This window comes from Castellaniella hirudinis (assembly GCF_042651965.1).
Lineage (GTDB): Bacteria > Pseudomonadota > Gammaproteobacteria > Burkholderiales > Burkholderiaceae_B > Castellaniella > Castellaniella hirudinis.
Genome location: NZ_JBHSDY010000001.1, coordinates 221427 through 278161 on the forward strand (window position 1 = coordinate 221427; position 56735 = coordinate 278161).

A 56735-nucleotide genomic window follows, 5' to 3' on the forward strand; every position below is an offset into this window, starting at 1 on the left:
TCCCGGTCTACCCGATGAAGGGTTATTCCATCACCGTGGACATCGCCGACCAGGAACGGGCGCCCGTGTCCACTCTGCTGGACGAGACCTACAAGATCGCCCTGACGCGCTTTGACCAGCGCATCCGCGTGGGCGGCATGGCCGAGGTCGTGGGCTACGACACCGCGCTGGACCCGCGCCGCCAACGGACCCTGGAAATGGTGCTGAACGACTTGTTCCCGGGCAGCTACACCCCCGGCAACGTGAATTTCTGGACAGGGCTGCGCCCCAAGACCCCGGACAGCACCCCGATCGTCGGCCCCACCCGCCTGAGCAACCTGTACCTGAACACCGGCCATGGCACGCTGGGCTGGACCATGGCCTGCGGCAGCGGCCGGCTGATTGCGGACATCGTGTCCAACAAGCCCACCGACATCCGCCACGACGACCTGGGCGTCCAGCGCTACCACTGAGCGCTGGACGGCGGCCGGCTCAGATTTCCCAGACGTAGCCGTAGCCGCGCAGGGATTCGACCGGCGGCTCCATGCCGGCCTGCAGTCCCCGCCAGCGCAGGCGGCTGATGATGCCGCGCGGCTTGGGGTCATGCGGCCGGCGCCCATAGGCATGCTGCCAGCCCTGGGACAGGGCTTCGTTCAGCATGGCATGGCTGGCGAGGTGGCCGGGCGACTCGAACAGGCAGACCAGGATCGAGCGTTCGGAGACCGTCAGGCGCAGCGAAGACCCATCATGATGCTGCAAGCGCCAACCCTGGTCTTCCAGGGTCCAGGGCCCGATCCGGTGCTCTGATTCTGTCACCAGGTCCGCTGCGGCAGTATGACGCCGCAGGCGCAAGGCGCGCAGGACAGCCGCCAACAGGGCCGGCGGGTCGTCCTGCCGCATCACCCAATCCACTCCGACCTGCAACAGCGCCGTCAGTTCCCCCTGCCGCGTGGGCCCCATGACGGCCACCAGATCCAAGGGCAGACGCATGTCACGCGCCAGCCGCGCCACGCGGCAGTTGGCGGCCGCGTCCGCCATCAGCAGCACGGCATCGCAGGCCAGCATGTCGCGCTGGATCGTGTGACGATCGACGGCGTCGATGGAATCGCAACGCCGCACCCGGCACCCCTCCGTCCGCAAATACTGCAATTCGACATTGTCATCCGGCGCCAATGCCCACACCTGGTGGCCTTGCATACATTCCCCCTTTGCCCATCCCTTAAATATTACAAATGTATTATCTTACAAACACCAATGTGTTTGTCCTTTTTAGTCCAATGGGCGGGTGGAAACCTTTGCAGAACGGCTTCGCCATGCCCGGCTCCAGCGCAATATGTCGCAGGAGACCTTGGCACGCGCCTGCGGCCTGTCACAAAGCGCGATTTCCAGCTACGAGAACGGCACCCGTCAATCGCCGAAGAAACTGCTGAATCTGGCTCAGATCCTGGAAGTGGACATCTACTGGCTGAGCCGGGGCCAGGGCGAGATGACGCCGCCTCCCGGCATCGCCGGTTCCCTGGGTGAAGGCGCCTGGCCCTTCTCCTCGATCGATCCCAAGCAGTTCTGGGCCCTGACCCGCAAGGACCGGCTGGTGGTGGAACACGCCGTCAGCGCCCTGATCGACAGCCTGCTGATTTCGGGGAAAGAGGGGTAAAGGCCCCCCACGCTGCGCAGCCTGCGGCCGCTTTGGATTGCGGCCTCCCCACCTCGCCGCTTGCAAGCGGCTCGGATTCGTCAGGCATGGGATAGTCCGCAAGGGACTACCCCATGCCCTGTCTCATCCCGGCGACGAAAAGGCCGTATACTTCCTCTCACGCAGGGGTACTCGCCGGCCTGGCCGGCGTGTTGAGAGAAACCCTTCGTACCAGTACGGATAATGCCGATGCTGGGAGCGTGCGCGGTTTCCACCCTGGTTGCAGTCCATTCCCGGAACCATTCCCCCGGAACGCGCTTCCCCCTCCCCGACTCGGCTCCATTTCCGAAATTTTTCGAACCTGGAGCTACCTCTTGAACGCCAATCCGCAATTCCTGGCCGCCCGCGCCACCGTCGACCTGGCCGCGATCGAACCGCTGCCGCAATCCCGCAAGATCTACGAAACCGGATCCCGGCCCGACATCCGCGTGCCTTTTCGCGAAATCAGCCAGGACGACACGCCCACCCTGTTCGGCGGCGAGCCCAACCCGCCTCTGACGGTCTACGACACCAGCGGCCCCTACACCGATCCCGACGCGGTCATCGACATCCGCAAAGGCCTGCCCACTCCGCGCCTGCCCTGGATTCTGGAGCGCGGCGACACCGAAGTCCTGTCCGGCCTGACCAGCCAGTACGGCCGCGCCCGGCTGGCGGACCCGGAACTGGACGCGCTGCGCTTTGACCTGAAGCGCCCGCCGCGCCGCGCCCGCGCCGGCGCGAACGTGTCCCAGATGCACTACGCCCGCCGTGGCATCGTCACACCCGAAATGGAGTTCGTCGCGATCCGCGAGAACCTGCGCCGCGAACAGTACGTCGAGTCCCTGCGCGGCAGCGGCCCGGACGGCGCCCGCCTGGCCGAACGCCTGACCCGCCAGCATCCGGGCCAGTCCTTCGGCGCCGCCATTCCGGCCAGTATCACGCCCGAATTCGTGCGCGAAGAAGTGGCGCGCGGCCGCGCCATCATCCCGGCCAACATCAATCACCCCGAGGTCGAGCCCATGGCCATCGGGCGCAACTTCCTGGTCAAGGTCAACGCCAACATCGGCAATTCCGCGATCCGCTCGGACATCAGCGAGGAAGTCGAAAAGATGACCTGGGCGATCCGCTGGGGCGGCGACACCGTGATGGACCTGTCCACCGGCAAGCACATCCACGAAACGCGCGAATGGATCATCCGCAATTCGCCGGTGCCCATCGGCACGGTGCCGATCTACCAGGCGCTGGAAAAAGTCGGCGGCATCGCCGAGGAGCTAAACTGGGAGATCTTCCGCGACACGCTGATCGAGCAGGCCGAACAGGGCGTGGATTATTTCACCATCCACGCTGGCGTGCGCCTGCCCTTCGTGCCCATGACGGCCAGCCGCATGACGGGCATCGTGTCGCGCGGCGGCTCGATCATGGCCAAGTGGTGCCTGGCGCACCACAAGGAGAGCTTCCTCTACGAACGCTTCGAGGACATCTGCGAGATCATGAAGGCCTACGACGTCAGCTTCTCGCTGGGCGACGGCCTGCGTCCGGGATCGGGCTACGACGCCAATGACGAAGCCCAGTTCGCGGAACTGCGCACGCTGGGCGAGCTGACCCAGGTCGCCTGGAAGCACGACGTGCAGGTGATGATCGAAGGCCCGGGCCACGTGCCCATGCAGATGATCCGCGAGAACATGGACCTGCAACTGAAGCACTGTCACGAGGCGCCGTTCTACACCCTGGGGCCGCTGACCACGGACATCGCGCCGGGCTACGACCACATCACCTCGGGCATCGGCGCCGCGCTGATCGGCTGGTACGGCACGGCCATGCTGTGCTACGTCACGCCCAAGGAGCACCTGGGCCTGCCCAACAAAAAGGACGTGAAGGACGGCATCATCACCTACAAGATCGCCGCCCACGCCGCCGATCTGGCCAAGGGCCATCCGGGCGCGGCAATCCGCGACAACGCCCTGTCCAAGGCGCGCTTCGAGTTCCGCTGGGAAGACCAGTTCAACCTGGGCCTGGATCCGGACACGGCGCGCGCCTTCCACGACGAGACCCTGCCCAAGGACTCGATGAAGGTGGCGCACTTCTGCTCCATGTGCGGACCCAAGTTCTGCAGCATGAAAATCTCGCAGGACGTACGCGACTACGCCAGGGAAAACGGCCTGGACGAGGCCGCCGCCCTGGCCCAGGGCATGGCGGCGAAGTCAGCCGAGTTCATCAGCCAGGGGGCGGAGATCTACAGCAAGGCGTAACCGCGGGGCGACCGCCCGGTCACAGCGATGCCCGGACAGGCCGGGCATCGCTGTCATAGGTCGGGGTGGCATACTCAGGGAAAGGTTGAAGAAAGACATGAACCATGAAACACCTGATAGCCATCCTGGCGGCCATGGCCGTTTTGTCGCCCGCATGGGCGGCGCTCAAACCGGGTGATACCGCCCCCGTGTTCAAGACACAGGCCGCGGTGGCGGGTCAGCCCTTCGAGTTCAACATGGCGCAAGCCCTGAAAAAAGGGCCGGTCGTGCTTTACTTTTTCCCCAAGGCATTCACGCAGGGATGCACGGTCGAAGCCAATGCCTTCGCCGAGGCCACGCCGCAATTCGCCGCCCTTGGCGCGACTGTCATCGGTGTCTCGCACGACGACATCGAGACGCTCAAAAAATTCTCACGCGAAGAATGCCGCGACAAATTCGCCGTCGGCTCCGATCCGCAGGGCCGCACCATCCGGGCCTACGATGCCGGCGGACTGGCGCCCAATCGGGCGAATCGTATTTCCTATGTGGTGAGCACGGATGGCAAGATCGTCTTCGTCCATGAGGGCAGCGATCCGCTCAAGCACGTCGAGGAAACGATGCAGGCCGTGCAGCGTTTGAAGGCTGCTGGCAAATCTTGAGCCGCCGAGCCGCCACCTCGCGGCCTGCATGCCGCTCGGATTCGCCAGGCGCCGTGCAGTCCGCAGGGACTGTACGGCGTCCGGGCTCATCCTACTTCACCGCATACAGAAACAGCTCCACACGGCGGTTCAGGGCGCGGCCCTCGGGGGTGGCGTTGTCGCCCACCGGGTTCGCCGCACCATGGCCTTCGGTCATCAGCCGGTCGGCGGCCACGCCCTGCGCGGCCAGGCGCTGCGTCACTGCGGCGGCGCGGCGCTGGGACAGCGGCACGTTGATGGCGTCAGACCCCGTCGAATCGGTGTAGCCGATCGTCTTGGCGCGCAGTTCGGGATGCTCGTTGAGCGCGCGCGCGACGCTGTCCAGCACGGGCAGCAGCTCGGGCTTGAGCACGGCCTTGTTGGTGTCGAACGAAACGTTGCTGGGAATATTGACCTTCAGGGTGCCGTCGGGCATTTCGATGACGGCGATTCCCAGGCCGGACGCGCCGGATTTCTCCACGTCCTGCTTGACCCCCTTCCAGTTGTAGCCGACGACGCTGCCGACCACGGAGCCGATGCCGGCGCCGATCAGCGCGGCCTTGCTGCTGTCGCCGATCAACACGCCCAGCCCGGCGCCCAGCGCGGCGCCCGCCCCGGCGCCCACGGCCGTGTTCTGGCCCTGGGGCGACATATTGGCGCAAGCCGTCAAGAACACCAGGCTGCCGATCACCGCCGTGCGGGCGACCCGTTCCGTTGCTGTACGCATTGCATTCTCCTTGTTGTACGAACGAGGACAGCGTAGCAAGAAGTCCGGCAGGCGGTGTAAGTCGATGGACTCAAATATTGTCAAACGTATCCAGCCTGCATCCGGGCGCCGAAACGGCGGCGCCATGCAGACGGGCGCGGCAAGCCGCGCCCGTCTGGGTCACAAACCAGTCAAAGAATCAATGCAGGATCTGGCTGAGGAAAAGCTTGGTGCGCTCGTTCTGCGGATTGTCGAAGAAGGCGTCCGGCGCGTTCTGCTCGATGATTTCGCCGTGATCCATGAAGATCACCCGGTCGGCGACCTTGCGCGCGAAACCCATTTCGTGGGTCACGCACAGCATCGTCATGCCGGTTTCCCTGGCCAGCTCGACCATGACGTCCAGCACTTCCTTGACCATTTCCGGGTCCAGCGCGGAAGTCGGCTCGTCGAACAGCATGATCTTGGGGTTCATGCACAGCGACCGGGCAATGGCCACGCGCTGCTGCTGGCCGCCGGACAACTGCCCCGGGAATTTGTTCGCCTGGTCGGGAATGCGCACCCGTTCCAGGTATTTCATGGCCGTCGCCTCGGCTTCGGCCTTGGGGCGCTTGAGCACCCACACCGGCCCCAGCGTCAGGTTTTCCAGCACGGTCATGTGGGGGAACAGATTGAAGTGCTGGAACACCATGCCGACGTCGCGGCGGATGGTTTCGATCTGCTTGAGGTCGTTGGTCAGTTCGGTGCCGTCGACGACGATCTGGCCTTCCTGATGTTCTTCCAGGCGGTTGATGCAGCGGATCATGGTCGATTTACCCGACCCGGAGGGCCCGCAGATCACGATGCGCTCGCTGGGCGCGACTTCCAGGTTCAGGTCCTTCAGGACGTGGAACTGGCCGTACCACTTGTTGACGTTCTGCAGGCGGATGATGGGTTCCGACATGGGCGGAGGCTCCTGCGGCGGGACCACGGTCCCGCCGATGCGAAGTTTAACGATGCTGCCCTTGATCCAGCTTGCGTTCCAGCGACAGGCTGTAGCGCGAGATCGAGTAGCAGAAGATGAAATAAATGACCGAGATGAACAGATAGGATTCCGTGCTGAAGCCGCGCCAGACGGCGTCGGACACGGCCGCCTTGGCCGCCTGCGTCAGGTCGAAGATGCCGATGATCACCACCAGGGACGTGTCCTTGAACAGCGAGATGAAGATCCCCACCAGCGGCGGGATGACGATCTTCAGCGCCTGGGGCAGGATGATCTTGCGCATCTGCTGCCAGTAGCCCAGGCCCAGGGAATCGGCGCCCTCGTACTGGCCCTTGGGGATGGCCTGCAGGCCGCCGCGCACGGTCTCGGCCACATAGGCCGCCGCGAACAGGATGATGGCGATCTGGGCGCGCAGCAGCTTGTCGATTGAGAAGCCTTCCGGCAGGAACAGCGGCAGCATCACCGAGGACATGAACAGCAGGCTGACCAGCGGCACGCCGCGGATCAGTTCGATGTAGACCACGCACACGGCCTTGACGCCCGGCATGTGCGATCGCCGCCCCAGCGCCAGCAGCAGGCCGAAGGGAAAGGCGAAGGCAATGCCGAAGGTCGACAGGATCAGGGTCAGCGGCAGGCCGCCCCATTTGGCGTTTTCGACATAGGTCAGGCCCAGAACGCCGCCCCACATCAGCACGCCGACGGCCACCAGGGCGACGACCCACATCAGCCCCAGGAAGGGTTTCCAGAACCAGCGGATGCAACTGCAGACGATCACCCCCACCAGAATCACGGAGGCCAGCAGCGGACGCCACTGCTCGTCGTAGGGATAGATGCCGAACAGGATCAGGCGGTGCTTTTCGCGCACGAAGGCCCAGCAATAGCCGCCGGTTTCCCGGCATTGGGCCGCCGTGGTGGCGGCGAAGTCGGGCTTGATGAACAGGTAGTCGATCAGGGCCGGAATCGCCAGCAGCAGGAGCCACAGGGTCAGGATCGTCAGGATCGCGTTCAGCGGCGAGGAGAACAGCCGGCTGCGCAGCCAGCCGAGCACGCCCGTGCTGATGCGCGGCGGCAGGCGATCGGTACCAGGGAGAGTGCGGTCCATCTATCGCTCCACCAGCGCGATGCGCTTGTTGTACCAGTTCATGAAGATCGAGATCGACAGACTGACCACCAGATAGGCCGCCATGATGATCATGATGCCCTCGATGGCCTGACCGGTCTGGTTCAGGATGGTGTTGGTGACGGCCACGATGTCGGGGTAACCGATGGCCACGGCCAGCGAGCTGTTCTTCGTCAGGTTCAGGTACTGGCTGGTCATCGGCGGGATGATCACCCGCATGGCCTGGGGCAGGATCACCAGCCGCAGCGTACGCGCCCGCGACAGGCCGATCGAGGAGGAGGCTTCCCATTGGCCCTGGTTGACGGCCTGGATGCCGGAACGCACGACCTCGCCCACAAAGGCCGAGGTGTAGGTCACCAGCCCCAGCAGCAGCGCCGAGAATTCCGGCGACATGTTCAGCCCGCCCTGGAAGTTGAAGCCTTTCAGCTCAGGCCGGTCCAGTTCCAGCGACCCGCCGCTGACCCAGAAAGCCAGCAGGGGCACGACGATCAGCAGGCCCAGGGCGGCCCGTCCCAGGGGAAAGATCTTGCCGGTGGCGTCCTGGTGGCGGCGCGCCCAGTGGGCCAGCAACACGATCAGCACGATGGCCAGCGCCAGCCCGCCAAAGACCCAGTCCATGGCGTCGCCCTTGAACCAGGGGATCTTGAAGCCGCGGTTGGAGATGAAAACACCGGAGATCGGCTGCAGCGCCTGCCGGGGGCCGGGCATGATCTCGGTGATGAGGGCATACCAGAAGAACAGTTGCAGCAGCAGCGGAATGTTGCGCATGACCTCGATGTAGAGGCCGGACAGGCGCGAGATCAGCCAGTTCTTCGACAGACGGCTGATGCCCAGCAGCGTACCGAACAAGGTAGCGGCGATCACCCCGACCACGGAGACCTTGAGCGTATTGAGCAGGCCGACCACGACCGCGTGGCCGTAGGTGTCGGCAGGGGAATATTCCACCATCGATTCGCCGATGGCGAAACCGGCTTCTTCATGCAGGAAGGCGAAGCCGGTGGAAATGTTGCGCGCTGCCAGATTGTGCAGCGTGTTGGAGCCCAGATACCACACCCCCAGAGCCACGAGGCCCAGGATCAGGATCTGGTAAATCAGCGCGCGCGTGGCCGGATCGTTCCAGGACCAACGCCGGCGGGGCGCCCTGGGTGCGCGAGGTGTTGTTTGAGTCATAGGATGCGGGCGGTGAAGGCGGCGGCCGCCGCCGGAACCCGGCCGCCGGGAGAACCCCGGCGGCCGCAGGGACCGAAGACCGGATCAGGCGATCAGCGGATCGGCCAGGCGTACATCACGCCGCCCTTGGTCCATTGGGCGTTCAGGCCGCGCTCCAGCTTGAGCGGAGAGCCCATGCCGATGTTGCGTTCGAACGATTCGCCATAGTTGCCCACCTGCTTGATGATGTTGTAGGCCCATTTCTTGTCCAGACCCAGGCCCTTGCCCATGTCGCCGGACACGCCCAGGATGCGCTGGATGTTGGGGTTGGGGCTCTTGAGCATCTCGTCCAGGTTCTTGGAGTCGATGCCGTATTCCTCGGCCTCGACCATGGCGTTCAGCGCCCAGCGCACGACCATGAACCATTCGTCGTCACCCTGGCGGACCATGGGGCCCAGCGGTTCCTTGGAGAAGTCTTCCGGCAGGATGATGTAGTCGTCCGGCGTGGCCGAAGACGCGCGCAGGCTGCCCAACTGGGACTTGTCGCTGGTGACCACGTCGCAGCGGCCAGATTCGAAGGTGCGGAAGCCTTCTTCAGAGGTGTTGATCACGACCGGCTTGAAGTCCAGCTTGTGGGCGCGGAACCAGTCGGCCAGGTTCAGTTCGGTGGTGGTGCCCTGCAGCACGCAGACCGCCGCGCCGCCCAGTTCGGTGGCGCTCTTCACGCCCAGGCTCTTCTTGACCAGCACGCCCTGGCTGTCGTAGTAGTTGACCCCGGCGCTCATCAGGCCCAGCGTGGTGTCGCGGGTCATGGTGGCGGTGGTGTTGCGCGTCAGGACGTCGACTTCGCCGGATTGCAGGGCGGTGAAGCGCTGCTGGGTGGTCAGCGGCGTGGCCTTGAATTTGGAGGCGTCGCCAAAAACCATGGCGGCCACGGCGCGGCACATATCCACGTCGATGCCTTGCCAGACGCCCTTGCTGTCGGCCTGGGAGAAACCCGGCAGGCCCGCGTTCAGGCCGCACTGCACGAAGCCGCGCGCCTTGACGGCATTGTAGGTTTCACCGGCCTGGGCAGTTGCGCCGGCAAACATCAGTGCCGCACTGACGGCTGCAAGTTTCATGAATTTCATAGTCATCCTTTCCCGATTGAGCAAGTGGCGTTGAACAACACGGAATACAATCTTGTGGAATTGGTCCGTCTGGCCTAAATCGTAGCCTGCTCTTGCCGGCCTGAAACTGCGGGATATCCCTGCACCCTCCGTGGCTTTCAGGCTGCACCGCAACATAGGCAATCTGCGGACCCGGGCCCCGATCAACCTTGAGCACGCATGATCGAATTTCAGCACGTCTTCAAATCCTTCGGCCGGGGGCGCAACATCCTCGCCGACGTCAATTTCGGCATCGAACCCGGTGAATTCGTCTTCGTCTCCGGGCCGTCGGGCGCAGGCAAATCCACCCTGCTGAAACTGGTCGGCGGCCTGGAACCCGCCAGCCGGGGCGCCGTCACGGTCAACGGCCACCGCATCGACAAGCTGTCGGCGCGTACCCTGCCCTATCTGCGCCGCACCGTCGGCCTGATCCTGCAGGACGCCCACCTGCTGTTCGATCGCAACGCCTTCGACAACGTCATCCTGCCGCTGGCCGTACAGGGCCTGGACCGCGCCACGGCGGCGACCCGCGCCCGCGCGGCCATGGAAAAGGTCGGCCTGCGCGGCAAAGAAGACCTGTCGCCCATCGAACTGTCCGGCGGCGAGCAGCAGCGCCTGGCCATCGCCCGCGCCATCGTGGGCCGGCCCGCCATCCTGATCGCCGACGAACCCACCGCCAATCTGGACCACGACAGCGCCACCCGCATCATGGACGTCTTCCGCGACTTCAACCAGGTCGGGGTCACGACCCTGATCGCCTCGCACGACACGGCGCTGATGGCCCGCTACGCGCGGCGTACCTTGCGCATCGACGCCGGGCGTTTCGAGGATATCCCGGGAGTCGCCCCATGACCCGGTGGCTGCGGCATCATCGATATGCGCTGGCCGTGGCGCTGCGGCGCCTGGGCCAGCATCCCTTCTCGTCCCTGGCCAACATCGCCGTCATCGCCCTGATGCTGGCCGTGCCCATTCTGGGCGCATCGGTCCTGCAATCCAGCCAGCCGCTGGCCCGGCAACTGGCGGTGGCGCCGGAACTGACCTTGTTCCTGAAAGCCGGCACGCCTGCGACGGCCCAGCAAGCGTTGCTGGCACGCGTGCAAGCGGAAGGGGGCGAGCGGATCGCCCAGGCCCGGCTGATGCCGCGCGACCGGGCCATGGCGCAGTTGCGCGCCGACCCGACCTGGGCGCGCGCCCTGGACGCCTTGCCTGACAATCCCCTGCCCGACGCCCTCATCGTCACGCTGCGCGATTCCGACGCGCCGGCGCAAGAAGCCGCCGACCTGGCGCAGACCTGGCGCCAGTGGCCGGAGGTCCAGGAAATCCAGCTCGACAGCGAGTGGGTGCGGCGCCTGGAGTCCCTGCTGGCCTTCGTGCGGGTGGGTCTGGGCATGCTGGCGGGCGCAGTGGCCATCGTCGTGCTGGCGACCGTGTTCAACACCGTGCGCCTGCAGGCCCTGACGCAACGCGAGGAAATCGCCGCCGCCCGGCTGGTGGGCGCCACCGAACCCTTTGTCCGCCGCCCCTTTCTGTACCTGGGCGCCTTGACCGGCCTGGCCGCCAGCCTGCTGGCGCTGCTGCTGGCCTGGCTGGCGCTGACGCCGCTGAACACGATCCTGGGCGGCTTCGCGCGCAGCTATGGCGTGGACTGGGCCATCCGCCTGCCGGCCGTCCCCGACCTGCTGCTGTCCGCCCTGCTGGTCGCCCTGCTGGGCGCCATCGCCGCGCGCCTGTCGGTCACCCGGCGCACCCGGTTCTGATGGCATACCGTACGCCTGACGGCCCCGGCGACACCACGGGGCCGGACGACGCCGCATCCCGCATCGCCGCCTGGCAGCGCCAGGCCGGACGCCATGGCCTGCCCTGGCAGCACACCCGCGACCCCTACCGCATCTGGCTGTCGGAAATCATGCTGCAGCAGACCCAGGCCGCCACCGTGGTGCCGTACTACGAGCGCTTCCTGGGCCTGTTCCCCAGCGTCGTCGATCTGGCCGACGCGCCGCAGGACGCGGTCCTGCACGCCTGGGCCGGCCTGGGCTACTACGCCCGCGCGCGCAATCTGCATCGCTGCGCGCAGACGGTGCGCGACCAGCACGGCGGCCGATTCCCCGCCACCGCCGCCGAACTGGCGCAACTGCCCGGCATCGGTCCATCCACGGCCGCCGCCGTGGCCGCCTTCGCCTACGGCGAACGGGCGCCGATCCTGGACGGCAACGTGCGCCGGGTGCTGGCGCGCTATTTCGCCATCGAAGGCGATCCCACGGCGGCACGCATCGCGCAGCAGCTCTGGGGCCACGCACACGCGCTGATCGACGCCGCGCCCGCCGACCTGGACATGGCGGCCTACACCCAGGGCCAGATGGACCTGGGCGCCACGGTCTGCACGCGCACGCGTCCCGATTGCGCGCGCTGCCCGCTGGCGCAGGACTGCCAGGCGCGGCTCCAGAAGCGTCAGGACGAACTGCCGACGCCGCGCGCGCGCCGGGCACAGCCGCTGCGCCACTGCTGGATGCTGATCGCGGAATGCGAGGGCCGCGTCCTGTTGGAGCGCCGGCCGGACGCGGGCATCTGGGGCGGCTTGTGGACCCTGCCGCAATTCGAGGACACGGCCGCGCTGCAGGCCGCCTGCGCCGCCTTGTCCGCCACCGAAACCGCGCAGACGCTGGCCGCGATCGATCACGTGTTCACGCATTTCCGGCTGCGCATCCAGCCCTGTTGGCTGCGGCTGCCGGGCGCCGCGCCCGTGCCGCCCCGTGCGGATCAGGCCTGGGTCCCGATCGAGACGCTGGACGCCCACGGCATGCCGGCGCCGGTCGCCCGACTGCTGGCCGGCCTGTACGACGGCGGGCTCGCGCTGCGCTGAGCCCGCGCCCAGGCGCGAACCCGTCGAACGAAATCAGCGCTTCAACTGTCCGGCCGCGGCTGATGCGCGCCGATGCTCATCAGCAGGCCGCAGGCCACGCCCAGCGTCATCAACGCCGTGCCGCCATAGCTCATGAAAGGCAACGGCACACCCACCACGGGCAGCACGCCGGTCACCATGCCAATGTTCACGAACACGTAGACGAACATCATCATGGACATGGCGCCGGCCAGCAGCCGCCCGAACTGGGTCGGCGCCCGCGCGGTGATGGTCAGGCCGCGCAGCACCAGCAGCGCGTACAGGACCAGCAGCGCCACACCGCCGTACAGGCCGAATTCCTCGGCAAACACGGCGAAGATGAAGTCCGTGGTCCGTTCCGGGATGAAATCCAGATGCGTCTGGGTGCCCTGCATATAGCCCTTGCCATACAGGCCGCCCGAACCCACGGCGATCATGGACTGGATGGTGTGAAAGCCCTTGCCCAGCGGGTCTGAACCGGGATTGAGCAGCACGCAGACGCGGTATTTCTGGTATTCGTGCAGCACCACCCAGTCCACGTCCGGCTGGCAGATCTGGTCCTCGTAGGCGACCAGCGTCCCCAGCGCCAGCGTCCCCGCCAGCACGGCCGGGATCAGCAGCTTGAACGGCAGACCGGCGAAGTAGATCACGCAAAAGCCCGAGGCCAGCACCAGCAGCGCCGTGCCCAGGTCCGGCTGCTCGATGATGAGCCCCGCAGGCACCAGCAGCAGCACGCTGGCCACCAGGAAGTCCAGGATACGGATGCGGTTCGCCGACTGCCGCTGAAAATACCAGGCCAGCATCAGCGGCACGGCGATCTTCATCATTTCCGAGGGCTGGATGCGCGCGATGCCCAGGTTCAGCCAGCGGGTCGCCCCCTTGCTGGTCTCCCCGAACAGGATGACCGCCACCAGCAGCCCCACCCCGAGCACGTAGACCAGCGGCCCCCAGCGCATGATCCAGGCCGGACGCAGCAGCGCGACGGCCCACATGACCCCGAAAGCCAGCAGGAAATTACGCAGTTGGTCGGCAAAGCGCCAATCCGTATTGCCCACAGCCGAATGCATGGTGGCCATGCCGACCAGGGCCATGACCACCAGCAGGACCAGCATCGGCCAATCCAGCACGGCGAACATGCGGCGCACCGCCTGCACGATCAGTTTCATGGGTTCTCCTCCTCGGCGCCGTCCTCGGGCGCCGAGGCCTCATCGGGCAGGGGCGCCGGTTCGGGCGCCTCGTCGTCCTCGGGCGCGGGCTGCGTGTCGGGCCGCCCCGGAGCCGAAGCCGCCGTCACCGGTTCCGCCTGCGCCTCGCGCGCAGTCTGCTCGGCCTGCAGGCGCGCGCGGCGCTGCGCCGCCCGGCCCGGGTCCAGCCAGTAATCGAACACGGTACGGGCGATCGGCGCAGCCACCGAAGCCCCCCAGCCGCCGTTTTCCACGATCAAGGCCACGGCGATCTGGGGGTCGTCGACCGGAGCGTAGGCCATGAACAGCGCATGGTCGCGCAGGCGTTCGTCGACCGCATGCGCCCGGTACTTGGCGCCGCGCAGGCTGTAGACCTGGGCCGTGCCGGTCTTCCCGGCCGCCTGGTAGGCCGCGCCCTCGAAGGCACGCCGCGCCGTGCCCTTGCGCACGACGTCCACCATGGCCTCGCGGATCACCCGCAGATTGTCCGGTTTCAACTGGATGGCGGCCTGCGGCCCGACCACCGGGTAGTTGAACCGGCCGGTGAGCGGATCGATGATACGGCGCACCAGGTGCGGCTTCATGTAGACGCCATCGTTGGCCAGCACGGAAGTGGCCTGCGCCAATTGCAGCAGGGTGAAGGCGTTGTACCCCTGCCCCACGGTGACCGACACGGTCTCGCCCCGGTACCAGTGCTGCTGCTCGGGCTTCTTGTAGGTCTTGCGCTTCCATTCGCGCGAAGGCAGCACGCCGCGGCGTTCGCCGTCCAGGTCGATGCCGGTGATCCGGCCAAAGCCGAACTGCTGGGTAAAGTCATGCAGGGCATCCACGTCCATCTGGGCGCCCAGCGAGAAGAAGTAGGTGTCGGAGGACACGACGATGGCCCGGTGCATGTCGGTCGGCCCGTAGACCGCCCCGCCGGCATTGCGGAATTTCTGCCCGGCCAGTTCAAAATAGCCGGGGTCCGGGATCAGTTCGCGGGCCGAGCGCAGCCCCAGTTCCAGGGCGGCCAGCCCCACGAAAGGCTTGTAGGTCGAACCGATGGGATAGGTCCCGTACAGCGGCCGGTTGATGAGCGGATGGTCCGGCGATTCGTTCAGCTTGCGCCAGTTTTCCACGTCGATGCCGTCCACGAACAGGTTCGGGTCGAAGGACGGCGAGGAGACGAAAGCCAGGATTTCGCCCGTATGCGGCTGGATGGCGACCAGTGCGCCGCGCCGCCCCTCGAACTGGGCCTCGGCCAGTTGCTGCAGGCCGATGTCCAGGGACAATTCCAGATTGGAGCCGGGCACAGGGTCCGTGCGGCTCAGTTCGCGCACCGGCCGCCCGCCCGCCGTGACTTCGAGTTCCTCGACCCCGGTGCGGCCGTGCAAGGCCTTTTCCCAGGTCTTTTCGACGCCTTTCTTGCCGATGACCATCGTGCCCCGGTAATTGCCCAACTGGCCGGACTCTTCCAGTTCCTGCTGGTCTTCCTCGGAAATCCGGCCGACGAAGCCCAGCACGTGGGCGGCCGATTCGTGCATGGGATAGGACCGCACCCAGCGGGCCTCCAGGCTGACGCCGGGAAAGCGGTAGGCGTGAACGGCGAACCAGGACGCCTCGATGTCGTTCAGGTTGTTGCGCAACAGGACCGGCGCGTAGCGGCCGCTCTGCTGATACAGGCGCATGAACTTGCGCCGGTCGCTTTCGCTGAGATAGACCAGTTCGCCCAACCGGTCGAGCAGTTCACCGACGTCGCCCCGGACCTGGGCGCGCGTCACGGTCAGCGTGTAATCGCGCAGGTTCTGCGCCAGAACCGCGCCGTTGCGGTCGGAGATCTGCCCGCGCCGGGGCGGGACGGGCACGATGGTGATGCGGTTCTGTTCCGCGCGCGCCGACAGGTTGTCATAGCGCACGACCTGCAGATACCACAGGCGCCCGGCCAGCAACAGCAGGCACACCAGCGCAAACAGCCCCGCGACCCAGGCGCGCAGCAGCACGGTCTGGCGCTGGCGGTGGCCGGTCTTGCGGAATTCGAACATACCGGCCCCGGATCCTCAGACGGGGCCCGCGCCATCGCCGCCCAGGCGGCGCGGGTGCAGGGACATGAGGATGTCGAGCAAGGGCCACAAAGCGCCGGTGAGCAGCACCGACCACAGCCACTCCCAACCTTCCCAGGACCCGTTCAGCCAGGCGCCCAGCAGGGTGGACAGCGTACATGCCGCCACGAGCACCGGCAGCACCTGGAACGTCTGCAGCCAGGGATTGAAATGCCTCAGCCGCTGGCTCAAGTGGAGGACGCCGTAGGCGGCCAGCACGTAGCACAGGGCGTGCAGGCCCAGCAGACCGGTGTCCTGGACGTCCATCAGCAAGCCGAACACGAAGGCGGTCGTCAGCCCCACCCGCGCGGGCGCGTGCAGGCACCAGTAGAGCAGCACCAGCAGCAGCACGTCGGGCACCGGCTGCCAGAGCCGCCACGGCAGCAGCGACGCCACCCACACCAGGATCAGCGAGCCCCACACCAGCCAGCCGGAAGCCGCCCCCTGGAAGGCGCCGGCGTCCACCGGCTGCAGATCCATCAGGGAAGAGCCTCCCGGGCGCCTATTGTGCTTCGAGGGCATGCTCGATCTCCTCGGGCCGGGGCACGTCGGCCACGTCCACGCGCAGGACCAGGAAATGGCGGTAGCGCTCGGGGTGCGACAGCGGCTCGGCGATCGCCATGGCGAAGCCGGTGCCCGGATCGCGCTCGACCCGCTCCACCCGGCCGACCGACAGTCCCGCCGGGAACAGCCCGCCGATGCCGCTGGTCACCAGCACGTCGCCGGCGCGCACGTCCACGCCGGCCGACAGGTAACGGACTTCGAGCTTGCCGACCTCGTTGCCGCCGAAGGCGATCAGCCGCAGCCCGTTGCGCAACACCTGGACGGGGATGGACACCTGGTCATCGATCAGCAGCGCGGCTTCGGAGGTGAAGGGCGTCACGCGCACGATCTGGCCCACGACCCCGCCCTCGTCGATCACCGGCATGCCCGGGGCGATACCGGCGCGCGAGCCCTTGTTGAAGATCAGGCGGTGACTGAAGGCGTTGGACGGCACGTAGAAGACTTCGACCGCCACGGACTGCTGGGCGATGGATTCCGACACGTTCAGCAGGCGGCGCAACTGTTCGTTTTCAGTGGACAACTGAGCCGCGTGGGTCGACAACTGGGCCATCTCGATGCGCTGGCGGCGCAGGGCTTCCTGTTCGTCGCGCGCCAGCGTGGCCGCATGCGACCAGCTATCAAAATATTCCAGCGCGTCACGCGGCGCCAGCGCGACGCGCTGGAAGGGATAAAGGACCATGGACAGCGTGCTGCGCACCGGGCCCAGCACGGACCAGTGCGCATCGGTCACGACCAACCCGAGACACAAAGCCAGCAGCAGCACCAGCCGGACTTCGATGCTGGGGCCGCGCTTGAAGAGTCTCAGGGTTCCCTGTTCACGCATGACGAGGAACGCCTGGCCGAGGATCAGTCGTAGATGAACACCCCGCCCAGGCGCTCGAGATGTTCGAGCGCCTCGCCGCAGCCGCGCACCACGCAGGTGAGCGGGTCTTCGGCGACCACCACGGGCAGGCCGGTTTCTTCCTGGAGCAGGCGATCCAGGTCATGCAGCAGCGCGCCGCCGCCGGTCAGGGCGATGCCCTTGTCGGTGATGTCGGCGCCCAGTTCGGGCGGCGTCTGTTCCAGGGCCGTCTTCACCGCCGACACGATCTGGTTGAGCGGATCGGTCAGGGATTCGAGGATTTCGTTGGAGGACACCGTGAAGCTGCGCGGCACGCCTTCGGACAGGTTGCGGCCCTTGACCTCGATCTCGCGGATCTCGGAGCCCGGGAAGGCCGAGCCGATTTCCTTTTTGATCAGTTCGGCCGTGGGTTCGCCGATCAGCATGCCGTAGTTGCGGCGGATGTAATTGATGATGGCCTCGTCGAACTTGTCGCCGCCGACGCGCACCGAGCCTTTGTAGACCATGCCGCCCAGGGAGATCACGGCGACTTCGGTGGTGCCGCCGCCGATGTCCACCACCATCGAACCGCTGGCGTCGGACACCGCCAGGCCGGCGCCGATCGCGGCGGCCATGGGTTCCTCGATCAGGTAGACCTGGCTGGCGCCCGCGCCCAGGGCCGATTCGCGAATGGCGCGGCGCTCGACCTGGGTGGAGCCGCACGGCACGCAGACGATGATGCGCGGGCTGGGGGCCAGCATGCTGCGCGGATGCACCATGCGGATGAACTGCTTGAGCATCTGCTCGGTCACGGTGAAGTCGGCGATCACGCCGTCCTTCATGGGCCGGATGGCTTCGATGTTGCCGGGGACGCGGCCCAGCATCTGCTTGGCCTCGTGGCCGACGGCCTGGATGATTTTCTTGCCATTGGGGCCGCCGTCATGGCGGATGGCGACGACCGAGGGTTCATCGAGCACGATGCCCTTGCTGCGGACATAGATCAGCGTATTCGCCGTGCCGAGGTCGATCGCCATGTCGCTGGAAAAGTAGCTGCGTAGGAATCCGAACATGGGCGCACTAATAAAATGGGGGTGTCTGGTGGATCCGCGCGAACGTGCCGACTGAGACTGAACAAAGACCGCCAGAACGCAGGCGCAGGCCGGGCAAACCGCATGGAATCAGCAATGATAACTTATAATCCTCTAGGGTTAGAGCCGAATAAGCGGCGAATGTTTTGCAAAATTCCCGCTTTTCACTGCTCTGGTCACATCCGCACACACTCAATCCGGCCGCCGGCGGCGGCGACGTAGGCACAACGACATGGCACTCACCGAACAGGACATCGCCCGGCTGGCACGGCTCTCGGGGCTGCGGCTGGATTCCGGCGACCAGAACCGCGCCCGCCAGGAACTGGACCGCATCCTGGGGCTGATCGAGGAATTGCAGGCCGTGGACACGGCCGGCGTCGAACCCATGGCCCACCCGCTGGCCGCCCACCAGGACATCGCCCTGCGCCTGTGCGACGACACGCCCGACCCGGCGCAGACGCCCGAACAGCGCGACGCCTGCATGACCAACGCGCCGGCTCCCCACCAGGGCCTGTTCCTGGTGCCCACCGTCATTGAATGATGCCATGACCCAGCTTTCAGAATTCCACAGCATCCAGGCGCTGGGCGAAGCCCTGCGCGCCCGCCGCGTCAGCGCCTTCGAGCTGGCCTCCGACGCCCTGCGCGCGGTCCGCGCCTACGCCGATCCCAACGTTTTCCTGCACGTCGACGACGAACTGACCCTGGCGCAAGCGCGCGCCGCCGACCAGGCCCTGGCCGACGGCGCCGCCGGCCCGCTCACCGGCATCCCCGTCGCCCATAAAGACTTGTTCGTGACGCGCGGCTGGCGCACCACCGCCGCCAGCAAGATGCTGGCCGGCTACGTCAGCCCCTTCGACGCCGCCGTGGTCGACCGCTGGCGCGAGGCCGGCGCCGTCTCCCTGGGCAAGCTCAGTTGCGACGAATTCGCCATGGGTTCGGGCAACGAGAATTCCGCCTTCGGCCCGGTGCGCAATCCCTGGGACCCGGAACGCATCCCGGGCGGCTCGTCCGGCGGCTCCGCCGCTGCCGTGGCCGCCGGCCTGGTGCTGGGCGCCACCGGCACGGACACCGGCGGATCGGTGCGCCAGCCCGCCGCCTATTGCGGCGTCAGCGGCATCAAGCCCACCTACGGCACGGTGTCGCGCTACGGCATCATCGCCTACGCCTCCAGCCTGGATCAGGCCGGCCCCCTGGCGCGCAGCGCCCGCGACCTGGTGCCGCTGCTGGACACGATGAGCGGCTTCGACCCGCGCGATTCGACCAGCCTGGAAAGCTGCGACGGCACGCCCAACACCGCCGGCCGCGTCCAGGCCGCCTTCGACGCCGCCCAGGCCGGCTTCCAGGCGGGCGGCGAACGCCCGCTGGCGGGACTGCGCATCGGCGTGCCGCGCGAATTCTTCAACGAGGGGCTGGCCGCCGACGTCGGCGCCGCCATTGAATCGGCCCTGCAGGTCTTCGAATCCCTGGGCGCGGTCCGCGTGGATGTGTCCTTGCCGCGCACGCGCCTGGCGATCCCGGCCTATTACGTGATCGCTCCGGCCGAGGCCTCCAGCAATCTGTCGCGCTATGACGGGGTGCGCTACGGCCACCGTGCGGCCGAATACACCGACCTGGCCGACATGACCAGCCGGTCCCGCTCCGAAGGCTTTGGCGACGAGGTCCGCCGCCGCATTCTGGTGGGCGCCTATGTGCTGTCGCATGGTTATTACGACGCCTACTACCTGCAGGCCCAACGCGTGCGGCGCATGATCGCCGAGGACTTCCAGCGCGCGCTGTACGGCGAATGCGATGTGATCATGGGGCCGGTCACGCCCGCCGTGGCCCGCCGCATCGGCGACAACCGCCAGGACCCGATCTCCGACTGGCTGAGCGACATTTACACACTGGGCGTCAGCCTGGCCGGCCTGCCGGGCATGTCGATCCCCTGCGGCTTCGGCGGCGAATCGGGACGCCTGCCCATCGGGCTGCAGCTCATCGGCCGCTATTTCGACGAAGGCCGCCTGCTGGCCCTGGCCGACCGCTATCAGCAGGCCACCGACTGGCATCAACGCATTCCGGGACACGCATAATGGATTGGGAAATCGTCATCGGGCTGGAAACCCACGCCCAGCTCTCCACGCGGTCGAAAATCTTTTCCCGCAGCAGCACGCGCTTCGGCGCCGAGCCCAACACCCAGGCCAATGCCGTGGACATGGCCCTGCCCGGTTCGCTGCCGGCCATGAACCGGGGCGCGGTGGAACGCGCGATCCAGTTCGGCCTGGCCATCGGCGCCCGGGTGGCCGAACGGTCGGTGTTCGCGCGCAAGAATTATTTCTATCCCGACCTGCCGAAGAACTACCAGATCAGCCAGTTCGAGCTGCCGATCGTGGTGGGCGGCCAACTGTCGTTTTTCGTGGGCGAGCAGGAACACACGGTGAACCTGACGCGCGCCCACCTGGAAGAAGACGCGGGCAAGTCGCTGCATGAACACTTCACGGGGCCGCATGGTGAATCGTCCAGCGGCATCGACCTGAACCGCGCCGGCACGCCGCTGCTGGAAATCGTGACGGAACCGGAAATGCGTTCGGCCGCCGAGGCGGTGGCCTACGCGCGCACGCTGCACGGCCTGGTGGTGTGGCTGGGGATCTGCGACGGCAATATGCAGGAAGGCTCGTTCCGCTGCGACGCCAATGTGTCGGTGCGCCCGCGCGGCCAGGCCGCATTCGGCACGCGCTGCGAGATCAAGAACCTGAATTCCTTCCGCTTCCTGGAACGCGCGATCCAGTACGAGGTGCGCCGCCAGATCGAGCTGATCGAGGACGGCGGCAAGGTCGTGCAGGAAACGCGCCTGTACGACGCCGACCGCGACGAGACGCGCAGCATGCGGACGAAGGAAGATTCCGACGATTACCGTTATTTCCCCGATCCCGATCTGCCGCCGCTGATGGTGTCGCCGGAATGGGTGGAACAGGTGCGCGCGACGATGCCGGAACTGCCGGCGGCCAAGCGCGCACGCTTCGAGGCGGATCTGGGGCTGTCGGCCTACGATGCGGCCCAACTGACACTGCACCGCGCGACGGCGGACTATTTCGAGGCGGCTGCGGCGGCCTTGCCCGCCGGGCAGGCGAAGCAGGCGGCGAACTGGATTCTGGGCGAGCTGTCGGCGGCGCTGAACCGCGATGATCTGGACATCGGCGCATCGCCGGTCTCGCCGCAACGGCTGGCGGCGCTGATCGCCCGCATTGTGGACGGGACGATCTCGACGAAGATCGCACGCGATGTGTTCGCGGCGATGTGGTCGGGGGAATCGAACGGCGACCCGGACGCGATCATCGAGGCGCGGGGTCTGCGTCAGATTAGCGACACGGGCGCGATCGAGGCGATGATCGACGCGGTGCTGGCGGCGAATCCGGCGATTGTGGATGAGTTCCGGGCGGGCAAGCAGAAGGCGTTCAATTCGCTGGTGGGCCAGGTGATGAAGGCGGCCAAGGGCAAGGCGAATCCGCAGCAGGTGAATGAGATTCTGACGCGGAAGCTGGGGGCGTAACCCTAGCCCGGCTTAAAGTTCGATCTGTACCGGCTGCGTAACGCAGCCGGTTTTTTTTATGCAGTACCTCGGCAGCACCGCGCCCCCACCCGGTTCGCCGCTCGCCCGGTCCCGGCTGCGCCGGGACTACCCAGGCGCCAGACCATCATCGGGGCGCTCGCCAAACGCGCGGGGTGATCCGTCCACTGGACGGATCACAAGCGTCCCGCTTGAACGGTGGCTCGCTTGCCTCCCCGCTGATGGCCTTCTGCCTGGCGGGCTCGAACAGCGACCGTGCGGGAACACGGCACTGCCTTACGATCAACCACCAGCCGCAAAACCAAGTGCGGTACGGGGTTTAGATCCCGTATCGCGCCCGATACGCCGACACCGCTTCACGGTGCGTCGCCAAAGTCGCGTCGTCTTCCAGCACACCCATGATATCGGCCAGCGAAGCGATGCTGACCACGGGGATGCCGTAGGTCTGCTCGACGTCCTGGACAGCGGAATGCGCGGACAAGGCGCCATCGGCGCCCGCACGTTCCATGCGGTCCATGGCGATCAGGACGGCAGCCGGCTGCGCACCGGCGGCGCGGATCAGGGCGACGGATTCGCGCACGGACGTACCGGCCGTGATCACATCGTCGATGATGACGACGCGGCCTTGCAGCGGGGCGCCGACCAGCGTGCCACCTTCGCCGTGGTCCTTGGCTTCTTTGCGATTGAAGGCGAACGGCACCGGGCGGTCGGCGCGCGCGGGGTGGTTCGACAGGGCGATCGCGGTGGTGGTGGCCAGCGGAATGCCCTTGTACGCGGGGCCGAACAGCATGTCGAAGTCCAGGCCGGAATCCGCCAGGGCCTGGGCGTAGAACTGGCCCAGGCGGCCGACGCAGGCGCCGTCGTTGAACAGGCCCGCGTTGAAGAAATAGGGGCTCAGGCGGCCGGACTTGGTCTTGAATTCGCCGAAACGCAGCACACCCTGCTCCAGGGCGAAACGGACGAAGGCTTGGGCGCGGGAACCGGGCATGACGAATGATCTCTGAACGGGAAAGGCCACATTATCGGATATTTGCCCGGTACGCGGCGGACGGCCGCGCGGCTATGATGTGCGTTCCACGATCCCAGTCTGATGAGACGCCCTATGCGCCAACCCGTCTATTTCCTGTCCCACGGCGGCGGCCCCTGGCCCTGGATGCCCGAAGCCCAGGCAGCCTACGCGCCCCTGACCGCCGCGTTGCAAGCGATTCCCGCAGCGCTGCCCCAGCGGCCCGAGGCGATCCTGATGGTGTCGGCGCACTGGATCACGCGCGGCGGGGTGCTGCTGGGCAATCATCCGCACCCCGGCATGCTGTACGACTACGGCGGTTTCCCGGCCCACACCTACGAAATCCGCTACCCCGCCCCCGGCTCGCCAACACTGGCCGCACGTACGGCGGACCTGCTGCGTGCCGATGGCATCCCTGTGGATTTCGACCCGGAACGCGGCTTCGATCATGGCGCCTTCGTGCCTGCCCACGTGATGTTCCCGGAGGCGGACATCCCCATGGTCCAGTTGTCGATCGAGCGTGGCTTCGACCCGGACTGGCATCACCAACTGGGCGCTGCCCTGGCGCCGCTGCGCGACGAAAATATCCTGATCATCGGCAGCGGACTCAGCTATCACAATCTGCGCCTGTTCGGCCCGGCGGGCCGTACGCCATCCGCCCAATTCGACGCCTGGCTCCAGGACGCCCTGGCGCCCGCCACGGCGACCGCGCGCCACGACCGGCTGCGAGACTGGGAGCAAGCCCCTGCCGCCCGCATCGCCCATCCGATGGAAGACCATCTGGTGCCCCTGTTCGTCGCCAACGGCGCGGCGGGCGACGGTCCCGTCGCTCTCTGCCACCACGAGACCGAGGCGGCGGGCGGGCTGACGGTGTCCAGTTTCCGGTTCGATTGAGCCAGGTGGGTTAAAGTTCAAGCTTGCAATGACCTACCGGACACCCACGTGCTGCGCATCACTTCCCTGAACGTCAACGGCATCCGCTCGGCCTTCCGCAAAGGGCTGGCCGACTGGCTGACCGAAGCCCGCCCCGACATCGTCTGCATGCAGGAAATCAAGATCCAGGACAGCGACCTGGCCGACGACCTGCGCCATCCAGACGGTCTGACCGGACATTTCCACCACGCCGAGAAAAAAGGCTACAGCGGCGTCGGCCTCTACCTGCGCCGCCCGGCCGACACCATCACCGAGGGCATGGACTGCCCCGAATTCGACGCCGAAGGCCGCATCCTGCGCGCCGACTGGCCCGGCCTGAGCGTCATCAGCGCCTACCTGCCCTCGGGTTCCAGCGGCGACGAACGCCAGACGGCCAAATACCGTTTCCTGGCGCATTTCGAGACCTGGCTGGACGGCCTGATGCAGGAACACCGCGACACCGGCCGCGAATTCGTCATCTGCGGCGACTGGAACATCGCCCACCAGGAAATCGACCTGAAGAACTGGAAAGGCAACCTGAAAAACAGCGGCTTCCTGCCCGAAGAGCGCGCCTGGCTGACCCAGGTCCTGGACCAACGCGGCTGGGTCGACGTCTACCGCCGCCTGCACCCGGACGCCACCGGCGAAGCCTACACCTGGTGGAGCAACCGCGGCCAGGCCTGGGCCAAGAACGTCGGCTGGCGCATCGATTACCACATCGCCACCCCCGGCATCGCCGCCCTGGCACGCACCGTCTCCATCCACCGCGAACCCAGATTCAGCGACCACGCGCCCCTGACCATCGATTACGATTGGTCATAGAATCGCAGCCTAAAGAAAGTACACTCGGTGTCGTAGAAAAGGCTAGATCCGTTTTCACCGCCCTCGCTGCCACGCGACGGCCGCATTTTTACAGGAGTTCCCCATGTCCGGTTCCATCGAAGGCGCAGTCGGCGCCGCCGTCGGCCTGCAACAAGCCATCGCGATGCAGGAAAAAGACAACCTGCTGCTGCGCAAGGTCCTGGACGGCCAAGCCAACACCATCCTCAGCCTGGTCAACTCCGTGCCCACCGCCCCGCAACTGGCGACCAGCGGCATGGTGGGAACGCTGCTGCACACGACCGCCTGATTCAGCTTTTCTCCGTAGATTGGGGCCTGGGATTCCAGGCCTTTTTTATTGAGCAATTGGCTCAGGCGCTCACTCCCTCGTGGACGACCCACTGCCAGCTGAATTCAGTAGATACAGAAAAGCCCAACTCGCGGATTTATACGCCCTATATATCACACAAACCCTTATGCTCAAGACACTGCTTTCTTTTGTTCAAATAATTATCAGTATCTACTGGGCAGGAAACATCGCACGCCAAAACCAAAAAATCGACGAACTAGTTACGTATCTTGAAAATGGATATGACAGCTTCAATAAAAAATTGAAAGACGCAAAAATCAATGAAAGTCTTCTTTCATTAAAAAAACTCTATGGCTGGTCCGCCGTTCTGTTTTTCTCGATGTCGTTCGTTCTTCCAAGACTTATTGAATCAAACCCAAGCCTCTTTAACGTTCCTCTACTTGTAAGTTTCGGCAGCGCCTTCGGATGGTTCTCAATCAAATGGTGCCTTCATCACCGAAAAACTGTTCAGGAAATCGGCCCGCAAATTTTGCTGATGATTTTCAGCCCTGTTCTCGTAGGCATTTTTGATCTGCTATTCAACATATCATTTATGCATATTTTTGCAACGAGCCTCTACAGCATTCCATTGCCATTTGACTGGGAAATTCCATATTTCACAAACCCAATAATTATTGGCCTCATTTTCTCTATATTATTAGCGAGCCTATTTTTCTTCTACTATATTATTACTTGGATATTTACAGCACCAGCTGCATTTGTCTCGGTAACGATCATTCTATTACCAGTATTATTTGCTCGATTCATTCATACAATAGCACCAAAAAAACCCTTCTTCGGTTTTACTATTATTCTGTACGCTGCAGCCGCTTTCGGCTCAAGCTGGATTGAATAAAGCATCTTAAAAGTATCTTCGTGCATTCTCGCTACACTCCTCCGTTCACCCCAACATAAGGAAACCCATGAACCCGCTGCCCAATTGCCCTCAGTGCAACTCCGAATACACCTACGAGGACGGCGATCACTTCGTCTGTCCTGAATGCGCGCACGAATGGCCCCAGACTGCTGCGGCGGAGACCGAGCCGGCGCGGGTTGTACATGACGCCCACGGTAATGTGCTGCAGGACGGCGACACGGTGGTGGTGATCAAGGATTTGAAGGTGAAGGGCTCGTCCTCGGTGGTCAAGGTCGGCACCAAGGTCAAGAACATCCGCCTGGCGGATGGCGATCACGACATCGACTGCAAGATCGATGGGTTTGGTTCGATGGGTTTGAAGTCGGAATTCGTGAAGAAGGCCTAAGGCCCAGCCCCACCGCCAGCCTGACGCTCTTGCGCCCCGGCGGGGCCTGTTGGAGGGACGGGAAGCCGAAGGCCGAGGGCGCACGACCTGCGCCCGAGCCGTCCCGACCTGGCCCCGGCGGGGTGCGAGGGCGGCGGGCGGTTAAGAACTCAAATCAAACGGCTCAAAATCAAGCTGCAGCCCGCCGCCCCGCCGTCCCTTTCCCTTGCTGCTCCAACCGCAAATAATGCTGCGCCAGCACCGCGCACACCATCAACTGGATCTGGTGGAAGATCATCAGCGGCAGCAGCACCGGGCCGATCGCCCCCGCGCTGAACAGCACCCCGGCCATCGGCACCCCCGTGGCCATGCTCTTCTTCGAACCGCAGAACACGATCGTGACCTCGTCGGCGCGGTTGAAGCCCAGGCGGCGTGTCGACCACGTATTCAACACCAGCACCAGCGCCAGCAGCCCGCAGCACGCCACCACCAGCCAGGCCAGCGACACCGTGTCCACCGTCTGCCACAGCCCGCCGATCACCGACTCACTGAACGCCGTGTAGACCACCAGCAGGATCGAACTCTGGTCCACGCTGGTGACGAGCTTGCGGTGGCCGTCCATCCAGCGGCCGATCACCGGACGCATCAGATGGCCGACGACGAAAGGCAGGAAAATCTGCACGCTGATGCGGCCGATGGCCTGCAGCAGCGAACTGCCGCCCAGGGCCGACGTATCCGCGCCCAGGAACCATTGCAGCAACAGGGGGGTGATCACGATACCGACGATGCTGGACGCCGAGGCGGCGCAGACGGCGGCGGGCACATTGCCGCGTGCGATCGAGGTAAAAGCGATGGCGGATTGGACCGTGCCGGGCAGGACCGACAGGTAGACGATGCCCACGTAAAGCGGTTCGCCCAGCAAGGGCAAAAGAACCGGCCGAAGCACCCACCCCAGGATGGGGAAAATCACAAATGTCCAGATGAAGATCACCCCATGCAGCCGCCAGTGCGTGGCTCCGGCGATGATGGCCTCGCGTGAAAGCTTGGCCCCATGCAGGAAGAACAGCAACGCAATGGCTGCGGCCGTGAGCCGTTCGAAGAACACCGCGCCCTGACCGTGGGCGGGCAAGACCGTGGCGGTCGTGACGACCGCGATCAGAATCAGGGTGAAACGATCGAACAGCAGACGTAATTTCGACATCATGGAAATGGGTGCTCCGGCGGTCCGGGGCTCTCGAAGAGAAGGTTAAACTGAGTGGAAAGCCATGTTTGGCGGCAAACAGCTATGAAACATTCGCGAACGGACATCAAAACCACCCTGCGCCGCCTGCCCCGGCCCGTCTACGGCAACATCGACAGCCAGTCGAACATCCTGATCCCCCGGCATCACAAACACACCTGGGCGCAACTATCCTACGCCACCCAGGGCTATCTGCAGGTCTGGACGCCGAATGCCCGCTTCGTCGCCCTGCCGCAGCGCGCGGTCTGGATTCCGGCCGGGGTGCCGCACCAGGTGCGGCAATCGTCGCTTACCTCGCACACCATCATCCGCAGCCTGTACCTGGACGCCGCGACACTGGGACTGGACTGGCCTGCCTGCCGGGTGCTGGCCGTCAGTCCCCTGTTGCACGAACTGATCCGGCAGTTCAGCACCCTGCCCATCGAATACGACCCCGACGGCCCGGACGGCCGGCTGGCCCGGGTGCTGGCCGACCAGTTGGCCATCAGCCAGGACGCCGGACTGATCCTGCCCTGGCCCACCGACCCGCGCCTGCAATCGGTGTGCCGCCAGTTGCAGAGCCATCCCGACAGCGCCCTGGGCCTGGGCGCGTTCAGCCGCCGCCTGGGACTGTCGGACAAGACCCTGACACGGCTGTTCCAGCAACAGACCGGCCTGGGATTCCGCCTGTGGCGCCAGCGCGCCCGGCTGGTGCATGCCCTGCCCCTGCTGGAACGCGGCGACCGCATCACCGACGTGGCCCTGGCCTGCGGCTACGACAGCCTGTCGTCCTTTATTGCGGCCTTTCGCGCGCATACCGGTGTCACACCCCGGGCATTTGCCGCAGGGGCGCGCGAAGACGAGCCGTCCGCTCACAGCTAGGCCATTGCCTCCAGCGCCCGGATCCGTCCACGCATCCACCACAGCAGACCCAGCCCCGGCAGGGCGATCAACACGGTCAGCACAAAGAACACCGGCCAGCCGAAGGCGGCGACCAGCACCGGCGTCAACGGCCCGGCCAGATACGTGCGGCCCACGGCCGACAAGGCCGACAGCAGCGCAAACTGCGTCGCGGAAAACTTTGCCTGGCACAGGGCCATCACCAACGCCACGAAGGCCGCCGTACCCAGGCCGCCGCACAGATTCTCCACCGCCACGACCAGCGCCATGGAATACAGGTGCGGCGGGGTGACGGCCAGCATCCAGTAGCCCATATTCGAGACCGCCTGCAGCACGCCGAACACCATCAGGGAACGGTACAGGCCCAGGCGCGTCATCAACGCCCCCCCGGCCAGCGCGCCGACGATGGTGGCGGCCAGACCGAAGACCTTGTTGACCATGCCGACCTCGGTGACGTCGAAACCGGCCCCCCGGATCAGAAAGGTGGTGGACAAGGCGCCCGCGAACGCGTCGCCCAGCTTGTACAGCACGATGAGCAGCAGGATGGCCCAGGCCTCCGGGCGTCCGAAAAACTCGCGCAGGGGTTCAACCACGGCCTCGCGTAGAGTGCGCGGCGGTCGGGCGACGCGCTCCGGTTCCGGCGCCCACAAGGTCGCCAGGGACGTCAGCGCCATCAGCCCGCCCATCAGCACGTACATGGCATTCCAGCCCAGCCACTGGTCGGCCAGGATCAGCGCCAGGCCGCCCGACACCACCATCGCCAAGCGGTAGCCCATGACCTTCAGTGCCGCGCCCGCCGCGCGTTCGTCCTGGCGCAGCACGTCAGTGCTATAGGCGTCGAAGGCAATGTCCTGGGTTGCCGACAGAAAGGCCACCCAGACCGCCAGCAGGGCCAGGACTTTCAGCTCCGTACCGGGATTGAACAAGCCCATGGCGGCGATCGAGGCCGCCAGCAGCCACTGCGTCAGAAAGATCCAGCCGCGCCGCCGTCCCAGCAAAGGAGGCGCGTAGCGGTCCACCAGCGGAGCCCACAGAAACTTCAGGGTGTAGGCCGTGCCCGCCAGCGTCAGAAAGCCGATGCTTTGCAGCGAGACCTGCGCCACCGTGGCCCAGGCTTGCAGCGTGCCGGAGGTCAGCGCCAGCGGCAGGCCACTGGCAAAGCCCAGAATCAGCAGCGGGGCGACACGCCGGCCGCCGTAGACCCGCCAGCCGCGCATCGAGACGTCGGTGTCGGCGGCGTCGGTGTCCGCGCCCCGGGCTTGCGTCATGCGCGCCCGCTCCCGGGCGATTCAAAGCGGTAGACCGCCAGTTGGCTGCGCCAGCCGCGCAGCCGCAGGATTTCCTGGTCGCCCCGGAACGTGGCCAGGTGCGTGATCCGCAGCCCCAGTTGCGCCGCCAATAGCTGGAAATCACGCAGGGTGCACAGGTGGATGTTGGGCGTGTCGTACCACTGGTAGGGCATCTGGTCGTTGACCGGCATGCGCCCGCGCAGGATCGACCAGCCGTGCGGCCAGTAGCCGAAGTTCGGGAAGGACACGATGCCGTAATGGGCCACCCGCGCCATTTCCCGCAGAATGTGTTCCGTGTGATGCATGGACTGCAGGGTCTGGGACAGCACCACGGTATCAAACTGCTTGTCGTCGAACAGCGCCAGGCCTTCTTCCAGGTTCTGCTGGATCACGCGCACCCCGCGCCGCACCGACGCGATCACGCGCTCGTCATCCAGCTCGACCCCGGCGCCGCGCACCTGGCGGGTCCGCTGCAGGTAATCCAGCAGCCGGCCATCGCTGCAGCCCAGGTCCAGCACCCGGCTGCCCGGTTCGATCCATTCGGCGATCCGCAGCAGGTCGACGCGCAGCGGCTGATCCGCGTCCGATGCGGCCGAAAACGGCACCGTCGCTCGCACGGTCATCATGCCAGGATCCCCGCAACGCGGCGGCGTTCGCCCAGGCCAAGCCGGGCGGCGATGCCGTCGTAATAGCCCTGCACCACCGCGTGATAGCGCGGGTCCCCCAGCAGGAACGCGTCGTGGCCGTGCGGCGCATCGATTTCCGCGTACGTGACTTCGCGCTGGTTCTTCAGCAGGGCGCGGACGATCTCGCGCGAATGTTCGGGCGCGAAGCGCCAGTCCGTGGTGAAGGACACCAGCAGGAAGCGCGCCTGCGCCGCGGCCAGCGCCTTGGCCAGATCGCCGCCATGCGCGCGCGCCGGGTCGAAATAATCCAGGGCGCGGGTCAGCAGCAGGTAGGTATTGGCGTCGAAGTACCGGGAGAATTTTTCTCCCTGGTGACGCAGGTAGGACTCGACCTCGAATTCGACGTCGTAGTTGTAGCGGTATTCGCCCGTGGGGCCGGGCGCGCGCTGCGCGCGGCCGAATTTCGAGGCCATGACCTCGTCGGACTGATAGGTGATGTGGCCCACCATGCGCGCGACTGACAGGCCGTTGGACGGCACCACGCCGTGGGCGTGGTAATCCCCGCCCCGGAAATCCGGGTCGGTCAGGATGGCGCGGCGGGCGACCTCGTTGAAGGCGATGTTCTGCGCCGACAGACGCGCCGTGCTGGCGACCACGATGCAATCGCCCACCCGCTCCGGGCAGGTGATCGCCCAACTGAGGGCCTGCATGCCGCCCAGCGAGCCGCCCATCACGGCGGCGAAGCGCTCGATGCCGAAATGGTCGGCCACACGCGCCTGGGCATGCACCCAGTCTTCGACCGTCAGCAACGGAAACGCCGCACCCCAGGGTTGGCCCGTGGCGGGATCGATCGTGGTCGGCCCGGTGGAGCCGAAACACGAGCCCAGGTTGTTGATGCCGATGACAAAGAACCGGTCGGTGTCCACGGCCTTGCCGGGGCCGACCATATTGTCCCACCAGCCGATCTGGTCCGGACGCTCGGCGTCCATGCCGGCGACGTGATGCGAGGCATTCAACGCGTGGCAGACCAGCACCGCGTTGCTGCGCGCGGCGTTCAACTGGCCATAGGTTTCCACTGCCAAGGTATAGGACGACAGCACCTGGCCGCTGGACAGCGTCAGGGGTTCGGAGAAATGCAGGAATTCCGGCGAGACGAATCCGACGCTGCCTTCAGGCACGGGACGCGGATCGATGGCGGAGGCGGCCGGCGCAACGGCGGGCACGGGAGAAACGGCGGTCGTGGTCATGAGACCTCTTTAGCTGGATTTATGGAGCGCCCGCAAGCGGATCAGGCAAATCGGCGCCAATTCGTCATTTATTCTAGACCGCGATCCGCCGCACGGGCAAGCCCGGCCGACAAGGTCCGCGCCGCGCCTGGGGTGGACCGCCACATCCCTGGAATTAGGTCACATCAATGTTTTTTGGATTTCCGCTTGGCAAGCCGAAAAACGGCCGATACATTTGCTCACGTTAGCTTTCATTAATAGATGGATCAATCTCAAAGGAGACATCATCATGACCTTGCTGACCGAGCGCCAACACGACTGCCTGTACTGGGCGGCACAAGGCAAAACGAGCTGGGAAATCGGCTGTATCCTGGGCATCAGCGAACGGACTGCCAATTTCCACATCGCCAACACCTGCGACAAACTGGAGGTCCGCACGCGCCAGGCCGCGATCACTGCGGCGCTGAGCCGGGCGTTGCTGTCCCCGCCGCCCCGCCCGGCCAGCGCAATGACAGCCAGAAATCACCCACCGGCGCACTCGCATAGTCATCGGGTCCGGCAATCACCACTGCCTCCAGCCACTCCGTCGCCGTCACCTTGATCTGCGCCTCGACCCGCACCGGGCCTTGCGGCCCGCGCCCCTCGAAAGAAACGCGTTGCTCGGGATCGGTCTCGGGGCCGGGCGGCTCGGCCCCGACGTTGCGGTACAAGGCATCGACCGCCCAGCGGGCCAGACGCCGCCGGGCCGCCGCATCGTCGGCCCATTCCGGCGGCAGATCCGCAGCGCCCAGCGCGAACAGCACGCCGCCGGCCCGCGCCGAGCGCATCGTCAGATTCAGCGTCCGATCCTCGAACATCACCGGCCGGGCCTGCGTCTGCGGCGTATCCGGCAGCACCCCCGCCGCGCCGCCCTGGCCAAAGGCCACCGGCCGCCAGTCGAAGGTCGGCGAACAGGCGGCCAGCCAGGCCGCGCAGCACACGATCGCCAGAATCCTGAACATGCCGTCTCCCACCCTTATTTCCGATCGCGCCCGGCACGGCACCGGGCGCCCTTCGGCCGCATTGTACGGCGCGTGACCCGGCACCGCGCCGCCTGCAACGCGGCCATCACGCACCGGTTCAAAGTCCCCGGGGCGCAGAAACAGCCTCCCGATGCAGCTAAAATCCCTCTTTATTCAGACCAACCTGGTACACATTCATCATGAGCCTGGCCTCGGAACGGCGCGCCCACCTGGCGGCGCAACCTGAACTGTTGCGCGCCATCCGGCGCGGCATCGAAAAAGAAGGCCTGCGAGTGGATGCGGCGGGGAACCTGGCCGCGACGCCGCACCCGGCTGCGCTAGGATCGGCACTGACCAACCCCCGCATCACCACCGACTATTCCGAATCCCTGCTGGAACTCATCACCCGGCCCCTGCCCGATGCCCAGGCGCTGGTCGGCGAGCTGACCGACATCCACCGCTTCGTGGCGCAACGCAACCCCGGCGAACCGATCTGGAACCAGTCCATGCCGGCGCACCTGCCGCCGGAGGCCGACATCCCCATCGCCTGGTACGGCACATCCAACACCGGCATGCTCAAGCACGTCTACCGCCAGGGCCTGGCCTGGCGCTACGGCAAGGTCATGCAATGCATCGCCGGGGTGCACTACAACTTCTCGCTGCCCGAGGCCGCCTGGGACCTGCTGGCCGACGGCGACACGCTGCAGGACCGGCGCAACACCGGCTACATGGCCCTGATCCGCAATTTCACGCGCCACGCCTGGCTGCTGATGTACCTGTTCGGGGCCTCGCCCGCCGTGTCCCGCAGCTTTCTGCAGCATGCCGGCTTCGAGGCCCAACTGACGCGGCTCAGCCCGGACACCTACTGTCTGCCCTGGGCCACCAGCCTGCGCATGAGCGACCTGGGCTACAAGAGCCCGATCCAGTCCGACCTGCAGCTCTGCTACAACGATCTGGATACCTTCACCGCCCGCATCCACCGCGCCGCCACGACGTCCTGGCCCGCCTACGAAGCCATCGGCACCCACCGCGACGGCCGGCGCATCCAGTTGAACACCAACATTCTGCAGATCGAGAACGAATACTATTCCAACATCCGGCCCAAGCAGACCACGGCCCGCTGCGAACGGCCCAACACCGTGCTGCGCCAGCGCGGCATCCAGTACATCGAGGTCCGCTGCATGGACATCGACCCCTGGGCGCCCGCCGGCATCGCGGTCGAGACCAGCCGATTCCTGGACGCCTTCCTGCTGTACTGCGCGGTCGAGGAAAGTCCGTTGTTCCCCCCGCCCGGCTTCTGCCAGGAAAGCCAGAACAATTTCGCCCTGGTCGCCCGCGAAGGCCGCCGCCCGGGCCTGCTGCTGCAACGTGACGGCCACGCGACCAGCCTGCGCGACTGGGCGGATGACGCCCTGGATCGTCTCGGACCCTATGCCCGCCTGCTGGACGAACAGTCCGGCGACGACGGCCATGCCGCCGCACTGGAGGCGCAGCGCGCCAAGACCCGTGATCCGGAGGCCACGCCCTCGGCCCGCCTGCTGGCCGCCCTGCGTGACAGCGGCCAGGAGTTCCACGACTGGACCCTGGCTCAAAGCCAGGCCCACTGGAATGCCCTGCGCGCGAACAGCCTGCCGGCCGATACCCTGGCAGACTACGACGCGGCCGCCCAAGCCTCGATCGCCGACCAGGCCGCCATCGAGGCGGCTGACACGATCTCCTTCGAGGATTACGTGGCGCGCTTTCATGCAGCGCTGGGGCCGTCGCCGGTACATTAAGGCCGCACGGCGCACGCCCTGCGCAAGAACTTCCCTCGTCACGCCGTCCCCACCCACCACGGCCAGGGGGAAATGCGGCTGACAGACTCGCGCCGCACGCCCTGAATGGCGTGCGGCGCGTTTTTTGTCGTGCCTTTGTCCCAATTCCGGGACTTATACATCCGAATAAGCGCCGGCGACCCTTGTTCCCCCATACCCTTCATGCAAGACTGGGCTCATTGATTTAGGCCTCTACTAATTGCACAGGAGCATGGCATGGCACGAGAACTTCACTTCCTGGCGTACGATCAGCTCCCTTCCGTCGAGCGAGGACGCGGGATCGTGAATCACCCGATCGCGGGCGCCAGACAAGGCGCGACACGCATCCACTCGGGTGTCACCTGGCTGCCCGTCGGCACGTCGGTGCCGAACCACTGCCACCCCAACGCGGAAGAGCAGGTCACCGTGCTGAAAGGCAAGGTCCGCATCAAGCTGGACGCCATCGAAAGAGACTGCGAACCCTACGATTCCACCTTCATCTCCGGCGGCGTCGCCCACGAATTCAGCAATATCGGCACCGAGCCGGCCCTGGTCATGGTGATCTACGGCGTCCTGCGCGATTCGCACGTCACCCGCACCTTCACGGATACGGGGGAGACGGTGGAAATCGGATCCGGCCGGGACAAGTTCTCCGAAGACGCCGACGCCTGACCTCGACAAACACGGGCGAAGGGAGCCATCGACATGACGATACGAGATCCCGGAGGGCTGTACAGCTATCTGGCCACGCCCTACGACGCTGCGGGCAGGGTGGACACGGAAATCCTCGAAGAATACGTCCGGCGCATCATTGCAGCCGGAGTGACGGGGGTCACCTGCATCGCCAGCACCTGCGAGGGCCCCTACCTCACCGACGCGGAGCGCACGGAAGTCCTGCGGACCGTCTGCCGGACCGCGAGCGGCAAGGTCGCAATCAACGTCGGCATCGGCGCAATCTCGACCCACCAGGCGACGATCCACGCGCGGCAGGCGGAAGATCTGGGCGCGACCAGCCTGATGGTCGAATTCCAGCAGTACTTCCCCGCGTCATTTGACGCCGCCTATACCCATTACCAGGCCATCGCCGACGCCTCGTCCGTGCCGATCCGCCTGTACAACCTGACCCTGCCGACCCACTTCGATTTCACCCCCGACCGCATCCTGGCGATGTCGTCCATCGACCGGATCGCATCCGTCAAGGAAGCCTCGAACGACGTATCCCGGCTGCGCGACATCCGGATGCTGTGCGGAGACCGCTACACGCTGTACTGCGGCTTCCACTACCAGGCGCTGGACGGATTCCGCCTGGGTGCGCAAGGGTGGGAAGTCATGATGCACCCCCTCATCGCTGACCGACTGACGGCGCTCTACCGAACGCTGGCCGACGACCCCTGGAGCGAGGCCGCAGCCCGCCGCTACGGCGAACTGCAGCCGCTGTTCCATTTCTTCAAGCAATACGGCGTGCCGCAGTCGATCAAGGAAATATCCGCGCGCACGGACCTGAGGCTGGGGGCCGTCCGCGCGCCCCTGCCGACGCTCGCACCGGCAGCGAAACACCGTCTGCACGCAATCATCGAGGCGCTGGACATGACCGAACAATGACCTGCGCCCGGGCACGCAGCCCGGCTGACAGGTCGATGCACGCACGGCGAACGACGAAGTCGCCGGCACTGATGGAGGAGACAGGCCCCATGGCCGTTCATCAAGCAAACCCACCGCTCGCCAAGACTCGATCTGCGACGAGCCTGCGATGTTTCGACATCGCCGAGGCCGTCGCGCGGGCGACGGCGCCCATGACGCTGGAGCAGATCGCGAAACAGACGAACACGCCGCGATCCACGCTGCATCGCATCACCAAACAACTGGTCGAGGCCAAAGTACTGATGCTCGAACCCAAGGGCAAGCACTACTCGGCCGGGGAACGCCTGATCGCGCTGACCAGGAACATCGACGCAAACGACGCGCTGCATAGCGAACGGCGGGCGGTCCTGCAGCTTCTCGTGGACCAGTTGGGAGAAACCTGCAATTTCACGACACTGGACATCACCGACGTGGTCTACGTGGACCGCGTCGAAGCGAAATGGCCGCTGCGCCTGCATCTCGAACCTGGGTCCAGGGTTCCCCTGCATTGCACGTCAAGCGGCAAACTGTTCCTGAGCCACATGCCGGCCGGCCAACGCCGCCGTCTGCTGTACGAAGCGCCACTCACCCGCTACACACCCAAGACCATCACCGACCCGGATGTGCTCGCCAAGGAGCTGACGACGATCCGGCGCGCCAACCTGTCGACCGACGACGAGGGCTATCTGCGCGGCCTGATTTCGGTCGCCGTCCCCGTTTTCGGCCGCAACCGGCGCGTCATCGGCACGGTCGCGGTGCATGCGCTGAAAGCCAGGATGGACCTGCCCCAAGCGCTCGAGCACGCGACCCTGCTGCGGCGGGCCGCCGGCGATCTAGGCAGCATCTACCGCCGATTCGGCATGTGGTGACGCCCCCTGTTTCCCAATGCGACACCCTTCATGAAAACCAGAAAGGAGACACCCCATGACTCATGGAATCGATATGCCGCGCCGACGCTTGATCCACACCGGCCTGGCGCTGGCGGCCGGCGCGGCCCTGGCGCCGCTGCCCTTCCGCACGGCAAGGGCCAGCGCGCCGCACCGCATGCTGTTCGCCCACACCTTCTCGCAATCCAGTGAAAAATACGTCGTCACCGGCATCGAACTGTTCAAGGAACTCGCCGAAAAATACAGCGAAGGCCAGTTGTCGGTCGATCTGCACGAAGGCGGCAAGCTCGGCGGACAGACAGAGCTTCCCCAGAAAGTCCAATACGGCGCGATCCAGGCCTGCCAGGTGTCCGCCCAGAATTTCACGCCCTACGCCGAAGTGTTCAACCTGCTCGACCTGCCCTTCCTGTTTCCCGACAAGGACGCCTTCAACACGTATCTGGAAAGCCCGGAATTCGCCGCGTCGGACTTCATGACCCAGCCCGCGCGCAAAGGCCTGCGCATCCTGCCCGGCATGTGGGCCAACACCGGCTTCCGGGTGATCTGCGCCAGCAAACGCAACAATCGGCGCATCCACGTGCCGCAAGATCTGGATGGCGTGAAGCTGCGAGTCACGAATTCGAAGATCGAACAGCAGACGTTCGCCCTGACTCCCGCCAGCCCGGTCTCGATCAACTGGGCTGAAACCTATCAGGCCATGCAGCAGGGCGCCGTAGACGCGCTGCACGTGGGCCTGGGCCCGCTGACGGCCAACCGGATCCATGAGGTTCTGAGCACCTGCACGCGGATCAACATGAGCTTCAATGCGCATGTGGCGATGGTGTCTCGCTCGTGGTACGACAAGCTCCCGGCAGCGATCCGGGAAGCCATCGACCGGGCCGCCGCGGAGTGCTGGGAATACCAGAAGCGCCAGCAAGCCGTGGCGGATGACGCCATGTGGAGCGAATGGAAGGCCGCAGGCATCGAGATCATCGACCTGTCCAGAGAAGAGCGCTCCCGCTGGCTTGAAGCTGTGGGCCATCGTCGCCCCGAATGGGAGCCCTGGAAAAAACGGTACGGCAATGCGCTCTACGAGCAAATCACCGCCTTCACCGCCAAAAAAGCCGCGTAAGTCCGGCGGCGGCTGCGCCCTACGCCCCTATCCCGCCTAGCCCGGCCCCGCCGGGGGAGACTCAAATGGAAAACCGTCTTTGGAAACTGGTCGACGAGAAGCTGGAGCCATGGCTGATGGTCGCCAGCTATGCCTATCTCGTCCTGATCATCCTGATTGAAGTGATACGCCGGCACGCCTTCGGGGCCTCCAGCGAATGGGGCGAAATGACCGCCCGCTACAGCTTCGTGTTCCTCGTGTACGTGGCTGCCGCCCACATCGGCAGAAACCGGGGCCACATCCGCATCGACCTGGTGCCCCGCGCGCTGTCACACGCGAAGCGCCTGTGGCTGTATCTCTATTTCGACCTGCTGCACCTGCTCCTCGTCGCACTCGCCGTGTATCACTCCATCCGTGTCATGCAACTGCAGATGGAGAACGACGTGCTGATGACCGGGCTGGACCTGAACATGGCATTCGCCCAGGCGGCATTGCCGATCGGTTTCCTGCTGCTCGGCTACCGGGTCATCCAGCGATCCCTCGCCATGATCCGGGAATACCAACTGAGCGGCACCGTCGCCATCGAAGGAGGAGAACAAAGTGACTGACGCACACATCGGAGTGGCTGTGATCGCGATCCTGATGATCGTGCATCTTGTCATCGGACTGCCCCTGTTTCTCGTGCTGGGCCTGGGCTCGCTGGCCATGATCGTGGTGGCGGGCGTCTATTCCATCGACATCATCGGGCAGGTTCCCTTCACCGCAGTCGACAACTGGGCCCTGCTCGCCATGCCGCTGTTCATTCTCACGGGAGACATCATTTCCGGGGGCCGGATCGCCAAAGCCCTGACGGACCTGGGCGAGGCCCTGCTGGGCTGGGTCCACGGAGGCCTGGGCATGTCGACCATCGGCGGATGTTTTTTCTTCGCCGGCACCAGCGGTTCGAACTCCGCCGACACCGCCGCCATCGGCAAGATCATGATCCCGTCGATGGTGGAAAAAGGCTACGACAAGCCCTATGCCGCAGCGCTGGCGGCCAGCGGCGGATGCTTGGGCATCATCGTGCCGCCCAGCCTGATCTTCATCATCTACGGGGTCGTCACGTCCACGTCCGTCGGCGACCTGTTCCTGGCCGGCGTGTTTCCCGGCGTCCTCATGGCGGCCTGCATGTGCCTGGCCAATTACCTGGTATGCCGCTACATGAAATGGGGGGTCCAGGCCCGGACAACGTTTTCGGCCAGGCGGCTGGGCGAAAAGGCGTGGGCCGCCCGATACGGCCTGCTGGCACCGGCAATCATCCTGGGGGGCATTTATTCCGGAATCTTCACCCCCACCGAATCGGCGGCGGTCGCCGTCGCATACTGCCTGCTCGTCGAAATCCTGGTCACCCGGGGCCTGTCCTGGAAGGCGGTGCCGGACCTCCTCATACGCAGCGGGAACATCACGGGCATGATCGGGCCGATCATCGCCTTTTCGATCCTGTTCGGAGAGGTCATGTCCGTGCTCCGCATTCCGGATGCCCTGGCCGAAGCGATGATCTCCACGGAAATGGGTTTCGCCGGCACGGTCCTCGCGATCATGGCGCTGCTCATCGTCGTCGGGTGTTTCATGGAAACAATCGCTTCGATCATCATCCTGATGCCCATCCTGATGCCGATCGCTCTGGCGCTGCACATGGATCCCGTCCATTTCGGCGTGTTCATCGTCTGCACGCTCACCATCGGCTTCATCACTCCGCCCGTCGGGATCAATCTCTTCGCCGCCTCAGCGGTCAGCGGAGTGCCCTACCCCGCCATCGCGGCGCGGATCTGGCCGCTTTTCCTGGGGCTCATGGCTGCAGCCACCATCATCGCCTTCGTACCCTGGTTGTCCTTGTGGTTCCGTTAAGATGAGCCAGGCATTTTCTATCGATCCCATCGAGACCCGCGAATCGGCGCGGGTTTTTTTCGCCGCCGGGGCTTCCAGGAAATCGAACGTCGTGACTTTCCGCGCCACGGCGTGACGATCCACCACTACCGGATGGAAAAGCCGCTCTGATCCGTCTCAAGTCACCAGTTGACGCGGACGCCGACGGTGCCGGCGGTGGAGGTCTGGCGGCTGCGGCCGCCGTCGAGCGACCTGCGGTAGCTGACCTGGCCGTAAACGCTCACTTTCCTGCCCACCCTCGCGGTGACGCCGCCGCCGAGTTCCAGCGCAGTGTCGCCGAAGCGAGTCTCGATGATCGGCGAGGAAGCGCCCAGACTCGTGCTGTCACTGCCGGAGAAGGCATGCCAGAGGTTGACCCGCGCATAGGGCTGCCACAGCGTCTCCTGGTCGCCGCTCCCGGTGTACTGTAGCCGCGCCCCGAGCCGCCCGGTCCAGGCCGGGCCTGCATGCCAGTCCAAAGTCGAATACGGGTCCTGCGACCGGTCCACCGACACCCCCTGGTGGATGATCTGCGCCTGAGGTTCGATCAGCCAGCGATTCCCCGCTCCGAAGCGGATCGGGTATCCCGCCTCCAGCGACGCTGTGTATCCCGTCACATGGGTCGAGAGCCCGGCGCCATAGCGGGACGTTGCTTTCGCCTCGTACCAGCTCCCCTGCAACACGCCATCGACATACCAGCCGCTCGGGCCGAAATGCGTCCAATAGGCCCCGACCGACGGCCCGTTCATCTGCAGCCGGCCCACTTCCAGGTTGTGCCCCCCCAGGGCGAAGCCGCGTACCGAAGACGAGTTGTAATCTGAATAGGCCGCATACAAACCGGCATGGTCCCGGTGGCCGCCGGCCGTCGTCCGGCGCAGGATGTCGAGACCCGCCTGGAACCCGATCAGGTTGCCCGTCGCACTTGAATCCACCGTTCCGCTCCAGCGGTTGCTCACGCGCTCCCCGAACACCCGCCCCCAAGCGCCGTTCGCACCGGCCCGCCCCCCCGGCAGGCCGCGCAGATTTTCCTGCTCACCGACACGCTCATGCAGGGTTCCCAAGGTCGCCAGCCCCATCTGGCGGCCGATCGCCGGAATCGGCGCATACAGCGCGACTTCAGGGCGATAAAACGGGATCTGCCGGCCGTGCGCATCAATGAACTGGGAGCGCAAAAACCAGTCGTCCGGACCCGTGCTGCCGCCGCGGAAGAGCTGGTATTCGTAGGCGCCGGCGGCGACACGCCGGCCTAACGTGAAAGCATCGGGCATGGTGGCGCCGCCGCCGGCCACCTGCACCAGCCGGATGCCATCCCCGACAGTCGGCGCGCCCGGGCCGCCGGCGTTGTTGACCAGCACCGAGGTCGTGCCGACGGCCTGGCCGCCATGGATGACCAGCAGGTTGGTCGGCGAGTTGTCGGCACCGAGATAGGTATTGAAGCCGATGGCGCTACCGGCGGCGCCGGCGTAGCTGCCTGCCGTCAGCGTGCTGTATGCCCCCTGCCGCGCCAGGAACTCGATCAGGCCGGCGTTGGCCACCGTGTCCGTCACATTGGAATTTCCGGTCACCCGCCAAGCGCTGCCGGCATCGATCGAGACATGGGTCGCATTCTGCGCCAGGCCGGTCCAGAGACTGCCCTGCGCCAGCGCCACATCAGCGGCATTGCCGGCATCGGCCAGCAGATCGCCGGTCCACTGCGACGCGGTCAGGTTCGCGCTGGCGGTGTTGCCGGGGCCGATCAGCACCAGATTGCCCGCCCAGGCGGTCCTGGAAAGGTTGTAGGTGAGGACCGAGGGATCGACGACGACGTCGCCGGCGAGAGCCGATAGGCCGTCGATGTCCAGTCTCAGGTTGGCCGGATTGCCCGACGCATCCTCGGTCACCTGCGCCAGCAACAGCCGGCCGTTCACGACGGCCGGTTTGATCACCGTGCCGCCACGGATCGAGACGACGCCGACGCCGCCTTCGGCGAGGATGATCGCGCCGTCGGCGGCGCTCAGGCTGCCGCCGACGACCGACACGGCGCTCGGCGCGCTGCCAGCGAGATAGATTGCCGACGATCCGGCGCCGTCCGCCGCGACCGAAGTGCCGGTCGCGGTGAACGTGCCGCCATCGATGCCGGCGATACCATGCGCCGAGCGGCCGTGGGTCGTGACGGCGCCGCCGATGATCGAGGCCGTGCCGCCCTGATTGACCCTGACGCCGAGGGCGCCGTCGCCGGTTGTGGTGATCCCAGTGTGTTCGGCCCGCAGCCGACTATCGGCCCCGACCACCTCTGCGCCATGAGCCTCCAGGCCGATCTCGGCGTCCGGAAACTGGAGGACCGGCGGGCTGCCTCCGGTCACCCTGAAACCGGTGGTGACTTCGGTGCCGCTCACGGTGATCGTGCCTGCGTCGGTCACGAGCAGGCCCGCACTGGACGGGCCGGACGTGCGGACGATGGTGTCGGTCAGCGTGACCTCGCTGCCCGCGCCGCTCGCCTTGGCGCCGGGGGAATCGGGTTGGTAGGTGAAAATACCATAGCCCGAGAAATCGATGCCGGCTCCGGCATCGGCCCATACGCCCGGACTGTTTGCGCCATAAGTGGCAGCCGTCGCGCCATTGCCGGCCTGGATCCTGCTCCCGGCGCCTCGGGCAAGCATGCCCGGGGAGTCGGCGATCACGGTATTTCCGTAATAATCGCCGGTCGCGATGGCGCCGCCGTTGACGGTGATCCTGCCCCCGCCGGTCACGAACAGCCCGGCGCTGCCGTTGCCCAGGATGTTCACGTAAGTGTTGTTCAAGATCAGGCGGCTGCCGGCGCCGGAGGCGACGGCGCCTGCGGCATTATCGCCGAAGCTGAACGTGTTCAGGTCGCTGAGGGTAATCGAGCCACCGACGTCCGCGAAGACGGCGGACGCGCCCACGCCCGAAGTCGTCACGTCGGTGCCGATCAGGGAGATCGTTCCGCCGTCGGCCGCATAGGCGCCGTGCGCGTCATCGAGATCCGTTTCAATACTGTCACCGGTGAGCGTGATGTCGTTGCCCTCCCCGACCGCCTCGACGCCATAGGGACCGGCCAGGAGGACGGCATCGGCCGCATTGCCGGCCGCCTGCACAGAGGGCAGCAGCACCGCCATTGCGGCGCCCAGGATGTAGTGGGGGTTGGAGACGGCGCTCAGCAGCGTATTCTTCAGAAAACCGACGGCAGAAACATCGAAGCCGCGACTGCAAATCCGCTTTTTCAAACGGTCGGCGTGCAAGTGGGTGGCTCCTCTTCGGCAGACAAAGATACGTCACCAAATCATTAGTCAGCCATCTGAAAAATCATTGATAGATGAAAATATTATAGTTGAACGTACTGGACGTTCAGCGGCAACTGAACGCTGTGCGGCATGGCCGAAGGCCACGGCATGCCGAAGATAGCCGCCATGTCCGGACTCATGCATAGCAGATGTGGCGCGCCCGACAGGAATCGAACCTGTATCAGAAGCTTCGGAAACTCCTATTCTATCCATTGAACTACAGGCGCACGGTCCGCCGGCCTGGGCCGGCGATTCTGCCTGGACGCGAGACATCGAGGTCTGCGCAGGCGCCCCTGTCATTGCGACACGGGGACGCCATTGTATCGTGTTTGCGCATCCGCTGCTGGCCCGGGCGGAAGCGTTCCGCTCCCCTCCCCGGTGTATCGACGCAGCATGGACGCGCAGGCCTCATGCAGTCATGCAGGCCAGTCGCTATAATCTTCGGTTGAAGCCTGTAACACGAACGCGTACTAGGATCCCCCATCATGAGTCTCCCTGAAAACGCCCACGGACACGAAAGCGCCATCAAGACCCCGCGTCAGTTGCTGATCACGGTCATTCTGGCCTTCCTGATCCCGATCGCGGTCATCATTCTGCTGGTCAATCTGGTGGGCTCGTCCATCCGCACGGGCGCAGGCTCGGACAGCCAGTCCGAAGAAGCCATCGCCCGGCGCATCCAGCCCGTGGCCGGCTTCAAGCTGGTCGACGCCGACGCGCCCAAGGTCTTCAAGACCGGCGAACAGGTCTTCCAATCCACCTGTTCGGCCTGTCACGGCACGGGTGTCGCGGGTGCGCCCAAATTCGGCGACAAGGACGCCTGGGCCAAGTTCATCAAGCAGGGCTACGAAGACCTGGTCAAGAACGCCATCCACGGCATCGGCGCCATGCCCCCGAAGGGCGGCAACGCCTCGCTGGACGACTTCGAGGTCGCGCGCGCCGTGGTCTACATGACCAACCAGTCGGGCGCCAATTTCGACGAACCCAAGGAACCGGCCGCCGACGGCGCGGCCAAGCCCGAAGCCGCTGCGCCTGCTGCCGCGGCGCCCGCCGCCCCGGCCGAAGCTCCCAAGGCCGCCGAAGCCAAACCCGCCGAAGCCCCGGCCGCCGCGCCCCAGGCCGAGGCCAAGCCCGCTGCCGCCCAGGCGGATGCCGGCAATGCGGTCGGCAAAAAGCTCTACGAATCGGTCTGCATCACCTGCCACTCCATCGGTCTGGCCGGCGCGCCCAAGTTCGGCGACAAGGCCTCCTGGGAGCCCTTCGTCAAGACCGGTCTGGATACCATGCTGAAGAACGCGATCTCCGGCGTGGGCGCCATGCCCCCGCGCGGCGGCTCGCAAGCCTCCGACGACGAGCTCAAGGCCGCCATCCAGTACATGGTGGACGCCGCGAAGTAAGTCCGATCCCGGCCGCCTCGGCGCGGCCTTTCGGCACCCATGAACCCCAGCCTTGCGCTGGGGTTTTTCATCGCCGGGCCGTCCACCGCCGGATATTTCCACCACACCCCTGCCCAACCCAGCACGAAGCGCCTCTAAAATCCCCGCTGCCGTCCTCCACTTTGCAGATGATGGGACGGATTGCCATCGATTTATCCGAGCGAAATATTCCCTTGACGGAATATTCCTATGGAGGAATAATGAATCAGCGATGGGACGTGGAATACACCGACGAACTGGGCGCATGGTGGATCTCTCTGACAGAAGCTGAGCAGGAATCCATCGATGCATCGGTACGGCTGCTGGAAGCCAAAGGCCCCAACCTCGGTTTCCCCCACACATCCGGGATTCGGGGGTCGAAACACGCGCACATGCGCGAACTTCGCATCCAGCACGAGGGGCGGCCCTACCGGATACTGTATGCATTCGACCCTCGTCGCTGCGCCATTCTTCTGCTGGGTGGCGACAAGACCGGCGATGACCGCTGGTACGCAACCCAGGTGCCAATCGCCGATGGGCTATACGACATGCATGTCAGGGCTTTGATCAAGGAAAGGCATCTCCATGACCAATAAATTCAGCGCATTGCGCACCAAGATGTCGCCGGCAGCACAAGCCCGCGCCGCCGCGCGCGCCGAGGCCATGCTGGTGGAAATGCAACTCCAGGAACTGCGTAAAGCCCGCAAAGCAACCCAGGCGGAAGTCGCCAAGGCCCTGTGTGTGGAACAAGCCGCCGTCTCGAAACTGGAGCGCCGTGAAGACATGTACGTCAGCACCCTGCGCGAGTACGTCAAGGCCCTGGGAGGCGAACTGAAGCTGGTGGCGTCGTTCCCCGATGTGGACATTCAGGTCCACCCATTTGAGCCGGTTCGCTAAGGCCCCCACCCTCAGGGAACACCCACCCTGTTTTCAAACAATTGTTTGATTTAGAATGAGGCACCACCCGGCGGGCCAGCCGGGGTTCGTCCGCCCGAACCGGCGCCGACGGGCGGCGTCTTCGCCGTTGCGTCCCTCCGATGCCGGCGGCCCCATGCTCACGCGGAGACAAATCCTCATGCCTCACCCCCTCGTCACGTCGCTGCACCAGTCCATGACGCTGCCCGTCATGGCGGCGCCCATGTTCATCGTTTCGAACCCGGAGCTGGTGGTCGCCCAGTGCGCCAGCGGCATCATCGGTTCGATGCCGGCGCTCAACGCGCGCCCCCAGGAAAAGCTGGGCGAATGGCTGACGCAGATCGAAACCAGCCTGGCGGCCCTGCGCGCCGCGGATCCGGACCGGCCAATTCCGCCCTACGCGATCAACCACATCATCCACCAGTCCAACGACCGGCTGCAGCACGATCTGGAGGTCTGCGCCGAACACCGCGTGCCGCTGATCATCACCAGCCTGCGCGCGCCCAATCAGGTGGTGGACGCGGTCCACAGTTGGGGCGGCAAGGTCTTCCACGACGTGACCACGCTGCGCCATGCGCAAAAGGCGCTGGAGGCCGGTGTCGACGGCCTGATCCTGGTGTGCGCGGGGGCCGGCGGCCATGCGGGCACGCTGTCGCCCTTTGCCCTGCTGGGTGAAGTCCGGCGCATCTTCGACGGCCCGATCTGCCTGTCGGGCGCGATCAGCCGGGGGCAGGACATCCTGGCCGCGCGCGCCATGGGCGCCGACTTCGCCTATGTCGGCACGCGCTTCATCGCCAGCGCAGAAGCCAATGCCCAGCCCGAGTACAAGCAGATGATCGTCGACACGGCCGCCGCCGACATCGTCTACACCCCCTACTTCACCGGCATCCCGGGCAACTACCTGAAGCCTTGCGTGCGCGCCATCGGCCTGGACCCCGACAATCTGCCGGCCGCCCAGGGCACGAACTTCGGCAGCGACAACAAGAAGGCCTGGCGCGACATCTGGGGCGCCGGCCAGGGCGTGGGCAATATCGACGCCGTGCAACCCACCGCCGACATCGTCGCCCGACTGCGCGACGAATACCGCGAGGCCGCCCAGGCGCTGCGCGACGGCTTCGTCGAGGAGGTCCGCGCATGATCCGCATCGAACGCCAAGGGGCCGTCCTGGAGATCCTGATCGACCGGGCGGAACGGCGCAACGCCCTGACCGACGCCATGTACCGCGACATCGAACGCGCCCTGCGCGAGGCCGACGCAGACCCTGCCTGCGCAGCCGTGATCCTGCACGGCGCGGGCGGGCATTTCACCGCCGGCAACGATCTGGCGGAATTCCAGATGCCGCAGGACAGCCGCGACGTGGGCTCGATCGCCTTCCTGCACACGCTGGCGTCCGTGGACGTGCCGGTGATCGCGGCGGTGCGGGGCCAGGCGGTGGGCGTGGGAGTCACGCTGCTGCTGCACTGCGACTTCGTCTACGCCGCCCCCGACGCAGTGTTCCGCCTGCCTTTCGTGTCCCTGGGTCTGTGCCCGGAAGGCGCCTCCAGCCTGCTGCTGCCCCGCCTCGCGGGTGAGCGCCGGGCCGCCCGGTGGCTGCTGGGTGCGGAGCCGTTCGGGGCCGAAGACGCACTGGCCGGCCAGGTGCTGAGCGCCGTAGCGGACGATCCGCTCGCCGCAGCGCGCGCCTGCGCCCAGTCGCTGGCCGCCCAGCCGGGCCCGGCCGTGCGCGCCAGCAAGCGCCTGCTGCGCGAGCCCGGCCGCGCCGAGGTCCATCGCGTCCTGGACACAGAGGCGGCGGTGTTCTTTGAGCGCCTGAAGTCGCCCGAGGCCCAAGCGGCTTTTCAGAAGTTCTTCGCTCGGAAGCACTAAGCAATTCCTCGCGCCTTGCAAGGCGCTCCGATTCGTCAGGCGCCGAGCAGTCCGCAGGGACTGCTCGGCGCCTGGACTCATCCTGATCTGTTGTTTTTCCATCAAGAATCGGGACTGGTTTCACCCCCTTGCACAAGATTAGGGTTTTCCCCTATCTTTCGCCTAGGGTTTACCCTATACTGACTCTATTGAAACTTACAGCTTCTGAAACAGGAGTCAGTCATGTACGCTACGCAAACCCCGAATCTGCTGTCCGACGCCCTCGAACGCGCCTACAGCCAATCCATCCTGAACGCCTCGCAGCCCCTGTCGCTGAGCAAGATCGCTCGCCGACTGGGCCGTACGCTGGGTCGCGCCGTCACCGCCACCGGCCGCTTCATCGCCGACGCGATCAACGCCCAGGCCGAAGCCCGCGCGCGCGCCATGGATTACACCCGCGCGCCCTGGTAATCCATCTGCAAGGTGAACCCGGACGCCGGGCAGTCCCTGCGGACTGATTACCGTTTCAACAGCGCCTTCAACCGGTCCAGCGTCCGGTCGGGATCGGTATCGCCGACAGGACGCGGCACTTCTGCCTGCAGGCCCATTTCGGCAATGAAACGCGAGGGCTCGCAGATCGTGTCCTCGCGCCCGCGCCGCCGCTTGCGGCACCAACTGACCCGCAGCGTGCGCTGCGCGCGCGTGATGCCGACGTACATCAGGCGGCGTTCTTCCTCGATGCGGCGCGCCCGGGCCGCAACGGCGGCCTCGCTGACATCGCCCTCGTCGTCGCCGCCCCGGTGCGGCAACAGGCCTTCCTCGACCCCGATCAGGTAGACGTGGGGATATTCCAGCCCCTTGGACGCGTGCAGGGTGGACAGCTTGACCGCGTCGGGCTCCTCGTCATCGGCACGTTCCAGCATGGTGACCAGCGCGACGTGCTGGACCAGTTCCAGCAGCGTCATATCGTCCTCGTCCGCCTTGCGCTTGAGCCAATCCAGCAACTCCAGCACATTGGTCCAGCGGGCCAGGGCCTGGCGTTCGTCCAGTGTGTCGTACAGGTGGCGCTCATACCCCATGGCGGCCAGCAGGTCGTCCAGCACGCGCCCGGCATCATCACCGCGCAGGCCGTCGATGCCCACGGCCGCGCCCGCCAGGCCGGCCGGCGCTCCGGGCCGGGCCGCCTGCAAGGCGGCTGACGGGAGGGTCGCCAGGTCCGCATCGAAAGCCGGCGGATCCGCGTCAAATGCGGGCGGATCCGGATCGAAGGCCAGCAGATCGCCCTGCACATCCGCGCCCGGCAAGGGCGGCACCGCGCCGCCGCGCCGCGCCGCGCGCGCCTGGAAATGATCCACCAGCCGGACGAACTGATGCACGGCCTCGCGCTGCCGGCCGGCCGGCAGGACCGCCTCGGACACGTCAGCCGCCACCGCGTACAGCGACACGCCGCGCCGGGCGGCCTCCGTCCCCAGGGCTTGCAGCGTGCCCTGGCCAATGCCGCGCCGGGGCGTGGTCGCGGCGCGGATGAAGGCCGGGTCCTCGTCCTCGTTGGCGATCAGCCGCAGCCAGGCCAGCACGTCGCGGATCTCGGCCTTGTCGAAGAAGCTCTGCCCGCCCGACACGGTATAGGGAATCCGCAGCGTGCGCAGGGCCTGTTCCATGATGCGGGCCTGGTGATTGCCCCGGTACAGCACGGCGAAATCCTTCCACTGGGCCTGACGCTCGAAGCGCGCCGCCGACAGGCGCATGGCGATGGACTCGGCTTCGGCCAGGTCGGAATCCATGGGCGTGACCACGATGGGCTCCCCCGCCCCCAATTCCGACCACAAGGTCTTGTCGAAGGTCTTGGGATTGTGGCCGATCACCTGGTTGGCCGCCTCCAGGATGCGCTGGACGGAGCGGTAGTTCTGTTCCAGCTTGATCAGCCGCAGCGCCGGGTAGTCGCGCGAGAGCTGGGCCAGGTTTTCCACCGTGGCGCCGCGCCAGGCGTAGATCGCCTGATCGTCGTCGCCCACCGCCGTGAACATGGCCCGGTCCCCGCACAGCATCCGCACCAATTGATACTGGCAGACGTTGGTGTCCTGGTATTCGTCCACCAGCAGATACTGGACCCGCGCCTGCCAACGCGCGCGCAGGGCCTCGTCGGACGCCAGCATCTGCGCGGGCAAACGGATCAGGTCATCGAAATCCACCGACTGATAGGCTTTCAAGGTCGCCTCGTAGCTGCGGTAGACGCGCACCGCCTCGGCCTCGTCGGGCCCCTGGGCGACCCGCGCCGCCCCATCCGGGTCCAGCAGGGCGTTCTTCCACAGGGAAATCGTCTGCTGCACGGCCCGCAGGCGGGCGCGATCGGTGGTGGCCAGCAGTTCCTGGACGATGCCCTGGGCATCGGTCGCGTCCAGGATCGAGAAGCCGCGCTTCAGCCCCGCGCCGGCGTATTCCTCACGCAGAAACCGCAGTCCCAGAGAATGGAAGGTTCCTACCGTCAGCCCGCGCAGCAGCCGGGGATCGACCAGGGTGCGGACCCGCTCGTTCATTTCGCGCGCCGCCTTGTTGGTAAAGGTCAGCGCCACGATGTGGCGGGCCTGGTAGCCGCACTCGCGCAGCAGATAGGCCATTTTCTGGGTGATGACGCGGGTCTTGCCGCTGCCCGCGCCGGCCAGCACCAGGCACGGGCCGTCCAGATAGAGCACGGCCTCGCGCTGGCGGGCGTTCAGGGCGTCCAGGCCTTCCATCACCTCAGATCTCCTGGGGATCGATCTCGATCCCCCAATGCTGGACGGCGCCCCGGGCCGCCTCGTCCAGGCAGGGCAGCAGCGCCCGCAGCAGCCGGTGCAGCGCGCCGCGCCCGTCCGACTCGAACAGGAGCTGGGCGCGTTCGACCCGCGCCACGCGCACGATGCGCAGCGGCACGGGATCATGAATCCGCACGCCGGCGGACTCAGGCAGGGATTGCGCCAGGGCGCGCGCGGCCTCCAGGAAGTCCAGCGCGTCACGCACCCGGACCGCCTGCGCCGTCAGCAAGGCCTGGCTGGAAAACGGCGGCAAGCCGAGATCGCGGCGTTCTTCCAGGGCATAGGCGGCGAAACGCACATAGTCGTGCTGCAACAGCGCCTGGTAGATCGCCTGCTCGGGATAGTCGGTCTGCACGATGACCTGGGCGCCGCCCTGGCGCCGGCCGGCGCGGCCCGCTACCTGCATCAGTTGCGCGAACAACCGCTCCGGTGCGCGGAAATCCTGGGAAAACAGCATGGCGTCGGCATTCAGCACACCCACCAGCCCCAGGCGCGCGAAATCGTGCCCCTTGGACACCATCTGCGTGCCGACCAGGATGTCGGCCTCGCCGGCGTGCGCCCGGGCGAACAGGGCTTCGGCGCTGCCCTTGAGGCGGGTGGCATCGGCGTCGATGCGCAGGATGCGCGCGCCGGGAAACCGTTCCGCCAGGAATTCCTCGACCCGCTGCGTGCCCCGCCCCATGGGCTGGATGTCGGGGTCGCCGCAGTCGGGGCAGGCGCGCGGCACCGGCATGGCATCGCCGCAGTGGTGGCATTGCAGCACGTGCCGGCTGCCCATGCGATGCAGCACCATGTGCGCCGTGCAGCGCCGGCACTGGCTGACCCAGGCGCAGGACGCGCAGCGCAGCACTGGCGCGTAACCGCGCCGGTTGATGAACACCAGGCTTTGCCCGCCCTGCGCCAGCCGCGCGTCCAGCGCGTCCAGCAATTGGGGGGTGAAGCCCTGCTCCAGCCGGGCGCGGCGCGTGTCCACCAGGCGGATCTCCGGCAAAGGCTGGGCCTGGGCGCGATCCGGCAGCGACAACAGCCGGTAATTGCCTTCCTGCGCGTGGCGCCAGGTTTCCAGGGACGGGGTGGCCGAACCCAGCACCACCGGGATGCCCAGGTCGTGGCCGCGCCACACGGCCAGATCCCGCGCCGAATAGCGCAGGCCGTCCTGCTGCTTATAGGACGCGTCGTGTTCCTCGTCGACCACGATCAGGCCCAGGCGCGGCAGGGGCGTGAACAGGGCCAGGCGGGTCCCCAGCAGGATGTCGGCCTGGCCGCGCGACGCCCGCAGCCAGGCGCGCAGGCGGTCGCCCTCGGACAGGCGGCTGTGGATCACGGCCAGCCGGTCGCCCAGGCGCGCGCGCACGCTGTGCTCCAGTTGCGGCGTCAGATTGATTTCCGGCACCAGCAGCAGCACCTGCCGCCCCGCCGCCAGCACGTCCTGCGCCAGGCGCAGATAGAGTTCGGTCTTGCCGCTGCCGGTCACGCCATGCAGCAGCGCCACGCCGCTGCCGGCCGCCAACAGGTCGCGCAGGCCTGCCAGGACGCGGACCTGGGCGTCGGTGAGAGTCGGGCCGTCCTCGGCGGATGCCGGGTTGCCGGTCGGCGGCGCGACTTCGGCGGCATCCGTCCCGGCGTCTCCATCCACCGGCGTTTCCAGGGCAGCGCGCTTGCGGACCGCACGTGAGGCCCCGGGCCTGCGGTCCGCCCGGCACACCGGCCCGCCGGCCGACCGCGCGCCGGTATAGGCGGCGGGCTTGCGCAGCGACGGCGGCAACACCGGCAGCAGGACTTCGCCCAGGGGCCGGTGGTAATAGTGCGCCGCGAATTCCGCCATGCGCAGCCAGTCGGCCGGCATGGGCGGCAAGTCATCCAGCACAGCCTCGATCGGCCGCACCCGGTCCGCCGCCACACCCGGCACGTCGCGCACCGCCCACACCATGCCCACCATGGCCCGGCGGCCGAACATCACCCGCACGCGCACCCCGGGCGCCACGGGCCGGTCATGGGAATAATCGAACAGGCCTGGCAGGGGCACGTCCAAGGCCACGGCCAGATAGACCGTTTCCCCGGAAACCGCACCCGCCGGGCGTTTCAGCGGCATGACAGCTCCGCCGCCGCCCTGCCGCGCCCAGCCTGTGGATAACTTTGTGGAGAATCACCGGGCAAAGGAGTCAACGTCAAGCCGCTCCAATGGTCAAGTGCTTTAAGGATTTGTGACAAAGGCTTGTTTATATAATAAAAACAACAGCTTATAGACGATAGCCAGAATTATTCTGCAATGATGCGCGTAAACCCTGACTCGGAATTTTTTTGTGCATAAGCACAACGTCCGAAGCGCGCATCATGCGGTGTTCTCGACGTCAAACAGGCCATCCCGCACTGCTTTCCGGCGTTCGGCCAATGGAAAAGACCCTATTGCGTCCACCTCGTGGCTTGCATGCCGCCCGGATCCCTGTGACACCGGACAGTCCGCAGGGACCAGCCTCAAGCCGGAGCATCCCTCCACCTCGCTTGCAAGCGGCCCGGATTCGCCAGGCACGGAATCGTCCGCAAGGACTACGCCGTGCCTGGACTCATCCCCCAAAGAGGACGAACATCAAACTGCATGATACGCGCGGCTGGCGGCATGGACCTCGTCCACCAGGACCGAAACAGCCTCCGGCGGGGTGTACTGAGAAATCCCGTGGCCCAGATTGAAGACGTGGCCGCCGGCGCCCACCGTGCCGAAGTCGGCCAGCACCCGCCGGACCTCGGCGCGGATCGCGGCCTCGCCGCCGAACAGGGTCATGGGATCCAGATTGCCCTGCAGGGCGACCTGGTCGCCGACCCGGCGCCGGGCGGCCGCCAGATTGGCCGTCCAGTCCAGGCCCACGGCATCACAGCCCGTGGCGGCGACGTCCTCGATCCACTGCCCCCCGCCCTTGGTAAAGACGATGACAGGCACGCGGCGGCCGTCGTGTTCGCGGATCAGGCCATCCAGCACCTGGCGCGTGTAGGCCAGGGAAAACTGCTGGAACAGGCCGTCGGCCAGCACCCCGCCCCAACTGTCGAACACCATGACGGCCTGGGCGCCCGCCTGGATCTGGGCGTTCAGGTAGGCCTGGACCGCCTGGGCATTGATCGACAGGATGCGGTGCAGCAGATCGGGGCGCTGGTACAGCAGCGTCTTGATCTGGCGGTAGTCGGAACTGCCGGCCCCTTCGACCATATAACAGGCCAGGGTCCAGGGGCTGCCGGAAAATCCGATCAACGGCACCGAACCGTTCAGTTCGCGGCGGATCAGCGACACCGCGTCGAATACATACTGCAAGCGGTCCAGGTCGGGGACCTGCAGGGCCTGGATGGCGGCCTCGTCGCGCAGGGGACGATCGAATCGCGGCCCTTCGCCGGCGACGAACTGCAGGCCCAGCCCCATCGCGTCGGGCACCGTCAGAATGTCGGAAAACAGGATGGCCGCATCCAGGTCGAAACGCCGCAGCGGCTGCAGCGTGACCTCACAGGCGTATTCCGGATTCTGGGCCAGCCCCATGAAGGAACCGGCCCGCGCCCGGGTCTGGTTGTATTCAGGCAGGTAGCGCCCGGCCTGGCGCATCATCCACATCGGGGTGTAGGCCACGGGCTGGCGCATCAGGGCGCGCAGGAAGGTGTCGTTTTTCAGTTCGGGCACAGCAGATCCTAAGAGAACGGCACAGGATCCGATGGTGCGGGTGTCTCACCACGGATCCGGGAAATCGTCCGTGCGGGGACGTTGCCGGGATTTTACCCGGCCTGGGGAATCCGGGCCGGGAATGGCCATCCCCGCCCGCGAACCCATGCCGGTTTCCTGTTGGCGCATCCCGAATCCGGGAAAACCACACTTGATAATTATCATTCTCATTTAGATCGCCACCCCCGTAAGGTACGCCCGAAAGCCGTCCGCCAATCCCGCCGGCGGCATCCTTCCGTCCTTTTTCCGTGGCCATCATCATGCTCTTCGAGGAAACCGCGACCACCCGGCCAACCGCCGGGCCGATCGCCCTGACCGTGTTCGCCGCCGCCCTGAGCCTCGCGGCCGGCGCGACCACCCCGGCTTACGCACAGGCCGCCCCGCCGGACAGCGCCGCGCCGCAAACCGCTTCCCCCCTTCAAAGCACGACGGAACCCTCGAACCAGGCGACCGGGGGCGACACCGCCGTCAAGGCGCTCGCGCCGGTCCGCGTCCGGGGCATCCGGGACCCGGACGCCCAGGGACATGAAAACGTGTACCTCAAGAACGTCACCAATCTGTACACCGACCGCAAGGAACTGAACCGTTACCAGATCACCAACCCGGCCGACGTGTTCAAGGGCATGAACGGCGTCTACAGCATGGACTCGCGCAACGGCTCGTCGATCACCCCGAACATCCGCGGCCTGTCGGGCGAAGGCCGGGTGCCGCTGACGGTGGACGGCACCGAGCAGTCCGTCAACGTCTGGCTGCAGGTCTACGGCGCGGGCAATCGCAATTACGTGGACCCCGCCCTGTTCCGCAGCATCGAGGTGGAAAAAGGCCCGTCGCTGAGCCGGGGCCTCAAGAGCGGCATCGGCGGCGCGGTGAACGTGCGCACCATCAATCCATCCGACATCATCCCCGAGGGCGACAGCCTGGGCCTGGAAGTCAAGCTGGAGACCTCCGGCAACACCATCGCCCCCGCCGTCGATGCCAACAGCTATTTCGGCAAAGACTACCGCGACATTCCGGGCGCAACGCTGGGCTCGGACTACGCGGTCAACATCCCCCAGCCCGTGCCGCGCGACCGCGGCGCCGGGGACGCCATGAATTTCCAGGACAAGAGCTTCATGTTCGCCATCGCGGGGCGCAACGACCACACCGACGCCCTGCTGGCCTATAGCTACCGCAAGCGGGGCAATTATTTCGCCGGCAAGAACGGCGCCGACGCCTACACCGACAACGACGCCTACGCCAAGGACACTTCGGCCTACTTTCCCAACCTGACCAAGCTCTACCATCCGGGCAACGAGGTGCTGAGCACGGCCAGCAAGACCGAGACCCTGCTGCTCAAGAACCGCTGGTACCTGCCGCACGACCAGCAGATCGGCCTGAGCTTCATGCGCACCGACCTGGATTTCGCGGAGACCTCCACCGGCCAGTCGATCATGATGATGGGCATCTCCGAAGAGTTGGCCAAATCCCCGCAGGGCCTGCCCGGCCAGCTCGTCGCCGAATATCCCCGCTCCAACGTCCGGCTGGACACGTACAAGCTCGACTACGAATGGAAGCCGGAAGGCTCGCGCGTGGTCGACCTGGAAGCCCATCTCTGGATGACCAAGACCGACAGCGAGCGCCACCAGAGCGGCAGCGCCGCCTATTACATCCCCCGCAGCGGCGCGCTGGACGCCTACCAGATCCTCAAGGCCGACTGGGACGTGTGCCGGGGCAACCCGTTCGCCAACCCGACCCTGCCCAGCGGCGCGCTCAATTTCACCTGCTTCACCAACCCGGCCCTGAACCCCGCCCTGGGAGGCACCGCGCCCGTCGAACCCGACCACGACGGCCGCATCTTCGCCGGCAGCGCGCAGTGGACCAGCCACGACCGCAAGGGCTTCGATTTCAGCAACCGCTTCACCCTGGCCGACCGGCTGCGCCTGACCGTCGGCGGCGAACTGCAGCACGAAAAGCTGGACGAGCGCGTCGTCAATCTGGACCTGACCGGCGGCATCGGCGTCGGCGGCGCCGCCCTGGCCGAATCCACCATCAAGTTCGGCCCGCGTTCCGGCACCCGCCGGGAATGGGCGGCCACCATGAACCTGGAATGGCGGCCCACGGACTGGCTCACCCTGACCGCCGGCACCCGCTACAACGAGTACTCGGCCTTTGACGACGGCCTGGCCGAACGGCGTGCAAACCGGATGGCGGGATCGCAGATCACCGGACAACGGACCGGGATGGCGCTGGAATACGGCCAGTTGATGACGAATGCCGAATTCGCCCAGTGGAATACCCTGCGCGCCACGCAAATTGCCGCTGGCGCCAATGTCGTCCAGGCGGACTGGGACCAACTCCTCCTCAACGGCATCACGACGCCCGCCATGGCGTCTTTGCAGGCTGCCCAAGCCGCCTTTGATACCTATTCATCAGCCCATGGCGAGGGTGTCACGAACATCTATGAGAACGGCATCAACACCCAAGCGCTGTACTGGAAGAAAAAAACTGTCGTCCCTGTGGTGAACGGGAAGACCGACGCCTCGCAAAGCCCCTTCGCCAACGGCAGCATCGACCCCTCCGGCACGGTGACCAATCCCCAGGGCCTGAATGGACAGCATAAGGAAATCGTTCCGGTTGGCACTTCTACCGTCTACGCCACCCCCTCCGCCGGGCAGGAATGGGCGCCGCCCAAGCGGCAGTACGGCCACGCCTGGTCACCGGTCTTTTCCGCCACGGCGCGCCTGACCGACACCGCCAGCGTCTATGCCCGCTACGCGCAGATGACGCGCTTTCCCAGCATCTTCGAGATCGCCTCCACCTCGGTCGGCCTGGGCAACACCTATTACCTGGGCCACGGCGCCGGCAAGCCGGAACGCAGCACCAACTGGGAAATCGGCTATTCCCAGGACTTGGCCCCGTTCCTGCCGGGCCTGCGCCAGGCGGACGTGCGCCTGAGCTATTTCGACACCACCATCCAGGACTTCATCGACCGCGATGCTTACCTGAACGTGATCCAGTTCGACCGCAAGAAGACCACCGGGATCGAGTTCCAGTCGCGCTTCGACAGCGGCCGGTTCTTCGGCGGCCTGGGCGCCACCTGGCGGCTCACGCAGG

At 65.9% G+C, this 56735-nt stretch carries 51 protein-coding genes, 1 tRNA gene, 1 pseudogene and 1 riboswitch (2 of these 54 cut by a window edge); of the genes and pseudogenes, 31 read left to right on the forward strand and 22 right to left on the reverse strand.

The window, feature by feature from the left end:
- Nucleotides 1–452, forward strand: the 3' portion of a protein-coding gene (locus ACFO0J_RS01160) for a D-amino acid dehydrogenase (RefSeq protein WP_376811230.1). 799 nt of this gene lie to the left of the window's left edge; only the last 452 of its 1251 coding nucleotides appear in the window; the start codon falls outside the window, past its left edge; it ends in the stop codon at nt 450–452.
- A gap of 19 nt (nt 453–471) precedes the next feature.
- Here the strand turns inward: ACFO0J_RS01160 and ACFO0J_RS01165 are convergent, their stop codons facing one another.
- A complete protein-coding gene (locus ACFO0J_RS01165) occupies nt 472–1176 on the reverse strand; it encodes a helix-turn-helix domain-containing protein (protein WP_376811231.1) in 705 nt (234 codons plus the stop codon).
- Nucleotides 1177–1264: 88 nt separating this feature from the next.
- Between ACFO0J_RS01165 and ACFO0J_RS01170 the strand changes: the two genes are divergently transcribed.
- From ACFO0J_RS01170 to ACFO0J_RS01180, 3 genes are all read left to right on the forward strand, one after another.
- A complete protein-coding gene (locus tag ACFO0J_RS01170) occupies nt 1265–1633 on the forward strand; it encodes a helix-turn-helix domain-containing protein (protein WP_376811232.1) in 369 nt (122 codons plus the stop codon).
- Between the two features lie 353 nt (nt 1634–1986).
- Nucleotides 1987–3900, forward strand: coding sequence for a phosphomethylpyrimidine synthase ThiC (gene thiC / locus ACFO0J_RS01175; protein ID WP_376811233.1), 1914 nt, complete (start codon nt 1987–1989; stop codon nt 3898–3900).
- A 104-nt stretch (nt 3901–4004) separates the two neighbouring features.
- Nucleotides 4005–4538 carry a peroxiredoxin gene (locus tag ACFO0J_RS01180; protein WP_376811234.1) on the forward strand — a complete coding sequence of 178 codons (534 nt, stop codon included), beginning with the start codon at nt 4005–4007 and terminating at the stop codon, nt 4536–4538.
- A gap of 91 nt (nt 4539–4629) precedes the next feature.
- On the opposite strand, the gene ACFO0J_RS01185 is transcribed toward ACFO0J_RS01180, so the two are convergent.
- From ACFO0J_RS01185 to ACFO0J_RS01205, 5 genes are all read right to left on the reverse strand, one after another.
- A complete protein-coding gene (locus ACFO0J_RS01185; RefSeq protein WP_376811235.1) occupies nt 4630–5283 on the reverse strand; it encodes a YiaD family glycine zipper/OmpA-like lipoprotein in 654 nt (217 codons plus the stop codon).
- A 178-nt stretch (nt 5284–5461) separates the two neighbouring features.
- On the reverse strand, nt 5462–6202 hold the full coding sequence (locus tag ACFO0J_RS01190; protein WP_376811236.1) for an amino acid ABC transporter ATP-binding protein: 741 nt from the start codon (nt 6200–6202) through the stop codon (nt 5462–5464).
- A 46-nt stretch (nt 6203–6248) separates the two neighbouring features.
- Complete coding sequence (locus ACFO0J_RS01195; protein ID WP_376811237.1) at nt 6249–7343, reverse strand: amino acid ABC transporter permease; 1095 nt, start codon at nt 7341–7343, stop codon at nt 6249–6251.
- The gene (locus ACFO0J_RS01200; protein WP_376811238.1) at nt 7344–8531 is read right to left on the reverse strand and encodes an amino acid ABC transporter permease; all 1188 of its coding nucleotides are present in this window, start codon (nt 8529–8531) and stop codon (nt 7344–7346) included.
- Nucleotides 8532–8623: 92 nt separating this feature from the next.
- Nucleotides 8624–9640 carry an amino acid ABC transporter substrate-binding protein gene (locus tag ACFO0J_RS01205; RefSeq protein WP_376811239.1) on the reverse strand — a complete coding sequence of 339 codons (1017 nt, stop codon included), beginning with the start codon at nt 9638–9640 and terminating at the stop codon, nt 8624–8626.
- 198 nt (nt 9641–9838) lie between these two features.
- Here ACFO0J_RS01205 and ACFO0J_RS01210 point away from each other — a divergent pair, with 198 nt between their 5' ends.
- From ACFO0J_RS01210 to mutY, 3 genes are read left to right on the forward strand one after another with little or no spacing between them, the layout of a single operon-like run.
- A complete protein-coding gene (locus tag ACFO0J_RS01210; RefSeq protein ID WP_376811240.1) occupies nt 9839–10510 on the forward strand; it encodes a cell division ATP-binding protein FtsE in 672 nt (223 codons plus the stop codon).
- Nucleotides 10507–11415, forward strand: coding sequence for a cell division protein FtsX (locus ACFO0J_RS01215; RefSeq protein WP_376811241.1), 909 nt, complete (start codon nt 10507–10509; stop codon nt 11413–11415). Before ACFO0J_RS01210 ends, ACFO0J_RS01215 begins: the two co-directional genes overlap by 4 nt.
- Nucleotides 11415–12518, forward strand: coding sequence for an A/G-specific adenine glycosylase (gene mutY, locus ACFO0J_RS01220; RefSeq protein ID WP_376811242.1), 1104 nt, complete (start codon nt 11415–11417; stop codon nt 12516–12518). Before ACFO0J_RS01215 ends, mutY begins: the two co-directional genes overlap by 1 nt.
- 41 nt (nt 12519–12559) lie before the next feature.
- On the opposite strand, the gene rodA is transcribed toward mutY, so the two are convergent.
- The 5 genes from rodA to ACFO0J_RS01245 are packed head-to-tail and all read right to left on the reverse strand — an operon-like array spanning nt 12560 to nt 18252.
- On the reverse strand, nt 12560–13702 hold the full coding sequence (rodA, locus tag ACFO0J_RS01225) for a rod shape-determining protein RodA (RefSeq protein WP_376811243.1): 1143 nt from the start codon (nt 13700–13702) through the stop codon (nt 12560–12562).
- Nucleotides 13699–15741 (reverse strand): penicillin-binding protein 2, encoded by a 2043-nt coding sequence (gene mrdA, locus ACFO0J_RS01230; protein ID WP_376811244.1) that lies wholly within the window; start codon nt 15739–15741, stop codon nt 13699–13701. The genes rodA and mrdA overlap by 4 nt, the downstream gene beginning before the upstream one ends.
- A 15-nt stretch (nt 15742–15756) precedes the next feature.
- The gene (gene mreD, locus ACFO0J_RS01235; protein ID WP_376811245.1) at nt 15757–16278 is read right to left on the reverse strand and encodes a rod shape-determining protein MreD; all 522 of its coding nucleotides are present in this window, start codon (nt 16276–16278) and stop codon (nt 15757–15759) included.
- Nucleotides 16279–16300: 22 nt separating this feature from the next.
- Nucleotides 16301–17185, reverse strand: a complete 885-nt coding sequence (mreC, locus tag ACFO0J_RS01240) for a rod shape-determining protein MreC (RefSeq protein ID WP_376811246.1) — start codon at nt 17183–17185, stop codon at nt 16301–16303.
- Between the two features lie 23 nt (nt 17186–17208).
- Nucleotides 17209–18252, reverse strand: coding sequence for a rod shape-determining protein (locus tag ACFO0J_RS01245; protein ID WP_043685149.1), 1044 nt, complete (start codon nt 18250–18252; stop codon nt 17209–17211).
- 250 nt (nt 18253–18502) lie between these two features.
- Here ACFO0J_RS01245 and gatC point away from each other — a divergent pair, with 250 nt between their 5' ends.
- The 3 genes from gatC to gatB are packed head-to-tail and all read left to right on the forward strand — an operon-like array spanning nt 18503 to nt 21796.
- The gene (gene gatC, locus ACFO0J_RS01250) at nt 18503–18811 is read left to right on the forward strand and encodes an Asp-tRNA(Asn)/Glu-tRNA(Gln) amidotransferase subunit GatC (protein ID WP_376811247.1); all 309 of its coding nucleotides are present in this window, start codon (nt 18503–18505) and stop codon (nt 18809–18811) included.
- Between the two features lie 4 nt (nt 18812–18815).
- Nucleotides 18816–20339: an Asp-tRNA(Asn)/Glu-tRNA(Gln) amidotransferase subunit GatA gene (gatA, locus tag ACFO0J_RS01255; protein WP_376811248.1), complete on the forward strand. Its 1524-nt coding sequence runs from the start codon at nt 18816–18818 to the stop codon at nt 20337–20339.
- Nucleotides 20339–21796: an Asp-tRNA(Asn)/Glu-tRNA(Gln) amidotransferase subunit GatB gene (gene gatB, locus ACFO0J_RS01260; protein WP_376811249.1), complete on the forward strand. Its 1458-nt coding sequence runs from the start codon at nt 20339–20341 to the stop codon at nt 21794–21796. Before gatA ends, gatB begins: the two co-directional genes overlap by 1 nt.
- Before the next feature lie 337 nt (nt 21797–22133).
- Here gatB and pyrE read toward each other — a convergent pair whose 3' ends face one another.
- Nucleotides 22134–22802, reverse strand: coding sequence for an orotate phosphoribosyltransferase (gene pyrE / locus ACFO0J_RS01265; RefSeq protein WP_376811250.1), 669 nt, complete (start codon nt 22800–22802; stop codon nt 22134–22136).
- Nucleotides 22803–22916: 114 nt separating this feature from the next.
- Here pyrE and ACFO0J_RS01270 point away from each other — a divergent pair, with 114 nt between their 5' ends.
- From ACFO0J_RS01270 to ACFO0J_RS01290, 5 genes are all read left to right on the forward strand, one after another.
- Nucleotides 22917–23714, forward strand: a complete 798-nt coding sequence (locus tag ACFO0J_RS01270; protein WP_376811251.1) for a DODA-type extradiol aromatic ring-opening family dioxygenase — start codon at nt 22917–22919, stop codon at nt 23712–23714.
- A 48-nt stretch (nt 23715–23762) separates the two neighbouring features.
- A complete protein-coding gene (locus tag ACFO0J_RS01275) occupies nt 23763–24554 on the forward strand; it encodes an exodeoxyribonuclease III (protein ID WP_376811252.1) in 792 nt (263 codons plus the stop codon).
- Between the two features lie 103 nt (nt 24555–24657).
- The gene (locus ACFO0J_RS01280; RefSeq protein WP_376811253.1) at nt 24658–24861 is read left to right on the forward strand and encodes a hypothetical protein; all 204 of its coding nucleotides are present in this window, start codon (nt 24658–24660) and stop codon (nt 24859–24861) included.
- 79 nt (nt 24862–24940) lie between these two features.
- Nucleotides 24941–25756: a hypothetical protein gene (locus ACFO0J_RS01285; RefSeq protein ID WP_376811254.1), complete on the forward strand. Its 816-nt coding sequence runs from the start codon at nt 24941–24943 to the stop codon at nt 25754–25756.
- A 67-nt stretch (nt 25757–25823) separates the two neighbouring features.
- A complete protein-coding gene (locus ACFO0J_RS01290) occupies nt 25824–26162 on the forward strand; it encodes a zinc ribbon domain-containing protein YjdM (protein ID WP_376811255.1) in 339 nt (112 codons plus the stop codon).
- A gap of 169 nt (nt 26163–26331) precedes the next feature.
- On the opposite strand, the gene ACFO0J_RS01295 is transcribed toward ACFO0J_RS01290, so the two are convergent.
- On the reverse strand, nt 26332–27342 hold the full coding sequence (locus ACFO0J_RS01295) for a bile acid:sodium symporter family protein (protein WP_376811422.1): 1011 nt from the start codon (nt 27340–27342) through the stop codon (nt 26332–26334).
- A gap of 84 nt (nt 27343–27426) precedes the next feature.
- Between ACFO0J_RS01295 and ACFO0J_RS01300 the strand changes: the two genes are divergently transcribed.
- The gene (locus ACFO0J_RS01300) at nt 27427–28242 is read left to right on the forward strand and encodes a helix-turn-helix domain-containing protein (protein WP_376811256.1); all 816 of its coding nucleotides are present in this window, start codon (nt 27427–27429) and stop codon (nt 28240–28242) included.
- On the opposite strand, the gene ACFO0J_RS01305 is transcribed toward ACFO0J_RS01300, so the two are convergent.
- The 3 genes from ACFO0J_RS01305 to metX all read right to left on the reverse strand — a co-directional run bounded on the left by ACFO0J_RS01305 (nt 28239) and on the right by metX (nt 31422).
- The gene (locus tag ACFO0J_RS01305) at nt 28239–29477 is read right to left on the reverse strand and encodes a muropeptide transporter (protein WP_376811423.1); all 1239 of its coding nucleotides are present in this window, start codon (nt 29475–29477) and stop codon (nt 28239–28241) included. The two genes, ACFO0J_RS01300 and ACFO0J_RS01305, sit on opposite strands and share 4 nt — an antisense overlap.
- Before the next feature lie 47 nt (nt 29478–29524).
- Nucleotides 29525–30172, reverse strand: coding sequence for a methionine biosynthesis protein MetW (metW, locus tag ACFO0J_RS01310; RefSeq protein WP_376811424.1), 648 nt, complete (start codon nt 30170–30172; stop codon nt 29525–29527).
- Entirely contained in the window at nt 30172–31422 is a 1251-nt protein-coding gene (gene metX / locus ACFO0J_RS01315; RefSeq protein ID WP_376811257.1) for a homoserine O-succinyltransferase MetX, read from the reverse strand. Before metX ends, metW begins: the two co-directional genes overlap by 1 nt.
- Nucleotides 31411–31489: riboswitch (SAM riboswitch) on the reverse strand. (Overlaps the previous gene by 12 nt.)
- A gap of 201 nt (nt 31490–31690) precedes the next feature.
- Here metX and ACFO0J_RS01320 point away from each other — a divergent pair.
- A pseudogene (locus tag ACFO0J_RS01320) lies at nt 31691–31801 on the forward strand (helix-turn-helix domain-containing protein); the annotation flags it as partial.
- Nucleotides 31802–31853: 52 nt separating this feature from the next.
- Here the strand turns inward: ACFO0J_RS01320 and ACFO0J_RS01325 are convergent.
- Nucleotides 31854–32402, reverse strand: a complete 549-nt coding sequence (locus ACFO0J_RS01325; RefSeq protein ID WP_376811258.1) for a hypothetical protein — start codon at nt 32400–32402, stop codon at nt 31854–31856.
- 197 nt (nt 32403–32599) lie between these two features.
- Between ACFO0J_RS01325 and gshA the strand changes: the two genes are divergently transcribed.
- The 7 genes from gshA to ACFO0J_RS01360 all read left to right on the forward strand — a co-directional run bounded on the left by gshA (nt 32600) and on the right by ACFO0J_RS01360 (nt 39679).
- Complete coding sequence (gshA, locus tag ACFO0J_RS01330; protein ID WP_376811425.1) at nt 32600–34177, forward strand: glutamate--cysteine ligase; 1578 nt, start codon at nt 32600–32602, stop codon at nt 34175–34177.
- A 255-nt stretch (nt 34178–34432) separates the two neighbouring features.
- On the forward strand, nt 34433–34867 hold the full coding sequence (locus ACFO0J_RS01335; protein ID WP_376811259.1) for a cupin domain-containing protein: 435 nt from the start codon (nt 34433–34435) through the stop codon (nt 34865–34867).
- A gap of 33 nt (nt 34868–34900) precedes the next feature.
- Nucleotides 34901–35797 carry a dihydrodipicolinate synthase family protein gene (locus ACFO0J_RS01340; protein WP_376811260.1) on the forward strand — a complete coding sequence of 299 codons (897 nt, stop codon included), beginning with the start codon at nt 34901–34903 and terminating at the stop codon, nt 35795–35797.
- Between the two features lie 89 nt (nt 35798–35886).
- Nucleotides 35887–36684: an IclR family transcriptional regulator gene (locus ACFO0J_RS01345; RefSeq protein WP_376811261.1), complete on the forward strand. Its 798-nt coding sequence runs from the start codon at nt 35887–35889 to the stop codon at nt 36682–36684.
- A 55-nt stretch (nt 36685–36739) separates the two neighbouring features.
- Nucleotides 36740–37813 (forward strand): TRAP transporter substrate-binding protein, encoded by a 1074-nt coding sequence (locus ACFO0J_RS01350; protein ID WP_376811262.1) that lies wholly within the window; start codon nt 36740–36742, stop codon nt 37811–37813.
- A 65-nt stretch (nt 37814–37878) separates the two neighbouring features.
- Nucleotides 37879–38400: a TRAP transporter small permease gene (locus ACFO0J_RS01355; RefSeq protein ID WP_376811263.1), complete on the forward strand. Its 522-nt coding sequence runs from the start codon at nt 37879–37881 to the stop codon at nt 38398–38400.
- Entirely contained in the window at nt 38393–39679 is a 1287-nt protein-coding gene (locus tag ACFO0J_RS01360) for a TRAP transporter large permease (RefSeq protein WP_376811264.1), read from the forward strand. Before ACFO0J_RS01355 ends, ACFO0J_RS01360 begins: the two co-directional genes overlap by 8 nt.
- 161 nt (nt 39680–39840) lie before the next feature.
- On the opposite strand, the gene ACFO0J_RS01365 is transcribed toward ACFO0J_RS01360, so the two are convergent.
- Nucleotides 39841–42936, reverse strand: coding sequence for an autotransporter family protein (locus ACFO0J_RS01365; protein ID WP_376811265.1), 3096 nt, complete (start codon nt 42934–42936; stop codon nt 39841–39843).
- A 194-nt stretch (nt 42937–43130) separates the two neighbouring features.
- Nucleotides 43131–43205 (reverse strand) — tRNA-Arg (locus ACFO0J_RS01370).
- 258 nt (nt 43206–43463) lie between these two features.
- On the opposite strand from ACFO0J_RS01370, the gene ACFO0J_RS01375 reads away from it, so the two are divergent.
- The 6 genes from ACFO0J_RS01375 (at nt 43464) to ACFO0J_RS01400 (ending at nt 47621) form a co-directional block, all read left to right on the forward strand.
- The gene (locus tag ACFO0J_RS01375; RefSeq protein WP_376811266.1) at nt 43464–44372 is read left to right on the forward strand and encodes a c-type cytochrome; all 909 of its coding nucleotides are present in this window, start codon (nt 43464–43466) and stop codon (nt 44370–44372) included.
- A 239-nt stretch (nt 44373–44611) separates the two neighbouring features.
- Nucleotides 44612–44986: a type II toxin-antitoxin system RelE/ParE family toxin gene (locus ACFO0J_RS01380; RefSeq protein WP_376811267.1), complete on the forward strand. Its 375-nt coding sequence runs from the start codon at nt 44612–44614 to the stop codon at nt 44984–44986.
- Entirely contained in the window at nt 44976–45287 is a 312-nt protein-coding gene (locus ACFO0J_RS01385; RefSeq protein ID WP_376811268.1) for an XRE family transcriptional regulator, read from the forward strand. Before ACFO0J_RS01380 ends, ACFO0J_RS01385 begins: the two co-directional genes overlap by 11 nt.
- 178 nt (nt 45288–45465) lie before the next feature.
- Nucleotides 45466–46443 carry an NAD(P)H-dependent flavin oxidoreductase gene (locus ACFO0J_RS01390; protein WP_376811269.1) on the forward strand — a complete coding sequence of 326 codons (978 nt, stop codon included), beginning with the start codon at nt 45466–45468 and terminating at the stop codon, nt 46441–46443.
- Entirely contained in the window at nt 46440–47171 is a 732-nt protein-coding gene (locus ACFO0J_RS01395) for an enoyl-CoA hydratase-related protein (RefSeq protein WP_376811270.1), read from the forward strand. Before ACFO0J_RS01390 ends, ACFO0J_RS01395 begins: the two co-directional genes overlap by 4 nt.
- A 222-nt stretch (nt 47172–47393) precedes the next feature.
- Nucleotides 47394–47621, forward strand: a complete 228-nt coding sequence (locus tag ACFO0J_RS01400; protein WP_376811271.1) for a hypothetical protein — start codon at nt 47394–47396, stop codon at nt 47619–47621.
- 47 nt (nt 47622–47668) lie between these two features.
- Here ACFO0J_RS01400 and ACFO0J_RS01405 read toward each other — a convergent pair whose 3' ends face one another.
- The 3 genes from ACFO0J_RS01405 to hemE form a co-directional block, all read right to left on the reverse strand.
- Nucleotides 47669–49885, reverse strand: a complete 2217-nt coding sequence (locus ACFO0J_RS01405) for a UvrD-helicase domain-containing protein (protein ID WP_376811272.1) — start codon at nt 49883–49885, stop codon at nt 47669–47671.
- Nucleotides 49886–49889: 4 nt separating this feature from the next.
- Complete coding sequence (locus tag ACFO0J_RS01410; protein ID WP_376811273.1) at nt 49890–52037, reverse strand: primosomal protein N'; 2148 nt, start codon at nt 52035–52037, stop codon at nt 49890–49892.
- A gap of 495 nt (nt 52038–52532) precedes the next feature.
- Entirely contained in the window at nt 52533–53603 is a 1071-nt protein-coding gene (hemE, locus tag ACFO0J_RS01415; RefSeq protein WP_376811274.1) for a uroporphyrinogen decarboxylase, read from the reverse strand.
- 299 nt (nt 53604–53902) lie between these two features.
- Between hemE and ACFO0J_RS01420 the strand changes: the two genes are divergently transcribed.
- On the forward strand, nt 53903–56735 hold the 5' portion of the coding sequence (locus ACFO0J_RS01420; protein WP_376811275.1) for a TonB-dependent receptor domain-containing protein. Its footprint extends 452 nt past the window's final position; only the first 2833 of its 3285 coding nucleotides appear in the window; the start codon lies at nt 53903–53905; its stop codon lies beyond the right edge, outside the window.

What these genes read in the sequence shown, in the direction of transcription:
- ACFO0J_RS01165 (WP_376811231.1), bottom strand. Translation starts at nt 1,176, where the DNA reads ATGCAAGGCCACCAGGTGTGGGCATTGGCGCCGGATGACAATGTCGAA.
- ACFO0J_RS01180 (WP_376811234.1), top strand. Translation starts at nt 4,005, where the DNA reads ATGAAACACCTGATAGCCATCCTGGCGGCCATGGCCGTTTTGTCGCCC.
- ACFO0J_RS01185 (WP_376811235.1), bottom strand. Translation starts at nt 5,283, where the DNA reads ATGCGTACAGCAACGGAACGGGTCGCCCGCACGGCGGTGATCGGCAGC.
- ACFO0J_RS01190 (WP_376811236.1), bottom strand. Translation starts at nt 6,202, where the DNA reads ATGTCGGAACCCATCATCCGCCTGCAGAACGTCAACAAGTGGTACGGC.
- ACFO0J_RS01195 (WP_376811237.1), bottom strand. Translation starts at nt 7,343, where the DNA reads ATGGACCGCACTCTCCCTGGTACCGATCGCCTGCCGCCGCGCATCAGC.
- ACFO0J_RS01200 (WP_376811238.1), bottom strand. Translation starts at nt 8,531, where the DNA reads ATGACTCAAACAACACCTCGCGCACCCAGGGCGCCCCGCCGGCGTTGG.
- ACFO0J_RS01205 (WP_376811239.1), bottom strand. Translation starts at nt 9,640, where the DNA reads ATGAAATTCATGAAACTTGCAGCCGTCAGTGCGGCACTGATGTTTGCC.
- ACFO0J_RS01210 (WP_376811240.1), top strand. Translation starts at nt 9,839, where the DNA reads ATGATCGAATTTCAGCACGTCTTCAAATCCTTCGGCCGGGGGCGCAAC.
- ACFO0J_RS01215 (WP_376811241.1), top strand. Translation starts at nt 10,507, where the DNA reads ATGACCCGGTGGCTGCGGCATCATCGATATGCGCTGGCCGTGGCGCTG.
- mutY (WP_376811242.1), top strand. Translation starts at nt 11,415, where the DNA reads ATGGCATACCGTACGCCTGACGGCCCCGGCGACACCACGGGGCCGGAC.
- rodA (WP_376811243.1), bottom strand. Translation starts at nt 13,702, where the DNA reads ATGAAACTGATCGTGCAGGCGGTGCGCCGCATGTTCGCCGTGCTGGAT.
- mrdA (WP_376811244.1), bottom strand. Translation starts at nt 15,741, where the DNA reads ATGTTCGAATTCCGCAAGACCGGCCACCGCCAGCGCCAGACCGTGCTG.
- mreD (WP_376811245.1), bottom strand. Translation starts at nt 16,278, where the DNA reads ATGGATCTGCAGCCGGTGGACGCCGGCGCCTTCCAGGGGGCGGCTTCC.
- mreC (WP_376811246.1), bottom strand. Translation starts at nt 17,185, where the DNA reads ATGCGTGAACAGGGAACCCTGAGACTCTTCAAGCGCGGCCCCAGCATC.
- ACFO0J_RS01245 (WP_043685149.1), bottom strand. Translation starts at nt 18,252, where the DNA reads ATGTTCGGATTCCTACGCAGCTACTTTTCCAGCGACATGGCGATCGAC.
- gatC (WP_376811247.1), top strand. Translation starts at nt 18,503, where the DNA reads ATGGCACTCACCGAACAGGACATCGCCCGGCTGGCACGGCTCTCGGGG.
- gatA (WP_376811248.1), top strand. Translation starts at nt 18,816, where the DNA reads ATGACCCAGCTTTCAGAATTCCACAGCATCCAGGCGCTGGGCGAAGCC.
- gatB (WP_376811249.1), top strand. Translation starts at nt 20,339, where the DNA reads ATGGATTGGGAAATCGTCATCGGGCTGGAAACCCACGCCCAGCTCTCC.
- pyrE (WP_376811250.1), bottom strand. Translation starts at nt 22,802, where the DNA reads ATGCCCGGTTCCCGCGCCCAAGCCTTCGTCCGTTTCGCCCTGGAGCAG.
- ACFO0J_RS01270 (WP_376811251.1), top strand. Translation starts at nt 22,917, where the DNA reads ATGCGCCAACCCGTCTATTTCCTGTCCCACGGCGGCGGCCCCTGGCCC.
- ACFO0J_RS01280 (WP_376811253.1), top strand. Translation starts at nt 24,658, where the DNA reads ATGTCCGGTTCCATCGAAGGCGCAGTCGGCGCCGCCGTCGGCCTGCAA.
- ACFO0J_RS01290 (WP_376811255.1), top strand. Translation starts at nt 25,824, where the DNA reads ATGAACCCGCTGCCCAATTGCCCTCAGTGCAACTCCGAATACACCTAC.
- ACFO0J_RS01295 (WP_376811422.1), bottom strand. Translation starts at nt 27,342, where the DNA reads ATGTCGAAATTACGTCTGCTGTTCGATCGTTTCACCCTGATTCTGATC.
- ACFO0J_RS01300 (WP_376811256.1), top strand. Translation starts at nt 27,427, where the DNA reads ATGAAACATTCGCGAACGGACATCAAAACCACCCTGCGCCGCCTGCCC.
- ACFO0J_RS01305 (WP_376811423.1), bottom strand. Translation starts at nt 29,477, where the DNA reads ATGCGCGGCTGGCGGGTCTACGGCGGCCGGCGTGTCGCCCCGCTGCTG.
- metW (WP_376811424.1), bottom strand. Translation starts at nt 30,172, where the DNA reads ATGACCGTGCGAGCGACGGTGCCGTTTTCGGCCGCATCGGACGCGGAT.
- metX (WP_376811257.1), bottom strand. Translation starts at nt 31,422, where the DNA reads ATGACCACGACCGCCGTTTCTCCCGTGCCCGCCGTTGCGCCGGCCGCC.
- ACFO0J_RS01325 (WP_376811258.1), bottom strand. Translation starts at nt 32,402, where the DNA reads ATGTTCAGGATTCTGGCGATCGTGTGCTGCGCGGCCTGGCTGGCCGCC.
- ACFO0J_RS01335 (WP_376811259.1), top strand. Translation starts at nt 34,433, where the DNA reads ATGGCACGAGAACTTCACTTCCTGGCGTACGATCAGCTCCCTTCCGTC.
- ACFO0J_RS01340 (WP_376811260.1), top strand. Translation starts at nt 34,901, where the DNA reads ATGACGATACGAGATCCCGGAGGGCTGTACAGCTATCTGGCCACGCCC.
- ACFO0J_RS01345 (WP_376811261.1), top strand. Translation starts at nt 35,887, where the DNA reads ATGGCCGTTCATCAAGCAAACCCACCGCTCGCCAAGACTCGATCTGCG.
- ACFO0J_RS01350 (WP_376811262.1), top strand. Translation starts at nt 36,740, where the DNA reads ATGACTCATGGAATCGATATGCCGCGCCGACGCTTGATCCACACCGGC.
- ACFO0J_RS01355 (WP_376811263.1), top strand. Translation starts at nt 37,879, where the DNA reads ATGGAAAACCGTCTTTGGAAACTGGTCGACGAGAAGCTGGAGCCATGG.
- ACFO0J_RS01375 (WP_376811266.1), top strand. Translation starts at nt 43,464, where the DNA reads ATGAGTCTCCCTGAAAACGCCCACGGACACGAAAGCGCCATCAAGACC.
- ACFO0J_RS01380 (WP_376811267.1), top strand. Translation starts at nt 44,612, where the DNA reads ATGAATCAGCGATGGGACGTGGAATACACCGACGAACTGGGCGCATGG.
- ACFO0J_RS01385 (WP_376811268.1), top strand. Translation starts at nt 44,976, where the DNA reads ATGACCAATAAATTCAGCGCATTGCGCACCAAGATGTCGCCGGCAGCA.
- ACFO0J_RS01390 (WP_376811269.1), top strand. Translation starts at nt 45,466, where the DNA reads ATGCCTCACCCCCTCGTCACGTCGCTGCACCAGTCCATGACGCTGCCC.
- ACFO0J_RS01395 (WP_376811270.1), top strand. Translation starts at nt 46,440, where the DNA reads ATGATCCGCATCGAACGCCAAGGGGCCGTCCTGGAGATCCTGATCGAC.
- ACFO0J_RS01400 (WP_376811271.1), top strand. Translation starts at nt 47,394, where the DNA reads ATGTACGCTACGCAAACCCCGAATCTGCTGTCCGACGCCCTCGAACGC.
- ACFO0J_RS01405 (WP_376811272.1), bottom strand. Translation starts at nt 49,885, where the DNA reads ATGGAAGGCCTGGACGCCCTGAACGCCCGCCAGCGCGAGGCCGTGCTC.
- ACFO0J_RS01410 (WP_376811273.1), bottom strand. Translation starts at nt 52,037, where the DNA reads ATGCCGCTGAAACGCCCGGCGGGTGCGGTTTCCGGGGAAACGGTCTAT.